This is a genomic window from Agromyces sp. NPDC055520, assembly GCF_053619715.1.
The window spans coordinates 1-57,671 of sequence record NZ_JBSHJY010000009.1 but is presented as its reverse complement, the minus strand read 5'-3'; the positions used below and the strand labels follow the sequence as shown (position 1 = coordinate 57,671).

Sequence of the window (57,671 nt, the reverse complement as noted above, 5' to 3'; positions counted from 1 at the left end):
ACGAGGTGCTCACGAGCGATTCGAGCCGGTATTGGGATGCCGCGGCGTACTCGAGCGCCGCGACGCCCGAGCTGCGCATGGCGAGCTTCGACAAGCAGATCGTGCGCGACTGGCTCGCCGCGAACTGGGATCAGGAGGTGTCGGAGGAGCCGCCGACGCTCCCCCACGAGATCGTCGAGCAGACCGCCGCGCGGTATCGGGAGCTGCTCGAGCGGCTGACCGGCGCCTGAGCGACGGTTCCGGATGCCGCGACAGCTCGCGCCGCGGCATCCGCTCGTCTACGAGCCGATCGCCTTCGCGATCTTGTCGCCGCCCTCGCTGATCGCCTTCTCGAGCGCCTCGAAGTCCTCTCGATCGATCGCCTTGTCGACCTTCTTGGAGTACTTCGTCAGCACTGCGTCGATGCGGTCGAGGTACGTGTCGTCGATGACGGCCACGATGGCCGACGACCCCTTCGGCAGGTACTCCTCGAGCTCGAGGCCCACCTTCTTCTCGTCGTGCTTCTTCGCGATGGCGCCCGAGATGGCGCCGACTCCCGCCCCGATGGCCGTCGCGGCGAGCAGCGGGGGTGCGAAGAGCCCGACGACGAGTCCGGCGGCACCGCCGATCCACGTGCCGGCCGCGACCTGGCCCGTGCCGTGCTCGTCGACGGCGACCCGGCCGTCGTCACCGCGGCGCATCACGACCGAGGAGACGACCTCGAGATCGGATGACGCCTCCGCGTCTTTGAGCGAGCGGTACTGGTCGGTGGCGGTGGCACCGTCGTCGTAGGTCGCCACGTACAGCACCAGGTTGTCCATGCCCATGTCTTCGTCCCCTCCGGAGGGCTCCCCGTCGGTCCCCGGGAGCCGGTGCTTCCATCGTAGGGATCGCGAGTCCCGAGCGGCAGGCCCAATTCCGGCGGCTGCCGGGGCGGCTGCCGGGGCGGGTGCCGGTCGAACGAGCGAGGGCCCGCACGACTCCGGAATACGCAGCGCGATCCCCGGGTTATCATTAGTTGTGATTACAACCAATGGTGCGCCGGAAGGCGCGGGACTGCTCGCCGCAGACACCGGCATGGGCGCCGTGACGCTGCGCGTCGGCGACCTCGACGCCATGATCCGCTACTACCGCGACGCGGTGACCCTCGAGCTGTTGAGCCACGACGGCCCGGTCGCCGTGCTCGGCCGCGGCACCACGCCGATCGTGATCCTGCAGCACGCCCCCGAGCTCAAGCACGCGAGCCCGCGCGACGCCGGCCTGTTCCACACCGCGATCCTCTTCGATACCCGCGAGGCACTCGCGACCGCGATCTTCTCGATCGCCACGAGGCATCCCGGCACCTTCACCGGCAGCGCCGACCACCTCGTGAGCGAGGCCTTCTACTTCACCGACCCCGAGGGCAACGGCATCGAGCTCTACTTCGACCGCGACCGCTCGAAGTGGAGCTGGGTGCACGGCACGATCGAGATGGCGACGCTCTACCTCGACCCCAACGCGTACCTGCGCGAACACCTCACCGAGGGCGGGGCGGATGCCGCGGCCTCGGGTCTCGGCCTGGGCGACGCCGTCGTCGGCCATGTGCACCTCTCGGTCGGCGACGTCGCGAGCGCCCGCGAGTTCTACGTCGACCGGCTCGGCTTCGAGACCACGGCCGAGATGGGCGACCAGGCGCTCTTCGTCTCGGCGGGCGGCTACCACCACCACATGGCGATGAACACCTGGAACAGCCGTGGCGCCGGCCGTCGCAGCCTCGCCCTCGGTCTCGGCAAGGTCGAGATCGTCGTGCCGAGCGCCGACGACCTCGGCGAGCTGGGCGAGCGCATGGGGCACTACGGCGTCGCGACGCGCGACGACGGGCGCACCCTCGCATTCGACGACCCGTGGGCGAACCTCGTCGAGGTGCACGCCGCCGGCTGATCCGCGGCGAGGACCGCGCTCAGTGCGCTGACGCCCCCGGCAGCTTCGCGTGCGTCATGTCGTGGAACTCGTCGAACGTCTGCCCCTCGCCGGGCAGCGGCGTGAGGTCGGGTCGGGCGCGCAATCCGTCGAGCATGATCGCGAGCTGGCGGCGCCAGTACGGCAGATAGGCGTCGCCGTACTGGCTGAGCGAGCCGAGCATGTCGACCATCACGCCGAGGTCGACCGCCGTGACATCCCGCCGCAGCGAGCCCTCGGACTGCGCGCGCGCGATCACCGCGTCCATCATCGGCGCGAACTGGGCGGCCGGCCGATGGCTCGGGTCGAGTTCGGCGATGCGACGCGCCACGGCGGCCAGGTGCGGCGAGGTCGCGAACCAGCCGCCGAGCAGTTCGAGCCAGAGCTCGATCGCCCGCCACCCCGTCTCGGCACCGAGCATCTGCGGCGCGAAGTCTTCGAGGTCGGCGACGGCGTCGTCGTAGAGCTCGCGCACGAGGGCGTCGCGGTTCGGAAAATGGCGGTACACGGTGCCGGCGCCGACTCCGGCACGTGCCGCGAGCTCGTCGAGCGGTGCGTCGATGCCGCGTTCGCCGAAGAGCTGCTTCGCCTCGGCGAGCAGGCGTTCGTGGTTGCGCCTCGCGTCACGTCGAGGCGAGAGAGAAGAGCTCACGGTTTCACTGTACGCGGGTCGCTTTCGCGGAACACGGCCTGATCGCGTATGATTCGGAGGGTCGCCTCCGTTTGCCCGAACAAGCGTGGCGATGAACCCTCTGGGGGGAGGGATCGCGGCGCGGCGGGCAACGAGTCGGTTCGACCGGCAAGGGGTGTGCCCGCCGTGTCGGCCCGGCTGCGCGAGCCGACCCGCCGACGGGAGACGCGACACGGCATCAACGCGCGACCGCGTTCGCGAACCATCCCGTGATCGTCGCGGGGTGCGTGATCGCGGTGCCGACGACCACGGCGAAGGCCCCGGCGTCGATGCACGCCGACGCCTGGGCGGGCGTGTGCACCCGCCCCTCGGCGATCACCGGCACCTCGAGCCGCTCGGCGAGTTCGGCCAGCACCTCGAGGTCGGGACCGTCGGTCTTCGGGCGTTCGCCCGTGTAACCGCACAACGTGGTTCCGACCAGGTCGGCGCCCGCCTCCGCCGCCGCGAGCCCGTCGTCGACCGACCCGACGTCGGCCATCACGAGCACGCCCGTCTCGGCGCGGAGTCGCTGCACCGTCTCGGCGAGGCTCAGCCCGTCGGGCCGCGCACGACGAGTGCCGTCGAGCGCGACGATCTCGGCGCCCGCCCGCGCCACCTCGAGCGCGTGCTCGAACGTCGGCGTGATGAAGACGCCGCCGTCGCCGTCCTTCCAGAGGCCGATCTGCGGCAGGGCGACGCGTTCGTGGATGAGCCGCACATCGGCGATGCCCTGCGCCCGAATGGCGACGGCGCCGCCGCGCGCGGCGGACTCGGCGATCTGCGCCATCGTCTCGGGGTGCCGCATGGGTTCGCCGGGATAGGCCTGACACGAAACGATGAGCCCGCCGCGCAGCCTGCTGAGGTCGAGGTCGGTCATGCTCGTTCCCCCGGAGTGATGGTGGTGGTGGTGGTGGTGGTGACGGCGGGTGTCGCAGCGGGGCCGGACGCAGGGCCGGACGCGGGGGCGACGAGCGCCGCGGCGCCCACGATCGCGGCATCGGCCCCGAGGGCGGCCTCGACGATCGGGGTGTCGGCGAGCAGCGGCATCCGCTCGTCGTCGACCGCGGCGCGCAAGGCGCGCCACCAACCCGGCCCCGCCGAGGCGAGCCCGCCGCCGACGATCACGACGTCGGGGTCGAGCGCGTTCACGAGGCCGCCGATCGTGCGGCCGAGCGCACGGCCGGCGAGGGCGACGGATGCCTCGGCGTGCACGTCGCCCGCTTCGGCCCGCCGCACGACCTCGCGCCCGTCGACGACCGTGGCGTCGCCGCTCAGCTCGCGGTAGACGGCGCACATCGCGGGGCCGGAGGCGACCGCTTCGAGGTGGCCGGCGCCGCCGCACGTGCACGGCCGGCCGACGGCCTCGACCGACGGCACGTGCCCGAAGTGCCCCGAGACGCCGCGGCGCCCCGTGTGCACGACGCCGTCGACGACGAGCGCGCCGCCGACCCCGGTGCCGGCCGCGATCATCAGCACGGTGGATGCGCCCGCGCCCGCGCCGTACCGCGCCTCGCCGAGCGCATGGGCGTGCACGTCGTTGACGACGACGACCGGCATGCCGAGATCGGCGGCGAGCACGTCGCGCACGCGGGTGCCGGCCCAGCCGGGCAGCGCATCGGTCGCCGAGCTCACCACGCCGCTCGCCGCATCGATGACGCCGGCCGAGCCCACGCCGCATCCTCTCACCGGGATGTCGGCACCGGTGCGGGCCGTGAGCTCGCCCACGAGACGCACGACGGTCTCGAGCACGGCGCCCGGCCCGTGGGCCGCGGGCGTCGGCGCCGAAGCGCGATCGAGCACGACCCCACCCGCGCCGACGATCCCCGCGGCGATCTTGGTGCCGCCGAGGTCGACGCCGACGACGGCGCTCATCAGGCCGAGAGCTCCGCGCGGTCGACGATCGCGGTGATGCGGGCGACGGTGTCGCCCTCGAGCGAGGGCACCGGCTGCGACATGCGGTTCGACGAGAGCACGCCGAGGTGGGCCAGTGCGGTCTTGAACGCGCCCAGGCCGGCCGCCTCGCCGCTCACGCCGCTCGCCTGGAAGACGATCTCGAAGAGCTCGGCGACCTCGTCCTGCAGCACGCGCACACGCGCCCAGTCGGCGGCGCCCGCCGCGTCGAAGAGCGCCACGTAGCGCTCGGGGTCGACGTTGCCGAGCCCGGGCACGACACCGTCGGCGCCGGCGAGCAGCGCGCCGTCGACGACGACCTCGTGGCCCGTGAAGAGCACGAGCGGGCTGCCCGCGGCGCGGTTGGCCATGACGAGACGGCGGAACGCCACGTCGTCGCCGCTCGAGTCCTTGACCCCGGCGATCACGCCCTCGCCGCCCAGCCGCACGAGCATCGCGTGGTCGAGCTTGGAGTGCACGCGCACCGGCACGTCGTAGGCGAAGACCGGCAGCTCGGTCGCGGCGGCGATGAGGCGGAAGTGCGCCTCGACCTCGGCGGCGCTCGGGCGGGCGTAGTACGGCGCGGTCGCGACGACCGCGTCGACGCCGGCCGCCTCGGCGAGCCGCACCTGGCCGATGACGCGCGCGGGCGTCATCTCGTTGACGCCCGCGAGCACCGGCACGCGGCCGGCAGCGATGCGAACGGATGCCTCGAGCACGCGAGTGCGCTCGTCATCGGAGAGGAACGCGACCTCGCCGGAGGAGCCGAGCACGAACAGGCCGTGCACGCCTGCGGCGATGAGGCGCTCGACGAGGCGCTCGAACGCCGCCTCGTCGAAGGCGCCCGATGCGTCGAACGGGGTGAGGACGGGCGGGATGACGCCGCGGAAGGCGGTGGTGGTCACGGTGGAGCTCCTGGTGGTTCGTGGTTCGTGGTTCGTGGTGGTCGGCGCCGGCCGGTCGTGGTCGGCGCCCGTCAGGGCTGGTGGTTCAGCAGGCTCGGCGCGGCGCCGAGCAGGGTTCTCGTGTACTCGTCGGAGGGATCGTCGAAGACCTGTTGCGCGGTGCCGAACTCGACCACGCGGCCCTTGTTCATGACGGCGATCTCGTCGGAGAGGTAGCGCACGGTCTGGATGTCGTGCGAGATGAACACCATGCCGAGACCCAGGTCGTTCTTCAGGTCGGTGAGCAGGTTCAGGATCTGCGCGCGCACCGACACGTCGAGTGCCGAGGTCGGCTCGTCGGCGATGATCACCTGCGGGTCGAGCACGAGCGCCCGGGCGATCGCGACACGCTGGCGCTGCCCGCCCGAGAGCTGGCCGGGCAGCGCGTCGAGCGTCGAGGCCGGCAGGCCGACCAAGCCGATCAGGTCGCGCACCTTCGCGTCGCGCTGCGCGCGGGTGCCGATGCGGTGCACCTGCATCGGGTCGAGCAGCGCGTCGCGGATGGTCATGCGGGCGTTCAGCGCCGTGGCCGGGTCTTGGAACACGACCGAGAGGATGCGCCCGAGTCGGCGGCGCACCGAGGCCGAGAACGACCGCACCTCCTCGCCCGCGAACACCACGTGCCCGGAGGTCGGGCGCTCGAGGCCGACGAGCACCTTGGCCGAGGTCGACTTGCCCGATCCGGACTCGCCGACGATGCCGAGCGTCTGCCCGCGGCGCACCGTGAGCGAGACGCCGTCGAGCGCGTCGACGTACCGACGGTTCTTGAAGGTCGAGTTGCGAGCCTTGTAGCGGACGTGCACGTCTCGCAGCTCGATGACGGGTTCGTTCATTTCGCTGCCCCGATCGGTTCGACGGGCGCGTCGTCTGGATGCCCGGCGTAGTAGTGGTCGGTGCCCGCGATGCGGCGGCGCACCGTGGCGACCCCGCGGTTGCGAACCGGGTCGGACGATCGCGGCGCGAACCGGTCGCCGACCGGGAAGTCGCGTGGCGACGGCACGACACCGGGCACCTGGTGGAGGCGATCCGAGCCGGACTCGATCGAGAGCACCGCGCCGAGCAGGCCCCTGGTGTACTCGTGCACCGGCTGCGTCAGCAGTTCGGTCGTCGTGCCCTGCTCGACCACCTGGCCGGCGTACATCACCGTGATGCGATGGGCCAGCTCGGCGACGAGCGCGAGGTCGTGCGACACGAAGAGCATCGCGAAGCCGAGCTCGTCGCGAAGGCGGTTGAGCAGGTCGATCACCTGGGCCTGCACCGTCACGTCGAGGGCCGTCGTCGGCTCGTCGGCGATCACGAGTCGCGGGTCGCGGGTCAGCGCCATGGCGATGAGCACGCGCTGACGCTGGCCGCCCGAGAGTTCGTGCGGGTACGAGGCGAGGGTGCGCTTCGGGTCGAGGCCGACGAGCTCGAGCAGCTCTTCGGCGGTGCGGGTGCCGCCGCGCGAGGTGAGCTGCTTCATCTGCGAGCGGATGAGCATGGCGGGGTTCAGCGAACTCAGCGCGTCCTGGTAGATCATCGCGATGTCGTTGCCGCGCAGCGCATTGCGTTCGGCGGGCGGCATCGTCAGCAGATCCCTGCCGTCGAACATGATGCGCCCGCTGATCTTCGCGCGCGAGTCGAGCAGGCCCATGATCGCGAGCGAGGTGATCGACTTGCCGCACCCCGACTCGCCGACGAGCGCCATGGTCTCGCCCGGGCGCACCGTGAAGTTCACGTGGTCGACGACGTCGACGACGCCGTGCCGCGGGAACGAGATGCAGAGGTCTTGCACGTCGAGCAGGGGCGGCGCGTCGGTCGAGTACACGAGGCGGTCGTGCCGCTCGAGCTCGCGCTCCCTGAGCTGGGCGAGGCGGGTGTCGAGCGAGACCGGCTTCGTCGTGACGGGCAGCGCCGGCGTCTCGTCGACCGGCCCCGCGGCCACTCCGACGGCCGCCCCGGATCCGGCGAGGGCCGGCTCGTCGACGGCCGAGGCCTCGATCGTCTCGAGCTCGTCGATGCCGGCGGCGACCTCGTCGGGGCTCGCGCCCTCGCGCAGCGGCGCCTGTTCGGCCTCGAGGTCGTGCGTCGCCTCTTCGGTCGAGGCGGCGTCGACCGTCAGCTTGCGCGCCCGCGGCGAGATCATCGCGTCGGTCATGCCCTCTGAGAGCACGTTCAGGCTGAGCACCGTCAGCAGGATCAGCAGGCCGGGGAAGAACGTGGCCCACCAGTAGCCGCTCATCACGAGGTTGCGGCCGTCGGCGATCACGTTGCCCCACGACGGCTCGGGTGCGGGCACGCCGGCCTGCAGGAACGAGAGCGACGCCTCGAGCACGATCGCGTCGGCCACGAGCACCGTGGCGAACACGAGCACCGGAGCGAGGCTGTTGCGCACGACGTGCTTGGTGATGATGCGCGGCGTGGAGGCGCCCATGACCCGTACGGCGGAGACGTAGTCCTCGCCGTACTGATCGAGCACGTTGGCGCGCACGACGCGGGTCAGCTGCGGGGTGTAGAGGAAGGCGATCGTGATCACGAGCACGGGCAGCGACTGGCCGAACACCGTGACGAAGACCGCGGCGAGCGCGATGCCGGGGAACGACATGACGACGTCCATCACGCGCATCACGATCTCGGCGAGCCACTTGGGCGCCGTTGCGGCGATCGTGCCGAAGACCGCGGCCGCCACGAGGGCCACGAGGGTGGCCCCCAGGCCGATGACGAGCGAGTAGCGGGCGCCGTACATGAGCCGGGAGAGGATGTCGCGGCCCTGTCGGTCGGTGCCGAACCAGTGGTCGAGGCTCGGCGGCTGCACGGGGGTTCCCGACGCGAGCGGATCGTACGGCGCGATGAGCGGCGCGAAGATCGCGGCCAGCGCGATGAGCACGAGGAAGCCGAGCGCGATCTTCGCGCTGAGCGACAGTCCGCCGAGGCGCAGGCCGGGCTTCGAGAGCTTCTCTGTCAGTTTGCGTCGCATGTCACACCGACCTGATTCGCGGATTGATGAGGACGTACAGGAGGTCGACGATGATGTTGATCACGACGAACGCGAGCGCCACCGTGAGCGTGACTCCCTGCACGAGGTTGGGCTCGTTGTTGGTGATGCCCTGGAGGATCAGCATGCCCATTCCGGGCAGCGCGAAGATGATCTCGATGACCACCGCGCCGCCGATGAGGTAGCCGACGCGCAGTCCGAGCACGGTGACCGGCGTGATGAGCGCGTTGCGGAACACGTTTCGGGCGATCACGACGGGCCGGGGGACGCCGGCGCCGACGGCGGTGCGCACGTAGTCGCGGTCGAGCTCCTCGACCATCGCGGTGCGCACGACGCGCGAGAGCTGGCCGATCACGGGCACGGCGAGCGAGATGGCCGGCAGGGTCATCCGCGCGAGCCAGCCCGCCGGATCTTCGCTGAACGGCGGAAGCGGGCCGGATGCCGGCAGCACGCGCAGCTGGAGGGTGAAGAGCTGGATGAGCAGCACCGCGAGCCAGAACGACGGCATCGACAGCGAGCCGACCGAGAGCACGCGGATGACCTGGTCGGGCCACTTGTCGCGGTAGAGGGCAGCGGCGACACCCAGGAGCGTCGCGCCGATGACGGCGATGAACAGGCCGAGGAAGGTCAGCTGCAGCGTCACCGGGAACGCCGACGCCACGGCGTCGCCGACGGGCAGCTGCCGCGCCGTGTAGGTGCCGAAGTCGAGTCGCACGAGGCCGGTGAGGAACGTGAGGTAACGCACCAGGAGCGGCTCGTTCAGCCCGTGGTCCTCGCGCCACCGTTCACGGTCTTCGATCGACGCACCCTCACCGAGTGCGGTGATGGCGGGGTCGACTTGGGAGAAGGACATCACGAAGAACACGAGGAACGTGATGCCCAGGATCATCAGGGGCAACTGCAGGAGTCTGCGCCCGATCAGTCGGAGCGTGTTCGACACGGTCCGTCCTTCCGGCTTGGTACGGTGCCGCTGCGGTGCGGCCGGGAGTGGGGCGGCCGGGGGCGAGACTCGCCTCGCCCCCGGCCACGGGTGCTACTTGGCGACGCCGACGTCCAGGAAGGACAGGCCGGTCGTCGGAACCGGTGCGAAGCCGACCAGCTCCTGCGAGCTCCACGCGGTGGGGAGCTTGCGGTGGAACAGCGGGTACATCGGCACCTGCTCGGAGATGAGGTCGTACGCGTCGTTCCACAGCTGCTGCTGCTCGTCGCCGCTCGCGGCGATGGCGTCGTCGAGGATTCCGCTGAGCTCGGCGAACTCGGGCGAGTCGGCCCAGTTGAAGCGCGTGTTCGACCACACGTTGTCGCCGTACCACCAGCGCATCAGGATGTCGGGGTCGTTGCCGAAGACCGACGGGTCACCGGGGGCGACCATGACCTGGTACTCGCCGGCGTCGACCTTCTTGTACTGCGCCGGCGACTGCCCGATGTCGAGCGTCGTGGCGATGCCCGCGGCATCCAGCGATTCCTTGATGAGCGGAGCGACCTCGGCCACCCAGCCGGTGTCGGTGGTCAGCAGCGTGATCGAGAGGTCTTCGACGCCGGCCTCCTCGAGCAGGCTCTTGGCCTTCTCGGGGTCGTAGGTGTAGACCGTCGACGCCTCGTTGTAGTTCGGGTGATCCTTCTGCACGAACGACGTCGCCGGTTCGGCGTTGCCGAGCATGCCGGTCTCGATGATCTTGTCCATGTCGAGCGCGTAGAAGAACGCCTGGCGCACGCGCGGGTCGTCGAACGGCTCCATCTTGGTGTTGAACATCATGAACAGCAGACCGAACGACTGCACGGTCTCGACGTCGGCCGTCGCCTTCAGCGCGTCGATGTCGATGTACGGCACGTCCTCCATGGCCTGGATCGTGCCCGACGACATCGCGGTGACGCGCGCCGCGGGGTCGCCCAGCAGGTTCCAGTTCATGCCGGCAGCCAGCGCCGGACGCGGGCCGTTGTAGTCGTCGTAGCGCTCGAACACGACCGCCTCGTTGGGGGTCGCCGAGACCAGCGAGTACGGGCCGCTGCCGACGGGCAGTGCACCGAACGCCTCGGGGTCGGCCTCGACGAGGGCCTTCGGAACGATCTTGACCACGCCGAGCCGCTCGTTGAAGAGTGCGAACGGGTAGTCGGTGGTGATGCGCACGGTGTCTTCGTCGACGGCCTCGACCGTGTCGATGAAGTCGATGAAGCCGGCGAAGAAGCCGCCGGTGTCGGGGCTCATGACGCGCTCGTAGCTGAAGACGACGTCGTCGGCGGTGACGGGCTCGCCGTTCTGGAACGTCGCCCCCTCGCGCAGGTCGATCTCGTACGTGGTGTCGTCGATCGGCTCGGGCATCTCAGCGGCGAGAGCAGCGTAGGGTTCGCGGGTGACCGGATCGAGATCGACCAGGCCCTCGAAGATGTGCCAGTTCGCCGCGAGCGTCACCGCGCCCGAGGCGAGCAGCGGGTCGAAGCTGCCGCCGAGCGAGTACGAGATGCCGGCCTCGATCGTGGCGTCGGGGTCGATCTCGGCGGTGGGCGACGGTGCGACATCGTCTTCCGCCGGCGGGGTGCACGCCGAGAGTGCGACCGTGACTGCGACCGTGCCGGCGAGCGCTGCGGCCCACCTCGCTCGGCGGCGCCGTGTGATTCGGATCATCATTGCTCCATATCCAATGGGGGTGCGGGAGGGCGTCTGCAAGAATCTCGGGGAGATATCGGACATCAGACATCCTACGTGACTAGGATGAAGCTAATACTCAATCGAGCGAAAGGTCAAGCCGGGCATGACGATACGTGATCAGACCGTGACCCCCGCCCTGTCGACGAGCCCGCGGAAGCGGGAATCGGTGACCGATCAGATCAAGAGCCTGATCCTCGCCGAGGGCCTGCGTCCCGGCGATCTGATGCCCACCGAGGCGGAGATCTGCGCCCGCCTCGAGGTGAGCCGGTCGAGCGTTCGCGAGGCCATGCGCATGCTCGCGGCCCTCGACATCGTCGAGGTGCGCCACGGGCACGGCACCTACGTCGGCCAGCTCTCGCTCGCCCCGCTCGTCGAGGGACTCGTCTTCAGGGGCATCGTCGATCAAGACGACAGCCTCGCCGCCCTGCTCGAGGTCGTCGAGGTGCGCGAGGCGCTCGACCTCGCGATGGCCTCGCAGGTCGCGACGGTGCTCGACGGCAAGCACGACCCAGAGCTCGAGCGACTGGTCCGGACCATGGCCGAGAAGGGCGCTCGCGGCCTGCCGTTCGCAGAAGAGGACCTCGCGTTCCACACGCGCCTGCTCGGCTACCTCGACAACACGCTCGTCGGCCAGCTCGTCGCCGCGTTCTGGGAGGTCAACAGCGTCGTCTACCCGCGGCTCGGGCTCGCACCGGCCGCCGACATCGCCGACACCGCGCGCGCTCACGGCGCCATGCTCGCCGCGGCGGTCGCGGGCGACGCCGACGCCTACCGACAGGCCGTGATCGAGCACTACCTGCCGTTGCGACGCGCGCTCGAGAAGGCGAGCGCGGCGGCCTCCTGACGCCGACCCGGGCTACCCCTCCGAGAGCATCTCGGCGAACGCTTCGAGCGCGAGCACGTCGTCGTCGACACCGCCGCCCTCATGGCCGTTGTACGGCCACACGGTGATCGACTTCGGGGCGGGCGAGCTGTTGTAGGCGGCGAAGACCGTCGACGGCGGGCAGATCGCGTCCATGAGGGCGACGGTCACGCGCAACGGCGCGGTGCCGCGGCGTGCGAAGTTCACGCCGTCGAAGTACGAGAGGGTGTCGAGCACCGCCTCGGTGCGGTCGCGGTAGTGCGCGAGGTACTCGGCGATCTCCTTGTACGGGCGGGCGTCGGTGATGACCGTGGCCCGCGGGAAGTCGCAGAGGAACGGCACCCGCGCGATGACGCCCGCGAGGCCCGGCACGAGGCCGCCGACCGCCAGCGCGAGCCCGCCGCCCTGACTGATGCCGGTCACCACGAGCCGCGATGCGTCGACGAGCGGCAGCTCCCCCGCGGCATCCGTCAATCTGACCGCGTCGGTGATCAGGCGACGGTAGTAGTACTGCTCGGCGCTCTCGATGCCGCGCGTCAGGAAGCCCGGCACCTGCGGGCCGGAGCCGGCCTCGTCGGCGGTGGCGCCGCGCGAGCCGCTCCACGCCTGGCCTCGCGTGTCGAGTTCGAGGTGGGCGTAGCCGGCCGACGCCCACAACAGGTTCTCGATGCCGTCGCCCCGGCCGCGGCCGTAGCCGTGCAGCTGCACGACGGTCGGCAGCGGCCCGTCGGTGCCCGCGGGAACGCGCAGCCAGGCGCGCACGAGTTGGCCCCCGAAGCCGCGGAAGCTCACGTCGTAGACATCGAGCGTGACGAGCGGCGTCGCGGCACGCGTCATGGTCGCGTCGACCGCGAAGCCGCGCGCCTCGGCGAGCGTGCGCGCCCAGAACTCGTCGAAGTCGGCCGGCTCGCGGCCACTGCCGAGGTAACTGCGGAGTTGGGACTCTGGAAGGTCGACGTACACGCTGTGCCTCTCGAACTCGGTGCTCGGTTCTCGGCGCTCAACCTAGCATGACGCGCGCACGAAATCTGACGTCAGACGTTCAGTCCTGGGCGGCCGCATCCGCCGAGCGCCCCGGGCGTGATTAGGCTGGAGCCGTGAGCACTGCGGCAAGCAACCCGATCGACGGCGTCGAAGCCAACACGCGCACGATCGAGGCATCCGTCGTCACGGACTTCAGCGATCGCATGAGCTACGGCGGCTACCTCGACCTGCCCACCCTGCTCTCGGCGCAGCGCCCGATCTCGCGGCCCGAGCACCACGACGAGCTGCTGTTCATCATCCAGCACCAGACCACCGAGCTGTGGCTGAAGCTCGTGCTGCACGAGCTCGAGACCGCACGCGACCTGCTGCGCGCCGACCTGCTCGCGCCGGCGCTCAAGTGCATCGCGCGCGTCAAGCACATCCAGAAGACGCTCACCGAGCAGTGGTCGGTGCTCGCGACGCTCACGCCCACCGAGTACGGCCAGTTCCGCGGCGTGCTCGGCAACGCGAGCGGGTTCCAGTCGTACCAGTACCGCGCGGTCGAGTTCGTGCTCGGCAACAAGAACGCGAAGATGATGCAGGTCTTCGAGTCGGATGCCGCGGCGACCGAGATCCTCCGCCATGCCCTCGAGTCGCCGAGCCTCTACGACGAGTTCCTGCGCCTCCTCGCCCGCGCCGGCTACCCGATCCCCGTGTCGGTGCTCGAGCGCGACGTCACGCAGGCGTGGACGTTCGTGCCCGAGCTCGTGCCCGTCTTCGCGTCGATCTACGCCGACACCGACGAGCACTGGTCGGCCTACGAGACCTGCGAAGAACTCGTCGACCTCGAAGACAACTTCCAGCTCTGGCGGTTCCGCCACCTCAAGACGGTCGAGCGCATCATCGGCAACAAGACCGGCACGGGCGGGTCGAGCGGCGCGAGCTTCCTGCGGCGGGCACTCGACCTCACCTTCTTCCCCGAGCTGTACGCCGTGCGCACCGAGATCCCGGGCTGACCATGCCGCCGGCCCCGCCCCCTGACCCCGCTCCGCTCGACCTCGGGCCGCACGCACGGCGCGTGCGCCGGTCGATGGGCGGCGAGCACCCCGGCGAGACCGGCACGATGCTGCCGCCGCTCATCGACCACCACGTGCACCTCATGCTCGTCGGGCCCGACGAGCTGCGCGAGTCGGCGCTCGCGGGCGTCGTCGACCTCGGCGGCCCGCTCGACGCGATCGCGGCGTACGCGCGCCGCGGCGGGGTGCCGCACATCGCGTTCGCGGGCAGCTTCCTGACCGCACCGGGCGGGTATCCCCTCGACAGGCCCTGGGCGGCCCCCGGCAGCGTCCGCGAGATCTCGGTCGCGGCGGGCGACGAGCGCGCCGCCCTGCCGAGTGCGGCCGAGACGGCGGTCGGCGAGCAGCTGGCGTTCGGGGCATCCGTCATCAAGGTCGTGCTGAACGCCGTCGCCGGCCCGGTGCTCGACGCGGCCACCCTCGCGGCGGTCGTCACGAGCGCGCACGACGCGGGCGTGCAGGTGGTCGCCCATGTCGAGGGCGATGGGATGTCGCGGCTCGCGATCGACGCCGGTGTCGACGCCCTCGCCCACACGCCGTTCACCGAGCGGCTCGACGACGAGCTCATCGCGCGGGCCGTCGCCGCCGGGCAGCGCTGGATCTCGACGCTCTTCGTCGCGGGCTACGGCCGGGCCACCCCTGAAGCGGCGATCGCGCTCGAGAACCTCGGCCGATTCCACGCCGCCGGCGGGCGGGTGCTGTACGGCACCGACCTCGGCAACGGCGAGCAGCCGCTCGGCGTGAACCCCGCCGAGCTCGCGTTGCTCATCGACGCGGGCCTCGAGGCATCCGCTCTGGTCGATGCGCTGACCGACCCGTGGCCGGCGGCCGCCGACGCGATCGCCTTCGACGGCGCCGTCGCGTCCTTCGTGCCCGGCGCGCCGCCCGCGCGCCTCGACGCCCTGCCCGCCTGGCTGGCGTCGGCCCGCATCCACCCCGCCGAAGACCTGCAGCCGTACGTCGAATTGGAGCACCGGTGACCCACGACCCGCACCTCGCCTTCGCCCGCCGCATGGACCGCGCCGACGGGCTCGCGCACTATCGCAAGCGCTTCGCGGGAGCCGAGACCGACCTCGTCTACTTCGACGGCAACTCGCTCGGCCGGCCGCCGGTGTCGGCGATCGAGCGCGTCGAGCGCTTTCTGCGCGACGACTGGGGCGGCCGCCTCATCCGTGGTTGGGATGAAGCGTGGTTGCAGCTGCCCACCGAGATCGGCGACCGCATCGGCCGAGCCGTCATCGAGGCGAAGGCCGGCCAGACGATCATCGGCGACTCGACGACCGTGCTGCTCTACAAGCTCGCCCGCGCCGCCGTCGACGCGCAGATCGCACGCGACCCCGGCCGGCGCGAGATCATCGTCGACACCGACAACTTCCCGACCGACCGCTACGTGCTCGACGGCATCGCCCGCGAGCGCGGCATGCGGCTGCGCTGGATCGAGGTCGACACCTCGGCCGGCGTCACGCCCGAACAGCTCGCCGAGGCCGCGGGGCCCGAGACTGCGCTCGTCGTCGTCTCGCACGTCGCCTACCGCTCTGCCTATCTGGCGGATGCCGCCGAGCTCACGCGCATCGCCCACGACGCGGGCGCCCTCATCCTCTGGGATCTCTGCCACTCGGCCGGCTCGGTGCCCGTCAAGGCCGATCTCTGGGGCTTCGACCTCGCGGTCGGCTGCACCTACAAGTACCTGAACGGCGGGCCCGGCTCGCCCGCGTTCGCCTACGTGCGCGAAGACCTGCAGACCGTGCTCACCCAGCCGATCCAGGGCTGGTGGGGCACGACCGACATGTTCGCGATGGGGCCGGAGTACGAACCCGTGCCCGACATCCGCCGGTTCCTCTCGGGCACCGCACCGGTCGTCGGCATGCTCGCGATGGAGGAGACGCTCGCGATGATCGAAGAGGCCGGCATGCCGGCGCTGCGTGAGAAGTCGGTCGCCCTCACCGAGTTCGCGATCACGCTCGCCGACGACTGGCTCGCGCCGCTCGGCGTGACCCTCGCCTCCCCCGCCGACCCCGAGCAGCGCGGCGGGCACGTCACCCTGCACCACCCCGCGATGCGCGAGGTCACCGCACGCCTCTGGCAGCGCGACGTGATCCCCGACTACCGCGACCCCGGCGGGCTCCGCATCGGCCTCTCGCCGCTCTCGACGAGCTTCGAAGAGGTGCACCGCGGGCTCGCCGCGACACGCGAGGTGCTGCTCGAGGTGCTCACCGAGCGGGCCGGGCTCGCGTAGTCGCTCATCACCGCCTGGTCATCGCGGCCCGTCATCGCGGCCGCTCACCGCAGCCGCTCACCGCAGCCGCACGGTCGTCGCGTTCGTGTTCAGGATGTCGCCGTCGGAGCTCTTCACGAGGATCCCGACCGAGTGGGTGCCGACCGCGAGCGCCTTCGTCGTCTTGACGTCGAACTGGAACGTGTTCGACACGGGGTTGTACGTCGCACATCCCTTCACCTGGCCGTCCATCGTCACGAAGACGAGACAACTCGGCGACAGCAGCGACGCGGCCGCCGTGTCGCTGATCGGCTGACCGCTCGCGTCGCGCAACTGGAACCGCACCGGGATGTTCGACCCGCGCTTGTACGACGACTGCGGCACCGGCTGCAGGAGTCCTGAGAACCCGTAGGCCACGACGAACTCGCAGTCGACCGTCGTGGTGTTGCCGGCCACATCGGCGCCCGTGAGGGGCTTCGCGCCGACGCCCGCGACCGCGATGTCGCCGGCGGTGACCGTCGCCGTGACCGGGGTCGCGGCCGGCCCCGAGAGTTCATCGCTCACCGTCGCCGAGAGACCACTCGTCGGGGTGCCGCCGACGACGTAGCTCGGCCTCGCGTCGCACGTGACGACCGGGGCGGTCTCGTCGACGCTCACGGTCGACTGGGCGGAGCCCCGATTGCCGGCGAGGTCGGTGCACGTCGCGGAGAGCAGGAGCGCGGCGCCTTCGCCGCTCGAGCTGGAACTCGTCATGCACGCCGACGGGTCGATGCCCGAGCCGCCCGTGTCGGTCCAGTTCCAGGCGATCGTGACGTCGCTCGTGTTCCAGCCGGCGGCGTTGGCGGTCGGTGACGCCGCAGCTGCCGCCGTCGGCGCAGCCGTGTCGGCGGGCGGGTCGAACTCGAAGGCGCCGATGTCCACACCGCCGAGCTGCGGGCGTGCGACGCCCCGCTGGTCGTCGAGTGGCGCGACGACCGCGTCGGCGGTGTCGATCGCCGGACTCGTCGGCGCGAGCGCCATGGTCGGCGTGCGACCGGGCGCGTTGAGCGCGAGCGCCCCGAGCTCGGGATCGGCCGTCTGCGTGATCGCCGGGCACGGGATGCGTGCGTCGGTCGCGTGCGGTGTCACGAGGTTGTCGGTTCCGGATGCGGCGACGCCGCCGAGCACGAAGCACTCGTCTCGACCGGAGTTGCCGGCCACGATCGTGTTGCGCAGCGCGAGCGACGTCGGGTCCCCCGTGATCGGCTTGTAGACGACGATGCCGGCGCCGTCGCCGGTCGTCTCGTTGGCGGCGATCGTGGAGTTCGTCACGGAGAGCGCGCCGCCGACGGTGAAGATCGCGCCACCGGCATCAGAGCCGTTGTCGGCTCCGGCATCTGCGAACCCCCCGGTGCCCGCAACGCCGCGGACGGCGAAGTTGCGCGTGAACGTGCTGTTGCTGACGATGACGGTCGCGCTGTACCCGAAGATCGCGCCGCCGAGGCCCGCCCCACCGCCACCGTAGAGCGCGCTGCCGTTGCCGGCGAAAGTGCCGCCCTTGCCCGGGCCGCCGGAGAAGACGCCGCCAGGTGCGCCGCCACCGCCACCGCCGAAACCGCCATCGCCGCCGCTGCCACCGCAGTAGGCGCCGCAGAGGGTGACGCCGGGTTCGGCCGTGGCGCCGCCTCCGCCACCCCCGAAGCCGCCGTGCCCGCCGTCGCCGTCGTCGTAGGCTCCACCGCCGCCTCCGCCTCCGTCGCCACCGTCGCCACCGTCACCGCTGCCGAACGTGCCGTTGCCGCCACCACCACCGCCACCACCTGCGCACTCGGCGTCATCGCCGTCCAGGTGTGCGAGGAACTCGTCGAGGACGCTCAGCAGGGCACCCTCTCCGCCGCAGCGGTACCCGCCCGCCGCCGTATCGAAGATCGTGTCGCCCCCGCCATTGGAGACCGTTCCGCCGCCACCACCGCCGTCGGCGCCGATACTAATGCCGTCGGACCCACGGCCGCGAGAGCCACCGCCACCACCGGCGTCGGAGCCGCCCCAGCCGGCGAGTCCTCCGCCGCCACCGCCACCGGCACCGCCGATGTCGGTTCGACCACCACCGTTCCCGCCGGTGGCGCCGTTCGCCTCGAAGGTGCTCCATTGCACGCGGAGCGCACCGTCGTGCACGGCGATGGCACCCCCTGCACCGAGCCCGCCGCCCCCGCCGCGGTTGCCGCCGTTGCCGCCGCGCGCGGCGAAGTCCTTCACATGCACCTCGCGCAGGTCGAGGCTGCCGGTCGGACCGACCGCGAAGGCCCGGACGTTCAGGCTGCCGCTGTGCGCGATGGTCGCGCCACGCCCCTCGATGACGAGCGACGACGTCACGAGTGGCGTGGCGGTCGGGCCCAGGTAGTTTCCGGCGTCGTCGATGATCGAACCGAACGCATACGTCGCGCCGGGCATGAGCTCGATGACGTCCGTGCCGCTGCCGGCGGCGCTGCCGGCGGTGCAGCCGGTGTCGATGTCGGCACTTCGCAGGTCGGGATTCGGCACGACGCTCGCATCGTTGTTCGCCGCGAGGATCGCCTCGGGCAGCGTGCAGCCGGTGTCACCGAGCGCTTGGGAGGTCGAATCGACGACGATCACCGAGTCGGCACGCGCCGGGCTCGGCGCGCCGGTCGCCGCGAGCAATGCGCCGGCGAGACCGGCGATGCCGACGGCCACGACCCCGGCGCGGAACGGGAGCGAGGTGAAGCGCATGATGACCTCCGGCCCGGTGGCATCGATGCGCACCGCCTCCTCGAATCCTCCTCCGCAATGCGCACGCTGAATAGGTGAGTGTTGCTCGAATCTTGACCCCAGATCGGGGCGGGGCGCGCGTGGCTCGGGCGACGAGGTCGGGGCGAGGGTCGCCCCCCGCCCCGACGTCGCTCAGTCGCTCAGTCGCTCAGGAGCACTTCGCCCAGGCATCCGCCCAGTCTCCGTGATCCTGCCCGACCGCGCCGTTCGGGTCGAGCACGAGATCGAGCCGGTCGACGCCCGAGACGTCGACCGTGGCGCTGCCGGTCGCGCTCGCGGCGGTCATCACCGCGGGCGAGCGCCAGCGCTCGCTTCCGTCGCCGCGCACGACGAACAGCACCGAGCCGCCCGTGGCCATCTCGTCGTCGATGCCGTAGTCGAACGACACCGCTTCGCAGCGCCCGCCGAGCTCGAGCGAGATCGTCGACACGGCGTGCGCACCGAATCCCTTCGCGTACCGAGTGCCGCCGAGCGACAACGCCTGGCCGTCGCCTGCGGCGTCCTCGCCGTTCGACATGTCGATCTCGACCGGGCCCCAGCCGTTGGTCGTGTCCGTCGGCGTGACGTCGGAGAGGAAGAACCCGCCCGCAACGATGCTGACGCTCTTCGACGCGAGCACGGCGTCGCCCGTGGCGAGCCCGAGCTGCAGCCGGTCGAGGCCGCTTCGGCCCTGCGGATCGAGCACGAGCTCGATGACGCGGGTCTCACCCGGCGCGACCGTGACCTCGACCGGTTCGGCGGCGAAGGTCTCGAGGCCCGTCGCCGCGAGCGTGACGGTGCGCGCCTCTGCGCCGATGTTCCTGACCGGGATGCTCGCCGTGATCGTGTCGCTCGCGCTCGCGACACTCAGTCGGTCGAGCTCGATCGCCGCAAGCGGCGCGACCGCGTCGACGATGTCGGCGCGCACAGTGACGGCCTCCAACACGCGGTCGTCGCGAGAGGTGACCACGATGTCACCGGTGAACCGCTCGCCGGCGGCGCCGGTCACCGGCATCGTCACCGTCCAGGTACGGGCAGCGCCGGGCTTGACCGGCGCGTTGCCCTTGGCGGCGTCGACGCTGAGCGCGCCGGGCACGTCGACCGTCACGTCGCGCAACCGCTCTTCGCCCGCGGTCACCGTCACGTCGAAGGCGGCCACGCCGCCGGCGGCGACAACGCCGCCGTCGATCGACGCGACGACATCGGCGCCGTCGGTGTTCGCGAGCGCGGCGATGAGCGCCGCCCGGTGGTCGAGCATCCTCGCCCACGACGACGGGTTCGAGGCGCCGGCGGCGTCGACGCCCGCGAGCGCCGCCGCGACGACCGGGTGGTCGGCGCCGAGGGCCTGCTTCGCGAGGTCCAGCAGTTCGGCGTCGTCCTGTCCGTCACGGAACAGCTCCCACCGGGTCGATGAGACCGGGCCGGCCTCACCGGGGTAGACGATGTACTCGTCGCCCTGGCCGTAGCGGAAGCTCGGGTCGGCGTAGACATCCTCCGGCCACGAGTTGTAGGTCCACCGCAGGTAGCCGTCCAGGTCGCGCTGCTCGACGATCCAGCCGAGTGAGCGCGTGTTGTACGGCGGGGTCGGCACCACGGTGTTCGGCACTGTCGGCTCGTTCCACGTGTAGAAGAGCGTGGGCTCGCCGGCCGCGCGGCGTTCGTCGATCAGCTGCTGCGGCACGTCGTCGAGGAAGCTGACGTTGAACGAGATCGCCTCGGCGATGTCGGCCTCGGCGAGCGAGTTCGCCGCGAGCGCGATCTTGTCGCGCCACTCGGGGCTCACCGCGTCGAGCACCGCGAAGGCGGCGTTCATGCGGTCGAGCGGCTGTTCGTCGAATGCCAGACGGGTGTCGTCGAACCAGCCCCGCTCTTTCAGGTGGACCGTGAATGCGGTGAGGAATGCCTTCCACGCCTCGTTGTAGCGCGCATCGCCCACCGTGACGGTCTCGTCGACGCGCTCGCCGGTGCGGGTGTCGGTGTAGGTGATGCGGTCGTGCCGCTGGAACTGCAGCATCGCGAAGGCGTGGATGTCGGTGCCCATGCCGGCGGCTCGGGCGTCGGTGACGAGGCGGTCGAACACCGCGAAGTCGAAGTCGAACGACTCGCCGTCCCACTTCCAGTCGACCGTCGATCGGTATGGGCTCCACGTCTGTGCGCGGATCTGACCCTGGTGGTTCACGAGCCACGGGTCCTCGGTGATCGCGAGGTTGACGACGTCCTGACCCGCGGCCGCGAGATCGGCCCAGTACGGCTGCAACGCGGCGAAGTGCTCTTCGCTCCAGGGCTCGAGGCCGAGCTGGTCGGCGACGGCATCGGGCTGCGACCACAGATCGAGCACGAACGGCCGGTCGGCCACGGCGCGGAGGTCGACGTTCGGCACGACGATGCGCAGCGTCCGCTCGGCGATCGCACCGGCGGCGCCAGTCACAGCGACCTGCGCCTCGTAGACACCGGGGTCGGCGTCCGCCGGAACCTCGACGGTGAACCACACGGGCTGGTTGCGCCCGGCGGGCACGTCGACCGACTCCACCTCGCGCAGCGGGTCGGCGATGAGGCCGCCCTGCACGGTGTTCTCGATGAACTCGGGGTAGCGCACGCTGACGGCACCCTCGAGCGTGGCCGGCATCTTGCGCTCGAGTTCGGTCGGCGTCGAGACGCTCACGGCGAGGTCCTCGATCTCGTCACCGGCGGTGACCGCGAGCTGGGCGCTCGCGCGCCCGTTCGCGGGCACCTGCAGGGTCAGGGGTCGCTCAGCACCGATCGCGGCACCCGCCGAACCCACCCGGGGAACGCGCGCGAACGACGAGGTCGCGAACTCGCCCGACGGCACGACGACGGCCGCAGCGCCCTCGACGGCGATGCCCTCGGCCAGGTCGACGGGGAACAGCCGTGCATTCGCCTCGACCGCGATCCCGGCGGCCTGTGCGGTCGCCCTGTAGCTCGTCGACCAGACGCCGGCGGCGAGGTCGGCTGCCGTGACCGTGTGGTTCGGCGAGGTGTTGCGGCAGACGTGACTCGCGCCGGGCGCGAGCGAGGAGTAGTTGCAGGCGGCACCGCCGGCGGGCTCGACGAGCTTGATACCCGTGAGCGTCACGTTGCCCGTGTTGACCACCTCGAGCCAGGGCTGGATGCGGTCGCCGATGAGGCCCTCGGCGCCCGCCGTGTAGATCGCGTCGAGCACGGGCCGCACTTCGAACGAGGGAGCCGGCACGAGGTTGGACGCCGTCACCTGGAACGCGGCGTCGACGAACGAGGTGCCGCTCTCGGCGCGGTACTCGAGTCGCACCGTGTGCGTTCGCGTATCGGCGTCGGCGGGCGGGGTCAGGGGCACCGACACGGTGGTCTGTTCACCGGGGGCGAGCGCCGGAACGTCGACGTCGGCGCCGCTCCACCCCGAGCCGGCCGCGAGCGCGAGTCGGGCCGCGGGCAGCGCTGCGCCGCTCTGGTTCGCGACCGTGACCTTCGCAGTGGCCGCCACGCCGGCGGTGAAGCTCGGCGCCTCATCGATCTTCAGCGAGGCGCAGACGCCGCCGACCCAGTCGAGGTCGAAGCTCGTGTACGAGATGTGGCGGTAGCCCTCGCGCTCGTAGAGCAAGCCATAGCTGCCGCCGAGTTCGCCGCCGGCGTTCGGAAGCGGAGTGAGCGTCGAATAGGCGGATGCCCCGGACTGCACGACGTGCTCGATCGGCCAGGTGTCGCCGGAGTCGCAGCTCATGCGCACCGTGAGGTTGCGCCGCACGTTCTGGTTGGCGGTGTTGGAGTGCAACAGGATCTGCGCGCGCGGGTCGTCTGCCGCGGCATCCGGAAATGCACGGATGACCGAGCCGTTGTTCGCGGGATCGGGCAGTTCCCTGTCTGCGGTGAACTTCGAGTACGTCTGGCCGCCGTCGGTCGACCTCGCGACCTGCCGGTAGGGCGCCGAACGCGACACGAGCAGCACGCTGCCGTCGGCGAGCTCGGCGACCTTGTTCTCATCGGCCCCCGGGCCGACCGGTTCGCTCGTCTTCCAGGTCGCCCCGTGATCGTCGGAGTGGGCCGAGACGGCGAAGTTGCCGCCGCCGATGCGCACCGTGTACTGCTGGATGAGTCGACCGGCGTGCTCGCCGGTGCGAAGCTGGATGCCCTCGCCGCTCGCGGCGAACATGCCGGCCCAGTTCGTGCGATCGCCCTTCAACTGGTCGGTGATGCGGTGGTGCTGCCACGTGGCGCCGCCGTCGCGCGACACCGAGTAGTCGGCGTGCAGCACGTTGGGGTCGTTCGGGTCGCTGCCCGTGCCCGAGCCGGCGAAGCCCTGGTTGATCGAGGCGGCGTAGAAGACGAAGAGGTCGCCGGTCTCGCGGTCGACCAGCACCGAGGGGTCGCCGTAGCCGTTGGGCGCGGCATCCTGGCGGATGATCTCCTGAGCGCCCCAGGTCGCACCGCCGTCGGTCGAACGGCGCATGAGCAGCGCGATGTTCGACGGGAGGTCGTTCATGGTCGGCCGCCCGTCGAAGACGGCGATGAGGTCGCCGTTCGGCATCGTGGTGAGCGCCGGGATCCGGTAGCGCAGCCAATCGCCCTCGCCGCGGCTGGCGATGTCGACGAGCGAGAGCGCCGGGTCGAGTCCATCGGCGGGAGCGGCACCCTGCGAGGCCGCAGCCGTGGCCGACGTGGTCGGAGCGACCGCATCTGCGGCGGGCGCCGCGGGGTCGGGCTCGGCCGCCGAGGCGGCGAGCGCCGAACTCCCGACGAGCGCGAGGGTGAGCAATGCCGTGATGATCGGCGAGGCACGCATGCGGATTGATCTCCTTCGATCGGCGGTGACACCCGGGGCGTTTCGAGCGGCACCCGTGCACCGGTTTCGCCGCGAACCTAGCATTAACGTCTGACGTCACACAACCGATCGTTGACTGATTGTTTTTGATTTGAAAACGGCGTGATGAATCAATATCGGGCAGCGAGCCGTCGACGGTTCCGGGATGGGTCCGAGCTCGAACACCCCTCGGTCGACCGGAAATGGAAGGTTGTGCAGGCAGGCCGCGCTGGCTCTGCGGAACGATCCGATCGGCGCCGCACGGCTGCAGCGGGAGTGCGACGGCACGTGTGCCGGTGCAACGGACGGCCCCGGGTAGAATCGAGGCATCCACACCCTCGACACCGGACGGAGAACCGCGGTGCCCACCATCGTCGTCGACGTGATGCCCAAGGCCGAACTGCTCGACCCCCAGGGGAAGGCCGTCGCCGGCGCCCTCGCCCGCACCGGACGCACCGGGTTCAGCTCGGTGCGCATCGGCAAGCGATTCGAACTGACCGTCGACGGGCCCGTCGACGACGCGCTGCGCGAGCAGGTGCAGCAGATCGCCGAAGAGATCCTCTCGAACGGCGTGATCGAAGACGTCGTCGGCATCCACTACGAGGTGACGAACGTCGAGCTGGCCGAAGAGGCCGGCCACGCGGCATCCGTCACCGCCGACGGCTTCGGCGCACCCGCCGGCGAGACGCACTGAGCGGGCCCGCCATGCGCATCGGTGTCATCACCTTCCCCGGCTCGCTCGACGACCGCGACGCGCAGCGCGCCGTGCGCATCGCGGGCGGCGAGCCCGTCGCCCTCTGGCACGGCTCGCACGACCTCGAGGGCGTCGACGCGCTCATCCTGCCCGGCGGCTTCAGCTACGGCGACTACCTGCGCTGCGGCGCGATCGCCTCACTCAGCCCGATCATGACCGAGGTCGTCGCCGCGGCGAACGCCGGCATGCCGGTGCTCGGCATCTGCAACGGCTTCCAGATGCTGACCGAGGCGGGCCTCCTCGAGGGCGGGCTGATCCGCAACGACCACGGCTCCTTCATCTGCCGCGACCAGGTGCTCACGGTCGAGAACGCGTCGACCGACTGGACCGGGGAGTTCGAGGCGGGCCAGCAGATCACGATTCCGCTGAAGAACGGCGAGGGCGGCTTCATCGCTTCCGACGAGACGCTCGACCGGCTCGAGGGCGAGGGCCGCGTGGTGTTCCGCTACGTCAACGTGAACCCCAACGGGTCGCTCCGCGACATCGCGGGCATCTCGAACGCCCGCGGCAACGTGGTCGGCCTTATGCCGCACCCCGAGCACGCGGTCGAGCCCGGCTTCGGCCCCGACACCGCCGCCGCGATGCGGTCGGGCGTCGACGGCCTCGGCTTCTTCACGAGCATCGTCAAGAAGGCGCTCGTCGAGGCGTAGCCACGGCGTTCCCCTCTGCTCGGCCCTTCTCGGCGCTGCCCGGCGCTGCCCGGCCCTGCTCGGCCCTGCTCGGCGTGCGAGTCGCCAAGAACTGTTCTCGCACCGCGGTCTTCCATCGATATTTGGCGACTCGGCGACCGGGGCGACTCGGCGACCGGGGTGACTCGGCGACCCCCCTGTGGATGATCTCCGACGCCGCGCCGCGAGGCCGGGCAGAGTGACGGGATGCCACAACGCATCCCGATCCCCGACGCGCTGCGCGACCGGGCGTTCACCACGGTCGAAGGCCTGAGCGCCGGGCTCGGCGAAGGGCGTCTGCGCGGCTCCGACCTCACCCGGCCGTTCCACGGGATCCGAATCGTCGTCGAAGCATCCGACCCCGTCGCCCGGTGCCGCAGCTACCTCCCACGGCTCCGTGACGGGCAGTTCTTCAGTCACGAGACCGCCGCTCGGCTCTGGGGCGTCCCGCTGCCGACGCCGTTCGACCCATCGGCGCCGTTGCACGTCTCGTCGTTCGCACCCGAGCGGCCGCCGCGCACCCGCGGAGTCGTGGGCCATGAGCTCCGCCCCGGCCGGGTCGACGTCGTGACGCGGTCGGGAATGCCGGTCGCCGATGCGGCGTCGACCTGGTTGCAGCTCGCCACGGCGCTGCGCCTCGACGATCTGGTTGCAGCGGGCGACCACCTCGTACTCGACCCCGCGGTGCTCGATCCCCGCGACATCCGACCGCATCTCCCACTCCACGAACTGCTCGAGGCCGCCCGAAAGTACCGAGGGCGGGGCCGACGCCTCGCGGTCGAGGCCGCGAGGCTCGTGCGCATCGGCGCCGAGTCGCGGCCCGAGAGCCTGCTGCGACTCCTGTTGCTGCGCGCAGGGCTGCCCGAGCCCGAGCTGAACTTCGTGGTCATCGGAGCCGACGGCGGATTCGTCGCGCGGGTCGATCTCGCCTACCCGCGGGTCAAGGTCGCCGTCGAGTACGACGGCGACCAGCACCGCACGAGCACCCGCCAGTACGACCACGACATCGCACGCTTCGACCGGCTGCACGACCTCGGGTGGCATGTCGTGCGCGTTCGCGCGCGCGGCCTCTTCCGGTTCCCGGACGACACCGTCGATCGGGTCACGCGGGTGCTCGCCGACCGGTCCGGCGCGCGCTGACCCCCGAGCATCCGAACCTGGCGACCGAGTCGCCCGAAACCGTGCTTCGCGGGCCACGATGTGCGCGTTTTCTGGCGATTCGGTGGAGTGAGGAGCGGCGCGGCGGGACGGGAGAGCGCGGCACGGCGGGAGAGCGCGGCACGGCGGGAGAGCGCGGCGGGGCGGGAGAGGGCGACGGGGCGGGGTCGCGGGGCCGTGGCCGTCACCCGCGCCCGAGCAGCTCCTCCTGCGTCGGCCGCTGATCGGCGGCACTGCGGCGCGGCCAGTACGACAGCGCCCGCTCGGCCATCGCGGTGATCGTGAGCGAGGGGTTCACGCCGGGGTTCGCCGGCACCGCCGCGCCGTCGACGACGTGCAGGCCCGGGTGGCCCCAAACGCGGTGGTACGGGTCGATGACGCCCGCCTCGGGCGAGCCCGACACGACCGCGCCGCCGAGGAAGTGCGCCGTGAGGGGGATGCCGAACACCTCGGGCCACGAGCCGCGCGCCGACGCCGGCACACCGCCGGCCGCCTGCATGCGCGCGGCGATCGCCTGCACCGCGAGATGCGCCCCCGGCAGGTGGCTGGGATTCGGCTCGCCCTCGCCTTGGGCGCTCGTGAGCACCGGGCGCCCGAAACGGCGGCGCAGCGAGAGCGTGAGCGAGTTGTCGGCCGTCTGCATGACGAGCGCGATGATGCCGCGCTCGCTCCAGCGACGCAGCGAGCTCACGCGCAGGGTCGTGATCGGATGCCGCAGCGCACCCCCGATCAACGCCCCGAGCCGAGCGAGAAGGGGTCGACCACCGGGTACCAGCCCCGTCGCGAGCATGCCCATGAGGTTCGACCCCGGCCCGTACCGCACGTTCTCGACGTGTGTGCGCTCGTCGACGTGGAACGAGGTGGTGATCGCCACGCCGCTCGCGAGGCCGAGCCCCTCGGGCACCGACACCGCGACCGCGCCGTCGAGGGCCTCGGAGTTCGTGCGCGTGAGTCGCCCGAGCGCGTCGGAGAGCCCCGGCAGGGCGTCCGAGTCCTTCATGCGGTGCAGCAGTTGCTGCGTGCCCCACGTGCCGGCGCCGAGCACGACCTGCTCGGCGCTCACCGTGCGGCGGTCGCGGCCGAACCATGCTCCGGTCCGCACCGAGGTCACGGTGAAGCCGCCGGCCGGTCGTTCGCGCACCTCGACGACGGTGCGGAGCGGCTCGATCGTCACCCCGAGTCGCTCGGCGAGCGCGAGGTAGTTCTTCGCGAGCGTGTTCTTCGCGCCGACTCGGCAGCCGACCATGCAGTTGCCGCAGAGCGTGCACCCGGTGCGATCGGGCCCGTCGCCGCCGAAGAACGGGTCGGCGACCGTCTCGCCGGGGCGACCGAAGTACACCCCGACGGGCGCACGCCGGAAGGTGTCGCCGACCCCGAGGTCGTTCGCGGCATCCGCCATGATCTGCTCGACGGGGCCCGAGTGCGGGTACTCGGGCACGACGCCGAGCATGCGCTTGGCCGTCGCGTAGTGAGGGGCGAGTTCGGCCTGCCAGTCGGCGAGCCCGCGCCACTGCCGGTCCTCGAAGAACGACGCGCCGGGCTCGTACAGCGTGTTCGCGTAGTTCAGCGATCCGCCGCCGACGCCGGCGCCGGCCAGCACCATGACGTGCGGCAGCTTGTGGATGCGCTGCACCCCGAAGCATCCGATCGCGGGCGCCCAGAGGTAGCGTCGCAGGTTCCACGAGGTCTTCGCGAAGTCGGCGTCTGCGAAGCGGCGGCCGGCCTCGAAGACGTGCACGCGGTAGCCCTTCGAGGCGAGTCGAAGGGCCGCGACCGACCCGCCGAAGCCCGAGCCGACGATGACGACGTCGTGGTCGAAGGCGGGGGCGGTCATGCGGATGCCTCGTGGCCGGTCGCTGCGGCGACGGCCGCGCCGCCCGTGGCAGGCACGAACACGGTGAGCGCGCCCGGCACCACCCTGATCGTCGCGCGCCCCGAACCGACGCGCTCGCCGTCGGCGTAGATCACGAGCCCCGGGGCATCCACTTCGACCGACCGCGACCGTGCGATCGTCACCTCTGCGCGCTCGACATGCGTGCCGCGCAGCAGCAGCGGGAAGAGGCGCACGAGCTTCGACCGCCCGAGCGGGGCGACGTGCGTGACGTCGAGCAGTCCGTCGGCGGGGTCGGCACCCGGGCACACCGGCATGCCGCCGCCGTAGCTGCGCGTCGAGCCCACGGCGATGAGGGTGCCGGGCATGGCCTGCATCGCGCCGCCGTCGAGGGCGACGGCGAACGGCATCGGGCGCAGGCGCGCGACCTCGATGAGGATCGCCAGGTAGTAGCGCACGCGCCCGCGAGGCCAGGTCAAGCGGTTGGTGCGCTCGCTGACGTGCGCGTCGAAGCCGAGCGCCGCGACGGTCAGGAAGCGCACGATGCCCGCGGCCGACTCGACCTCGCCGACGTCGATCGCGCGGGGCGTGCCGTGCAGGGCGAGTTCGGCGGCCGTCGAAGCGGCATCGGATGCCTCGAACGGCAGGCCGAGGGCGCGCGCGAGGTCGTTGCCGGTGCCTGCCGGCACCAGTGCGATCGGCACGCCGGAACCGACGACGGCATCGAGCACCGACGAGAGGGTGCCGTCGCCGCCGACGACCACGAGTGCGCGCGGCCGGCTCGCGACGGCCTCGCGCGCGAGCCGCCGGGTGTCGTCGACCGAGTCGCCCGTGAACACGCGCACCTCGGCGGCGAGCGCCTCGAGACGCTCGACGGCTCGTGCCGCCGCGGCGGCACCGCGGCCTCGGCCCGAGCTGGGGTTGACGAGCACGGCGATGTGCCCGGTCATGTCAGTTGCTCCCGGGTTCGAGCAGTGCGCCGGGGTTCATGACGCCGGCGGGGTCGAGTTCGGTCTTGACGGCGCGGAGGATGCGCATCCCCACCGGCCCGACCTCGCGCTCGAGCCACGGCGCGTGGTCGCGGCCGACGCCGTGGTGGTGGCTGATGGTGCCGCCGCCCGCCATGATCGCGTCGTTCACCGCGGCCTTCACAGGCTGCCACGCGGCGAGCTGGTCGCCCTTCACTCCCGCGAGGATCGTGAAGTAGAGGGCGGCGCCGGTCGGGTAGATGTGCGACACGTGGCAGAGCACGAGCGACTTGGCACGCTGCCCGGCGAAGCCGTCGGTGATCGCGGCGGTCACCTCGCGCTTCAGTCGCTCGAGGTTCGACCACGTGGTCGCGGTCTCGAGGGTCTCGCAGAAGACGCCGTGGTCGAGCAGGGCGTCACGCAGGTACGGGGCGTTGAAACGCCCGTGCACCCACTCCTCGGCAGGCGCGGGTCCGGCCGAGACGCCGCCCGCCTCGCGCAGCACCTGCGCCGTGCGCGCCTGCCGTTCGGCCGCGAGTTCGGCGTCGCCCTCGAAGATCGTGATCGCGCTCGCGCCCTTCGCGAGCGCCTTGCCGATGCGCCCGACCTGGGCGAGCGAGACGCCGGTCTCCGCCTCGTCGGAGAGACGGATGACGGTGGGGCCGGTGCCGAGCTGTGCGACCCGGCGCAGGGCGTCGGCGCCTGCGGCGAAGTCGGGGAAGGTCCAGGCCTCGGCGAGGCGCGCCTCGGGCGTGCGGTGCACGCGCACCCGCACCTCGGTGATGACGCCGAACGCCCCCTCCGACCCGAGGAAGAGCCGCAGCAGGTCGGGCCCGGCCGCCGATCCCGGCGCGCGGCCGAGATCGAGCTCGCCGGTCGGGGTGGCGACGCGCAGGCCCGTCACCATCGCGTCGAATCGGCCGTTGCCGGCCGAGTTCTGCCCCGAGGAGCGCGCCGCCGCGAAACCGCCGATCGTCGCGTAGCGGAAGCTCTGCGGGAAGTGCCCGAGCTCGAACCCGTGCGCGCCGAGCCGTCGCTCGGCCTCGGGGCCGGTGGTGCCGGCGAGCAGCACGGCCTCGCCGCCCGTCTCGTCGAGCGAGACGAGCCCGGTGAGCCGGCGCAGTTCGAGCACGATCACCGCGCGGTGGGCGCCGCGCTCGGGGTCGAGCCCGCCGACGACGCTCGTGCCGCCGCCGAACGGCACGACGGCGAAGCCGCGTTCGCTTGCAAAGCGCAGCACCTCGACGACCTGGGCGTGGTCGCCCGGGGCGACGACTGCGTCAGGGGCGGCCTGTCGACGCGCGCGACGGCGCAGCAGGTCGGGCGTCGAGCGCCCGCCGGAGTGGCGGATGCGGGCCTCGTCGTCGCTCGCGAGGTGCTCGTCGCCGACGATCGCGGCGAGCGCGGCCCGATCGGCCGCCTCGAGCGCCGACGGCGCGAGTTCGACCTCGTCGAGCGCGACAGCGGCATCGGGCTTCGGAACACGCCCGAGCATCATCGGCAGCAGGGTCCGCACCGCGAGCGGCAGCTCCTTCGCCTTCGCCGGGTCGCCCCAGCCGTTCCATCGCATCGGCATGGATGTCTCGTCGCCGGCGCGTGCGGCATGTGGGGAGGTGTCTCCGTCGACCATGCGTTACAGTGTGACACATCATGGAAGATCGTCAAGCGCTCCTGCTCGACCGGCCCGTCTGGGACGAGGCCGAGACGCGCATGCTCGACGCGGCCGTCGAGCTCATCGTCGGACGCGGAGTTGGCGGGGTCACCGTCGCCGAGGTCGCCCGCAGCGCCGGGGTCAGCCGGCCTACGGTGTACCGCCGCTGGGCGGGTGCCGACGAGATCGTGCGCGCCGCGCTGCTGCGCGCGACGGTGTCGCTCATCGAGCAGTTCCCCGAGCCCGCGCAGTCACGGGCCGACATCGTGCGCGACGTGATGCGGTTCTCCGAGCTGTTCCGCACCGACCCCGTCTACGGCCGGCTGCTCGAACGCGAGCCCGAGGTCTTCACGCGCTACACGCTGCAGCGCATCGGCCAGAGCCAGCGCGTCATCCTGCAGTGGCTGGCCGTCGCCATCGCGCATGCCCAGCGGGGCGGATCGGTGCGCGCCGGCAACCCGAGCGACCTCGCCGTCATGCTCCTGCTCATCGCCCAGTCGGCGATCCTCTCGCACAACACCGTCTCCGCCCTCATCGACGAGCCGCATTGGAGCAGCGAACTTTGGCACGCACTCGACGGACACCTCCGCCCCTGACCCGCACCGGGCCCCGCACCGGGCCCCGCACCGGCCCCGGCGCGGAGCACTCCCCCGCGCTGAACGGCAGCCGGCGGTCTCGCGAGCTCGACGCGCTCGCCGCGCGCAGCGAGCCGGTCGACCTGCTCGTCATCGGTGGCGGGGTCACGGGGGCCGGCGTCGCCCTCGACGCCGCGAGCCGCGGGCTCTCGGTCGTGCTCGCCGAGGCGCACGATCTCGCGTTCGGCACGAGCCGCTGGAGCTCGAAGCTCGTGCACGGCGGGCTGCGCTATCTCGCCACGGGCGACGTCGCGGTCGCCCGCGAGAGCGCGGTGGAACGGCACATCCTGATGACGCGCGTGGCACCGCACCTCGTGCGGAGCCTGCCCCAGCTGCTGCCGTTCGTGCCGGCCGTCACCGCGAAGCAGCGCGTGTTCGGCGGCATCGGCATGGGCCTGGGCGACGGCCTGCGCATGCTCGCCCGCACGCCCGGCGACGTGCTGGCACACCCGCGCCGCATCGGCCGCGACGAGGCTCTGCGGCTCGCCCCCGCCCTGCGCCGCGAAGGCCTGGGAGGCGGAGTGCTCTCGCACGACGGCCAGCTCGTCGACGACGCCCGGCTCGTCGTCGCACTCGCCCGCACGGCCGCCGCGTACGGCGCGACCGTGCTCACGCGGGTGCGCGTCTCGAACGCAGCCGCCGACGGCGCGACCCTCGACGACACGCTCGGCGGCGGCTCGGTACGGGTGCGCGCACGCGTCGTCGTCAACGCCGCGGGCGTCTGGGCCGGCGAGCTCGACCCCGGCATCCGCATGCGGCCGAGCCGGGGCACCCACCTCGTGCTCGACGCCGCAGCGCTCGGGCACCCCGCTGCCGCCATCACCGTGCCGCACCCCGGTTCGATCAGTCGCTTCGTCTTCGCACTGCCGCAGCAGCTCGGCCGCGTCGTCGTCGGCCTGACCGACGAGGACGCGCCCGGGCCCGTGCCCGACGTGCCGGTGCCCCAGGACTCCGAGATCGACTTCCTGCTGCGTACCGTCTCGGCAGCGCTCGAGCGCCCGCTCGACCGGGACGACGTGCTCGGCGCCTTCGCCGGGCTGCGCCCGCTCATCGACACTGGCGACGACGGCTCGACCGCCGACATCTCCCGCCGCCACCACGTCGCCGTCTCGGAGGCGGGCCTGCTCAACGTGCTCGGCGGCAAGCTCACGACCTACCGGGCCATGGCCCGCGACGCGGTCGACCTCGCGTGCCGGCACGCCGGCCTCGACGACCCTGGCTGCCGCACCGCGACGCTCGCCCTCGTGGGGGCGCCCGGCTCGGCGGTTCCCCCGGCGAGCGCACCGGGGGCAACGCCGGCACACGCCCGCCCCGACGCCCGCCCCGAGCTGCCCGACTCCCTCGTCGCACGCTTCGGCGCCGAGGCATCCACTGTGCTCGACCTCGCCCACTGTGCCGACCCGGCCGAGCGCATCGCAACCGGCCTCGACGTGACGCGCGCCGAGATCGAGTTCGCGGTGCTCGCCGAAGGGGCGCTCGACGTCGACGACGTGCTCGACCGGCGCACCCGCATCGGGCTCGTCGCCGCCGATCGCGAGCGGGCGCATGCCGAGGCCGCCGAGATCGTCGAGGAGGCGCTGGCGCGGCACTCGAGATGACGCATCCGGTCAGCCGCTCGCGAACGAGCCCGGATGCTTCGCAGCATCCGGGCCCGCAGGTGTCATGCGAGCGAGCGACTACGCCGCGGCGCCCTCTGCCTCCGCGACGGCCGTCGCCTGCGCGGCACGCAGCGCGGCACCGAGCTCGGCGTCGACGTTCGCCCAGTACTGGAAGAACCGCTCGCGGATCTCGTCGATCGTGATCGATGCCGCCTGGCCGGCGAGCGTCGCCTGCAGTCGCGCCTTCGCCTCGGCCGAGTACACCTCGCGGTAGAGCGTGCCCGGCTGGCCGAAGTCGCTGTCGTCCGAGCGCAGCGTGTAGGCGGCGCGCATGAGCTCGCCGTCGCTCTCCCAGCCGCCCTCGGCGGCGGCCTCAGCCGAGGCCACGGGCCCGCCGAAGGAGTTCGGCGCGTAGACCGGGGTGGTCGGCGCGTTGAAGGCGTGACGCTGTGCGCCGTCTTGCGAATAATTGGCGACGGATGCCGCGTGCGGCGCGTTCACCGGAATCTGGTTGTAGTTCGTGCCCACGCGGTACCGCTGCGCGTCGGGGTAGCTGAACACGCGCGCCATCAGCATCTTGTCGGGGCTGATCGCGATGCCGGGAACCGTGTTCGCGGGCGAGAACGCGGCCTGCTCGATCTCGGCGAAGAAGTTCTGCGGGTTGCGGTCGAGCGTGAGCGTGCCGACGGGAATGAGCGGGTAGTCGGCGTGCGGCCACACCTTGGTGAGGTCGAACGGGTTGAACCGGTAGGTCTTCGCGTCGTCGTAGGGCATGACCTGCACGTGCAGGTCCCACTTCGGGTGGTTGCCCTCCTCGATCGCCTCGTACAGGTCGCGACGGTAGTAGTCGGCGTCGGCGCCGGCGATCGCCTCGGCGCTCTCGGCGTCGAGGTGCAGGTCGCCCTGCTGCGAACGGAAGTGGTACTTCACCCAGAACTTCTCGCCCTCGGCGTTGATCCACTGGTAGGTGTGCGAACCGTAGCCCTGCATCTCGCGCCACGACTTCGGCAGACCGCGGTCGCCCATGAGGTAGGTGACCTGATGGGCCGACTCGGGCGAGAGCGTCCAGAAATCCCACTGCATGTCGGCGTCGCGGAGGCCCGAACCCGGCAGGCGCTTCTGCGAGTGGATGAAGTCGGGGAACTTGATGCCGTCGCGGATGAAGAACACGGGGGTGTTGTTGCCGACGATGTCGTAGTTGCCCTCGGTCGTATAGAACTTCACCGAGAAGCCGCGCACGTCGCGCCAGGTGTCGGGCGAGCCCTGCTCACCGGCGACGCTCGAGAAGCGCATGAGGGTCTCGACGGTCGAGCCGGGCTGGAACACCGCGGCACGCGTGTACGCCGAGACATCCGCCGTCACCTCGAAGCGGCCGAACGCGCCGCCGCCCTTCGCGTGCACGATGCGCTCGGGGATGCGCTCGCGGTTGAACTGGGCGAGCTTCTCGACCAGGTAGCGGTCGTGCAGCACCGTCGCGCCGTCGGCGCCGATCGTGAGGGAGTGGGCGTCGCTGGCGACCGGGGTTCCGGTCTGCGTCGTGGTGTGCGTCGTGGTGGGTTCCGACATGGCGTCCTTCTCTCTTCGTTTCTTCTCTGGCGTCGCCGGCAGGGCCGACGGGGCGCACGTGGGGATGCGCCCGAGTTTCGGGGCGCGCCGGGTCGACCCGGCGCGGGATGGGAATGTCGAGGGCGGGTGCCGCCGGCTCGGGCCGCTCGGGCCGGCCTCGGCTCAGTTCGGCGCGCTGCTCACGCTGCTCGCGCTCCTCGCGCTGCACTCGGGGCAGAGGCCCCAGAAGGTGACCTCGGCGGTGGCGATGTGGAAGCCGTGCGTCTCGCTCGGCGTGAGGCACGCGGCTTCGCCGACCACGCAGCCGACGTCGAAGACCTTGCCGCAGCCCGTGCACACGAGGTGGTGGTGGTTGTCGCCGGTGCGGGTCTCGTAGAGCGCTGGCGAGCCGGCCGGCTCGATCTTGCGCAGCAGCCCCTGCTCGGCGAGCGCGCCGAGCACCCCGTAGACCGCCTGCCGAGAGGTCGTCGGCAACGCCGCGGCGACACGTGTGTGCACCTCGTCGGCGTCGAGGTGCTCGCCCGGCCGGAACGCGCCGAAGGCCGCGAGCCGCGATTCGGTGACCTTGAGCCCGGCACCGCGGAGGCGTGCAGCGAGCTGCTCGCGTTCGTCGGTGGCGTTCGTGCTCATGTCTCGAGCGTAGCAGTTGTTTTGATTTTGTCAAAACAACTGCACAGCGGCACCGAGTGCCGCAAACGCGAAGAACGGGCGGTCCGTCGGGGCCGCCCGTTCTTCGTCGTGCGCGCTACGGCACTCGAGCTACGGCAGCTCGAACGCCTGAACTTCGGCGAGCTGCAGTCGGTAGTACCCGAGGCGGCCCTCCTCCACGGTCGGGCGACCGAGCTCGGTGACGAGCACGCGCAGGTACTGCGCCTGCACGGCGTCGAACCCGTACGTCTGCGGCCGCGGGCCGGGGTCGGCCTGCCCGGTCACCTCTCGCACCGTCGTCCAGGTGGTGCCGTCATCGCTGACCTGCACCGCGAACGACTTCGGGAAGTGCGCACCGTCGGTGCCGTCGCCGGCCGTGTCGTCGGCGGTCGCGGTTCTCGGGTAGAGCACGACCGTGTTGAGCGCCTTCGGCGCACCGAGGTCGAAGGCGAGCCACTGGTCGACCCCCGTCTGCGACCGGTCGGGACCGTTCGAGGTGTACCCCTTCGCGCCGCCCGCGAGACTCTCCCGCTTGCCGTCGACGAGGTTCGCCGTGCCCCAGCCCGGCCCGGCCTGCAGGCTGGTGCGAGCCGTCACGGCCGAACCGGCCAGCACGTTCTCGGCGGCATCAAGCCCGCCGGCGACCGGCAGAATCCACACGTCCGCGATCGAGGGGTCGTACGCACCGTCGACGTCCTGGAACCGCAGTCGCACCGTGCCGTCGGCCGTGGCGGCCGAGTCGTCGACGACGAACTGGTAGCTCATCGTGCCGGCCCCGCCCTCGGTGCGCGTGTACCGCTGCTCGAACACCGTCTGGCCGTCGGCCGAGACGTCGTAGCTCTTCTGCCGCGCCGCGTCGAAGGTCTCGACCGCGCGAACCACGAACGGCTCGCCGGCCGGCACGGTGACGTCGAACTCGAACCAGCCGCCCGGGTACGACGTGTGCGTGTATCGACGGGTGAGCCCCGCCTCCACCGAGGTACCCGAGTGCTCGGACGCGGTCAGCCCGTGCGCCTGCTCGGAGGCCGCGAGACCGAGGTCGACGTGATCGACGACGACCGCCGGCGTGCTCGAGAGCCCGACCGCGAGCGTGGCCGTGCCGCGCTCCTCGGCCGAGGAGCCGACGGCCGCGGTGAGCACCGCGGCGCCTCCGGTCACCGTGTACGGCACGGTGACGTCGACGCTCGCCCGGGCGGATCCACCGCCGGCCATCGTGAACGGCACCTCGAACTCGCCCCAGCCCTCGGGTCCCTTCACCCGCACCGAGCCCGAGCGTTCGCTCGTCGTGACGTTCGCGAGGTCGACCGCGACCGCGACGACCTCACCGGGGTGCGCGCTCGCCGGCTCGACCGTGACGGCCCCCACCGTCACGGGCGCGGCGACCATGAGCTGCGCCGCCAGGGGCAGCTTCACCTCGGTGCCGTCGAATGCGTAGCCGAGCGTGCCGGAGAGGCCGTACCCGCCGGGGGCGGCGTCGGCGGGAATCGCCACGTCGAACGCGAACGTCGCCGAGGAGCCGGGGCCGTACTTTCGCTCGCCGTCGGCCTGCACGGCCGTGACCGTCCATCCGTCTGCCGAGGTCAGTTCGGCCACGACATCGCTCAGCTTCTTCTTGCCGCTGACGTCGACGACGATCTCGGCACGTGCCACGTCGCCCGGGAAGCTCCCAGCGGCGGGCGTCGTCAGCGAGACCGACGCGCCGGCCAGTGCGGCGCATGCCGCGGCCAGCTTCTCGGCAGCCGGTGCGAGGATCGCCCGGAGCGAATCGGCGGTCTCCACCGCGAGTGCGCCGCTCGCGACCTCGCGATCGAGGGTTGCGGTGATCGCCTGCATCGCGCTCAGCGTCTTGTGCGCCGCGACCGCGGTGCGGACGTCGCGCTCGCGACCCTCCTTCGCGTCGACGAAGGCGTTCCAGGTCTTGCCGGCACGACTGTCGAACGCGTCGGCGAGCTTGCCGAGCGTCGCCGCCTGCGACGCCGTCAGGGCGCCGTCTGCGTGCAGAGCCGCCACCTGGTCTTCCGTCGCGGACGCCGCGTCGCGGGTGTCGCCGAGGTGGCCGAGCGTCACGTTCTGCGCGAACGCGTACTCCCCCGACCCGACCGCGAACACGGCGTGGCCGTCGGCGTACCGCACGAAGTCGATGCCCTTCACGGATGCCGCGGGCTCACCGCCCTCGGTGACGGCCCAGCGACTCGTGGCCGGGATGCGGATCTCGGCGGTCGTGTTCGCGGGAACGGCGACGTCGAGCTGCACGGCGCCCGAGGCATCCGTTCGCCAACTCGACGCGACCGTGCCGTAGGGGGTGTCGACCGAGGAGGCGACGTGATCGATGCCGGCGCCCGTCTCGGGGGCGATGAGCACCTTGCGGTAGCCCGGCTCGAGCGCCGAGATGCCCGCCATGGTGCGGTACATCCACTCGCCGACCGCGCCGTAGGCGTAGTGGTTGAACGAGTTCATCTCGACGGGTCCGAAGGTGCCGTCGGGCATGATCGAGTTCCAGCGCTCCCAGATCGTGGTCGCGCCCTTGCCGATCTCGTAGCCCCACGAGGGGTAGTCGGTGTTCTGCAGGAGGGTGTAGGCGATGTCGGTACGCCCGATCTCGGTGAGCGCCGGCAGCAGTCCGTCGACGCCGAGGAAGCCGGTCGACAGGTGGTTGTTCCGCCGCTCGAGCGTCTCGACGAACTGCGCCGCGACCTGCTCTTCGAGCCCGGCCGGGATCAGGTCGTTCGTGATGGTCAGGATGTAGGCGGTCTGCGAGTCGCCCCGCACCGTGCCATCTGCGCCCACGAACGCCGCACCGTATGCCGCCTTGATCGCCTCGTAGCGCTCCATGTAGAGCTGGGCGTCGTCGTCGCGACCGAGCGCCGCCGCCATCTCGGCGAACTCGCGCGTGCCCTTCGCGACGAAGGCGGTGTCGATGACGGTCGCCGGGGTGTCGTCGTCGAGGTTCAGCCAGTCGTTGTACCCGCCGACGTTGCGGATGTGGCCGGTCGACGTGGCGTCGAGGTAGTCGACGTACCGCTTCATCGAGTCGTAGCTGTCGACGAGGATCTGCGTGTCGCCGTAGGCCTGCCAGAGCGAGTACGGCACGTGCACGCCGGCGTCGGCCCATCCGGCCCGGCCGTAGCCGCCGTCGAACCGTCCGGGCACGACCGGTGCGACGCCGGGGAAGGCGCCGTCGGCGCTCTGCGTGTCGCGCAGGTCTTGCAGCCACTTGGTCAGGAACAGCTGCGAGTCCATGTTGTAGTTCGCCGTGTTGGCGAACACGTTGATGTCGCCCGTCCACCCCATGCGCTCGTCGCGAGCCGGGGTGTCGGTCGGAATCGAGAGGAAATTGCCGCGCTGGCCCCACACGATGTTGCTCTGCAGCTGGTTCACGAGCGGCGAGGAGGTCTCGAGGGTCCCGGTGGAGTCGTTGTCGGTGCCGACGACGACGCCCGTGATGGCGTCGGCGGAGGGCGCCTCGGCGACCCCCGTGATCTCGACGTAGCGGAAGCCGTGGAAGGTGAACTTCGGCTCCCACGTCTCGGCGCCGTCACCCGCGAAGGTGTAATAGTCGGTCGCCTTCGCCCCGCGGAAGTTCGCGGTGTACAGCGAGCCGTCGGCGTTCAGCACCTCGGCGACGCGGATGCGGGCGGTCTGCCCGGCCTCGCCCTTCAGGGTCACCCGTGCGTGGCCGACCATGTTCTGGCCGAGGTCGTAGACGTGCACGCCGTCGGCGGGGCTCGGCAGCTCGGTCGCCGCCAGCTCTTGCGTGACGCGCACCGGCGGGTCGATCTGCGGCTCGAGCTTCGTGGTCGCCGAGGGACGCTTCACGACCTTCGACCACTCGCCATCGTCGTAGCCGGCCTCCGACCAGTCTCCGAGCGATGCGGCACGACGGGCGTCGTACGTCTCGCCGTCGAGCAGGTCGGCCGAGGTCGTGGCACCGTTCGTCGTGCGCCAGCCGTCGTCGGTGGCGATGAGCTGCTCGGAGCCGTCGGTGTACCGGATGCGGAGCTGGGCGATGAGCGAGGTGTCGCTGCCGTAGACCGAGTCGCCGAACATCGCGACGTTGCCGGCGTACCAGCCGTTCGCCACTTCGGCGCCGAGCGCGTTGCCGCCGGCCTCGAGCTGCTCGGTGACATCGTAGCTCTGGTACTGGATGCGGGTGTTGTAGTCGGTCCATCCCGGGGCGAGCTGCTGGTCGCCGACCGGCTCGCCGTTGAGCTCGAGCTCGTACACGCCGCGAGCGGCGGCGTAGATGCGCGCGGACTCGACCTGCTTGTCGACGTCGAACTCCGTGCGGAGCAGCGGCACGTCGGCGCCGAAGGCGAACCACGGCTCGGTGTTGCCCGCGACGAGGAGCTTGCCGTCGGCCACCGTGCCCGAGGTGAAGGTGCGGTCGCCCGACGGGAACGTCGTGTCGACCAGCACCTCGCCGGATTCGGACGTGACCTTCACATCGGAGACGAGGCCGGTCTCAGCGCCGCTCGTGCGGAAGCCGACGAGCCCGGGCGCGGTGTGCGCCGTGACGGTGCGCGAGTCGAGCACCACGCCGTCGACCTTCGTCACGACGGTCGTGCCGTCGACGGTGATCGCGTATTCGTGCTCGGCGGCGAAGTCGAACCCGGCGGGGAACGGCGTCGCCGGCAGCACGGCGAAGCCGCCGTTGGTCTTCACGTGCGGGCGGAGCGAGCCCTCGCTCTGACTCAGCTGCCACATGTACGCGTTGCCGCTGTCACGGCCGCGGAAGTACACACCGAGCGCGCCCGAGATCTTCGACGCCGTGAACGTCATCGTGGAGTCGGTCCACTCGGCCGGGATCGACGTGTCGGCGCCGATCCAGTCGGCGCCGGCCCAGTCTCCGGCCCCGGCGAGCGCGGTCTCGAAGGTCGCGACGTCGCTCCACTCCGATTCCTGATCGCGACCGTCCCACACGCGCACCTGCCAGGCGTACTCGGTCGCCGCCTCGAGGTCGGTGCCGCCGAACGGCACGTCGACCGAGGCATCCGATGCGACCTTGCCGCTGTCCCAGACGTCGGGTTGAGACAGACCGCCCTCGCTCGTCGCGACTCGAACCTGGTAGGCGGACTGCATCGCACCTCGACTGCCGGAGGTGAGCTGCCAGCTCAGTCTCGGGGCGGTGAGCGGGATGCCGATCGGGTTGGCGGCCGAGTTGGCCTCGAGCGCCCCGACGGCGACTCGATCGGTCTGTTGCGTCGCCGCGACGGCCGGAGCCGGTGGTGCGGTGAGCACTGATGCGAAGACCGAACCGGCGATGAGCACACCGGCCGCGGCACTGCGGAAGTTGGGTCGCACGCGTTTCTCCTCTTTGATGAAACGATTCATTTTGTAGCGAACAGTCAGGAGCCTATCCATCCGGCAATTCCGCGGTCAACCCCTCGACGGCAAGCCGCCCGCCTCGACGGAGATCTCGTGCGCTGTTCTGGAACTCAGAACAACCACGACGCGGCCTTGACGACCTGCCGATTCGTCGCCTAGCATTCGGACGCGACATGAATCGATTCAATATCATTCAATCCGTCGCAGACAGTCGAAGGAGCCTGTTGTGACCTCACGGATCATTCGTGCGACGACCATGTTCGGCATCGTGTTCGCCATCGCGGTCGGCACGCTCGCCCCGGCACCCGGCTCGACGGCCATCGCTGCCACGTGGGACGAACCCCAGGCGCCCACCGAGTTGACCATCGGCCAGCTCCCCGCTCCACGAGACGTCGCCGACCTCGACGCACCGCTTCTCGGGTGGCAGGTGCGCGCTGCTCGGCAGTCGGCCTACCAGGTCCAGGTCGCCGACGACGTGGACGCGCTCGATTCGGCGAGCGTGTGGGACTCCGGCAGGGTCGAGTCCACGGCCAGCACGAACATCCCGTACGCAGGGCCGGCTCTCGAAGCGGCTGAAGGCTACGTGTGGCGAGTTCGCACCTGGTCGGGCGACAGCGCGTCCGAGTGGTCGGAGCCGGCCCGATTCGGAACGGCGGCCGGCACCGTCTGGGGTGACTCGACGCCGATCTGGCTCGGATCGACCGGGCCGACCTGGGCCGACTACACCGTTGAAGGAAATTTCAGGATCACGGCGCAGAACGCCACGATCGTCCTTCGCGCACGCGACGCGAGCAACTACCTGATGTGGCAGTTCCGGGGGAACGGCGTGAACACCCTCGCCCCGCACACCCGTGTCGGTTCGACATTCACACAGCTGAAGTCCGTCCCGCTCGGGAAGACCCTGGCCAACGACACCGCATACGCGTTCAAGATCGTCGCAAGCGGCACGACGATCACCACGTACCTCGACGGCGTGCAGGTCGACGTCACCACCGTCGGCTCGACGTTCTCGACCGGTGCCATCGGCTTCCGCACGGGCGGGAGCGAGAGGAACACCTGGGACGATCTCCTGGCCACCGCTGCCAACGGCACGGTGCTGTATCAGAGCACGTTCAACGCACCTTCGACCGACTTCACCTGCGGCACCGTGGTGGACGGCCGACTCGCGATCGGCACGAGCCAGAACTGCGTCTACGGTGTGCTTCCGACGGACTGGGCGCTCCTCCGCGGAGAGGTCGACCTCGAGGCGAAGGACATCGCGTGGGCGACCGTGTACGCAACGGCGGCGTCCACCGCACCGGCTCGTCAGTTCGTCTACAAACTCTGGATCAACGGGTCCTTCGTCGGGCTCGGCCCGACGCTGCCCATCGCGTCCGAGACGCGATACGACGGGTTCGACGTCACCAGCCTCGTGAGGAGCGGCGAGGCCAACACCCTCGGCGCGATCGCCTACACGACGTCGGACAAGCGGTTCCAGGCCTACCTCGTGGTCGAGTACGCGGACGGATCGAAGCAGACGTTCGGCACAGGACCGGCGTGGACCGCCTACAGCGGCGCCAACATCTACCCGGCGGTCGGGAGCATCGGAACGTCCTACTTCGTCGCGCCGAAGGAGAACATCCAGGCGGCTGGGTTCCCGACCGGTTTCGACCAGCCGGGATTCGACGACTCCGCGTGGACGCCCGCGACCGTCAAGGACGCGTTCTCCGACCTGCAGGCCACGCCGACCGCGAAGGTCGAGCATCAGCTGAAGTATCCCGAGAGCGTCGTCGAGAAGTCTCCGGGCAACTACTTCATCGACTACGGGCGAACGTGGATCGGCGGCCTGAGCCTCGACGTGGAGGGGGCTGCCGGGCAGGTGCTCGATGTTCGCTTCGGCGAGGCCCTCTCGGCCCCGCAGACCGTGCGGTTCGCGATGAACACCGGCAACACGTATCAGGACAAGTGGACCCTGAAAGCCGGACCCCAGCACCTGGAAACGTGGGGCATGCGCGTGTTCCGCTACGCGGAGGTCCTCGGCGCGCCCAGCGGGCTGACCGCCGACGACTTCCCGGCACTCGCACAGGTGTATCCGTACGACCCCGATGGGGCCCACTTCAGCTCGTCCGACAGCTCGCTCAACCAGGTGTGGGAGCTCTCGCGCCACACGGTCGATGCGACGAACCACAATCTCTACGTGGACTCCTGGACCCGTGAGCGGGATGCCTACGAGGCCGACTCGTACCTGCAGATGATGGCGAACTTCTTCGTCTCCGACGACCCGACCCTGGGCAACTACTCACTCGAGTACCTGCTCACCGGCCGCACCTGGCCGACCGAGTGGCCGATGTACACGATCCTCGCCTTCCACGACAGCTACCTGCAGACCGGGGACACCGCGGCGCTCGCCCGGAACTACGACGCCCTCAAGCAGAAGCTTCCCGACGAATGGCTGGAAGCGAGCACAGGGCTGATCCGCAAGAACACCGGATCGAACGGTTCGAGCAGTTGCACCGACTGCGACATCGTCGACTGGCCCGCGAGCGAACGCGACGGGTACGTGTTCCGCCCGTACAACACCGTGATCAACGCGATCGGCCACCAGAGCTACCGCGACATGGCCGACATTGCCCGAGCACTCGGAAAGGACGCAGACGCCGAGGCGTTCACGGCCACCGCCGACCGGCTCCGCCAGGTGTCGAACGAACGTCTCTTCGACCAGGCGACCGGCGCCTACCGCGATGGGCTGAACGCCGACGGCACGGCGGTGAACCACTATGCGATCCAGGCGAGCGTGTTCGCAACCGCATTCGGCCTCGCGGATGCGAACCAGGCATCGCAGACCGCGGAGTACATCCGCACCCGCGGCATGGCCTGCAGCGTCTACTGCGCCGCGTTCGTCATCGAGTCCCTCTACAACGGCGACCGCGCCGACGTCGCCCACGCGCTGCTCACCAGCACCGGGCTCCGGAGTTGGATGAACATGATCGCCAAGGGGGCCGGCGCGACGATGGAAGCCTGGGACCCCACCCTCAAGTCGAACCTGACCTACTCCCATCCCTGGGCCGCGTCGCCGGCATACAACGTGCCGCAGGGCATGTTCGGAATCCAGCCGACGACCCCCGGGTACGCGACGTTCGACATCCGCCCGCAGCCTGCGTCGGTGGAGTGGGCGGGCGTCAGGCTGCCGACACTCAAGGGATCCATCGGCGCGGCGCACCACACCGTCGGCGACCGAACCGACGTCGGTGTCAACGTCCCCGGCAACACCGTCGCGAGGGTGTTCGTGCCCGGCGCCGCCGAGGAGTCCGTGCCGATCGTCTACGTCGACGGCATCGAGACGCCGGCGACGTACGAACGCGGCTACCTCCGCGTCGACGATGTCCCGGCCGGATGCCACGTGCTGAGCCTTGCTCCGGGAGATGGCCCCGGCCAGGACGAGCACCTCACGAACATCTGCCCCGACGGCTACATCGCTCCCGATCTCACCGCCCCGGTCGTGTCGCTCGCGACCGATCCTGCCGCACCGTCGGGCGACAACGGGTGGTACACGGGTGCGGTCAACGTGGCGGCGACGGCCGCTGACGAGGCATCCGGTGTCGCGTCGCTGGAGTACGGCGTGGAGGAGGGGTCGTGGACGAGCTACTCCGAGCCGCTCGCCGCTCCCGAGGGTGAGACGACCTTCCTGTTCCGTGCAACGGACCGGGCCGGCAACGTCTCGGTGACCGAGGCGGTCACGATCCGCCGAGACGTCACGGCGCCCGGCCTGGCCTGGGTCGGCGACCTCGCCGACGAGTCGAGTCACGTGTTCGGTTCCGTACCGGATGCCCCCACCTGCGAGGCGACCGATGCACTCTCGGGTGAGGCGGGATGCGACGTGGCCGGATTCAGCGCTGAGGTCGGCACGCACACGCTGACCGCGACGGCGCGGGATCTCGCAGGCAATCAGACCGCCGAGACGAGAACCTACACGGTGACGCCGTGGACCTTGACGGGCTTCACGTCTCCCGTCGACATGGACGGGGTGCTCAACGTCGTCAAGGCGGGCTCGACCGTGCCGCTGAGGTTCGAGGTGTTCGCCGGTGATCGGGAGTCGACCTCGACGGATGCGATCGATGGGCTGCGCACCGTCCAGACGCCGTGCCGGTCGGGCGCCTCGACCGACGAGATCGAATCGACCGTCGCCGGCGGCACCGACGTGGTCTATGACTCCGACGCGGGCCGGTTCCAGTACAACTGGAAGTCGCCGAAGGGCGCGACCGGCTGCGTCAAGCTCATCCTGAGCACCGTGGACGGGTCGGAGCTGACCGCACTCTTCCAGTTCAAGTGACGACGGGTGCCCGAGTGGTGAGAACAGGAGCGGGCGGCCCGATCGGACCGCCCGCTCCTGTTCCACCCGACTCAGCGCGTGACCGGTTCGTGCCGTCGCGGCGTGAACGCCCGCGCCACGAGCGCGCGCAGTGCCTCGAGGTCGCCGTGCACGAAGCCCTGCGCACGTGCCTGCACGAGCACGTTGCCGATCGCGGTCGCCTCGACCGGGCCCGCGAGCACCGGGATGCCCGCGCGGTCGGCGGTGCGCTGGCAGAGCAGCTCGTTGAGCGCCCCGCCGCCCACCACGTGGATCGTCTCGACGTCGACGCCCGAGAGGATCGAGACCTCGCGCACGGCCCCGGCGAACGCCTCCGCGAGGCTCTCGACGATCGACCGCACGAACTCGGCGCGGCTCGCGGGCGCGGCCACGCCGCGTTCGGCGCACCATTCGGCGATCCTCCCGGGCACGTCGCCGGGCGCCAGGAACCGCGGATCGTCGGCATCGAAGACGGCGACGGGCGCGGTGACGGATGCCGCGGCCGCAAGCAACTCGGACAGCTCGACGGTCTCGCCGTCGCGTTCCCACCACCGCACCGACTCCGAGAGCAGCCAGAGGCCCATGACGTTGTGCAGGAACCGCACGCGCCCGTCGACGCCGCCCTCGTTCGTGAAGTTCGCCACGCGGGCGGCATCGGTCAGCACCGGCCGCTCGAGCTCGACGCCGACGAGCCCCCACGTGCCGCACGAGATGTAGGCGGCCGATTCGGCGCGCATCGGCACCGCGACGACCGCCGAGGCGGTGTCGTGCGAGCCCACCGCGACCACTTCGATGCCCGGCGGTGCGCCGAGCTCGTCGGCGACGGCGGGGCGCAGCGGGCCGAACGACTCGCCGGGGCTCACGAGGGGGGCGAAGACGGATGCCGGGAGCCCGAGCCGCTCGATGAGCTCGTCGTCCCACTCCCCCGACCCGACACCCACGAGGCCCGTCGTCGAGGCGTTCGTGCGTTCGGCGAGGCGCGCGCCCGTGAGCTGGAACCCGATCAGGTCGGGAATCAGGAGGAGCGAGTCGGCGAAGCCGAGCCAACTCGCGGAGGCCCCGTCGTCGGTCGAATCGCGCTCGGCGGCGAGCTGGTACAGGGTGTTGAACGGCAGGAACTGCAGGCCGTTGCGACGGTAGAGCTCATCGAACGGCACGGCGGCGTGCACGGCCTCGACGCCGCGTTCGTTCCGCGCGTCGCGGTAGTGGAACGGTTCGCCGAGCAAGCGGCCGCCGCGGAGCAGGCCGTAATCGACCGCCCACGAGTCGATGCCGACCGAGGCCGTCGACGGGTCGCGCCGGAACGCCTCTGCAAGGCCCGCACTCAGGTCGCGATACAGGCCCGTGACGCCCCAGTGCAGCCCCGAGGCGAGGCGCACCGGGCCGTTCGGGAACCGGGCGACGTGGTCGAGCGCGAGCGTGCCCGCGCGGCCGTCGACGTGGCCGAGGATCACGCGACCGCTCGTGGCCCCGAGGTCGACGGCCGCGACGCTGCCCGCGCCCGAACCCGGGATCATCGCAGGAAGGCGGCGGCGACGCCCGCGTCGACCGGGATGTGCAGCCCGGTGGTGTGGCTGAGCTCGGGCCCGGTCAGCACGATGACCGCGTTCGCGACGTGCTCGGGCAGCACCTCGCGCTTCAGGATCGTGCGCTGAGCGTAGAACTCGCCGAGCTTCTCTTCTTCGATGCCGTAGGTCTTCGCGCGGTTCGCGCCCCAGCCGCTCGCGAAGATGCCGGAGCCGCGCACGACGCCGTCGGGGTTGATGCCGTTGACCTTGATGCCGTACTCGCCGAGCTCGACGGCGAGCAGGCGCACCTGGTGGGCCTGATCGGCCTTCGTCGCCGAGTACGCGATGTTGTTCGGCCCGGCGAAGACCGAGTTCTTCGACGAGATGTAGACGATGTCGCCGCCGAGGCCCTGGTCGATGAGCACGCGCGCGGCGGCCTTCGAGACGAGGAACGAGCCCTTGGCCATGACGTCGTGCTGCAGGTCCCAGTCGGCCTCGGTGGTCTCGAGCAGGGGCTTCGAGAGGCTCAGCCCCGCGTTGTTCACGACGAGGTCGAGGCCGCCGAACGCGAGCACGGCGTCGTCGATCGCGGCCTGCACGGCAGCGGCATCCGTCACGTTCGCGGCGACGCCGATCGCGACGTCGCTGCTGCCCAGCTCGGCGGCTGCCGCCTGCGCCTTCTCGAGATCGAGGTCGGCGATCACGACGCACGCGCCCTCGGCCGCGAGACGGGTGGCGATGGCCTTGCCGATGCCGGATGCCGCGCCCGTCACGAGCGCGATGCGGCCTGCGTGCGGCTTCGGCTTCGGCAACCGTTCGAGCTTCGCCTCTTCGAGGGCCCAGTACTCGATCGCGAACTTCTCGGCGTCGCTGATGGGGGAATAGGTCGAGAGCGCCTCGGCGCCGCGCATGACGTTGATCGCGTTGACGTAGAACTCGCCGGCCACGCGCGCGGTCTGCTTGTTCGCGCCGTAGCTGAACATGCCGACGCCGGGCACGAGCACGATGAGCGGGTCGGCGCCGCGGATCGCGGGCGACTCGGGCGTCGCGTGCGCGTCGTAGTAGGCCTGGTAGTCGGCGCGGTACGCTTCGTGCAGCTCGGTGAGGCGGGCGGCCGATGCCTCGATCGACGCGTCGGCCGGCAGGTCGAGCAGCATGGGCTTGACCTTCGTGCGCAGGAAGTGGTCGGGGCAGCTCGTGCCGAGCGCGGCGAGCCGCGGGTGCTCGGCGCGAGCGAGGAAGTCGAGCACCTCTGGCGCGTCGGTGAAGTGGCCGACCATTGGCCGGTCGTGGCTCGCGATGCCGCGGATGGTCGCGGCGAGGGCGGCCGCCTTGGCACGGCGTTCGGATGCCTCGAGCGGCTCGTAGCCCGCAACGACCGGGCCGAACGGCTCGGCCGTGCCGTGCTCGGCGATGTACGCGGCGGCGGTGTCGATGATCCAGAGCGAGTTCGCCTCCGCCTCGTCGGAGGTGTCGCCCCACGCGGTGATGCCGTGACCGCCGAGGATGCAGCCGATCGCGTCGGGGTTCGCCGCCTTGATCGCGGCGATGTCGAGCCCGAGCTGGAAACCGGGGCGGCGCCACGGCACCCAGACGACCTTGTCGCCGAAGATCTTCGCCGTCAGCTCTTCGCCGTCGGCGGCAGTGGCGATCGCGATGCCGGAGTCGGGGTGCAGGTGGTCGACGTGCGCCGCGTCGACGAGCCCGTGCATGGCCGTGTCGATCGACGGGGCCGCGCCGCCCTTGCCGTGCAATGTGTAATCGAACGCGGCGACCATCTCGTCTTCACGCTCGACACCCGGGTAGACGCCCTCGAGCGCGCGCAGCCGGTCGAGGCGCAGCACCGCGAGGCCTGCCTCGGTGAGCGTGCCGAGGTCTCCGCCCGAGCCCTTGACCCACATGAGCTCGACGGGCTCGCCCGTGACCGGGTCGGTCTCGGTGCCCTTGGCCGAGGTGTTGCCACCGGCGTAGTTCGTGTTCTTCGGGTCGGCGCCGAGGCGGTTCGACCGCGCGATGAGGTCTGCCGCTGCCTGGTTCGTCACGATCATGCCCCCCAACCGGCCTGCACGCCGCCGATGCGGTCGGCCGCGATCTTCGCAAGGTATCCGGATGCCGCGAACGCCGCCATCGGGTCGGCGGCGAGGCCCCGCGATTCGCGCCACTCGGCGAGGGCCGGGCGCACGTCGGTGTAGAACGCGTCCATGAAGATGCGGTTGGCCTCGAGCACGTCACCGCTGCGCTGAGCGGCGGCGAGGGCGACCGTGTCGACGAGCAGCGCGCGGGCCGTCATCTCCTGCACGTTCAGCACCGAGCGGATCTGGCCGGGCACCTTGTCTTCGACGTTGTGGCACTGGTCGAGCATGAACGCGACGTCGGGGTTGTTGAGGGCGCCGCCGCGGATGACCTCGAAGAGGATGCGGAACAACTGGTAGGGGTCGGCCGCGCCCACGATGAGGTCGTCGTCGGCGTAGAAGCGCGAGTTGAAGTCGAAGGAGCCGAGCTTGCCGAGCCGCAGCAGCTGCATGACGATGAACTCGATGTTCGTGCCGGGCGCGTGGTGGCCCGTGTCGAGGCAGACCATGGCCTTGTCGCCGAGCGCGGCGACCTGGGCGTACGAGGTGCCCCAGTCCGGGACATCCGTGTGATAGAAAGCGGGCTCGAAGAACTTGTATTCGAGCACGAGGCGCTGCTCGTCGCCGAGGCGCGCGTAGATCTGCTGCAGCGACTCGTGCAGTCGGTCCTGACGGCCGCGCAGATCGGCCTGGCCCGGGTAGTTCGAGCCCTCGGCGAGCCAGATCTTGAGGTCGCGCGAACCGGTCGCGTGCATGATGTCGATGCACTCGAAGTGGTGGTCGATCGCCTTGCGGCGCACGGCGGCGTCTTCGTGGGTGAGGGCGCCGAACTTGTAGTCGTCGTCTTGGAAGGTGTTCGAGTTGACCGTTCCGAGCGCGACGCCGTGCTCCTCGGCGTGCGCGCGCAGCACCGAGTAGTCGTCGACCTTGTCCCACGGGATGTGCAGGGCGACGACCGGGGCGAGCGCGGTGTACTTGTGCACCTGCGCGGCATCCGCGATCTTCTCGAAGGGATCGCGCGGCGTGCCCGGCGTCGTGAACACCTTGAAGCGGGTGCCCGAGTTGCCGAAGGCCCACGAGGGCAGTTCGATCGACTGCTGCTCGAGCTGGCCGAGGACGTCGGTGGGGAGGATGCTCACGATGGCTCTTTCCGGTTTCTGGTGCGTGTTCAGTCGTGCGTCGCCGAGTGCTCGGATTCGAGCGCGGCGAGTTGGTCTTCGAGGTGGAACACCTCGGGAAGTCGTGGGGCGGACTGGTCGGGGCGTCCGTCGAGGGAGATGAAGAATCCGGCCATGTCGGCCTCCCACGCGGCGGTGCGCGGGTCGCGTTCGAGTGCTGCTTGCGAATCCGCGTCGTCAGCAGTTTCGTAGTAGCCGATGAGCAGGCCGTCGGCCCGCAGGAAGAGCGAATAATTGCGACGACCGGATGCCTCGATCGCACGCAGCATGTCGGGCCGCACGGCCTCGTGGCGGGCGCGGTACTCGTCGAGGCGCGCGGGGTCGACCTGCAGCTGGAAGCAGACGCGCTGCACGGTGTTCGTCTCGTCCATGACCTGCTCCTTTCGGATGCGAATCAGGTGGGTAGTGGCGGGTGGGGCTCTGCGCTGCGCGAAGCCGCGCAGAGCCCCGCGACCGACTAGAAGTCGAAGTCGCCGATGTTGTCCGCGTCGAACACGTAGGGGTCGCCGAGGAGCACGACGCCGTCGGCGCCGACCGTGTACTCGCCCAGCTTGCCCGCGTCGAAGGTGTCGCCCTCTGCGCCGGTGATGTCGCCCTCGATGAGCGCCTTCGCCGCGAAGGCGGTGAGGTAGCCGAGGTCGGCCGGGTTCCACAGGGCGAACGCCGTGACGGTGCCGTCCTCGACGTACTCGCGCATCTGGTTCGGGGTGCCGAGGCCGGTCAGCGCGACCGTGCCCTTGTACTCCGACGTCGAGAGGTAGCGAGCCGCCGCCGCGATGCCGACCGTGGTGGGCGAGATGATGCCCTTCAGGTTCGGGTGGGTCTGCAGCAGCGCGGCCGTCTTGTCGAACGAGGTCTGGTCGTCGTCGTCGCCGTAGACGGTCTCGACGAGGGTGATGTCGGGGTAGTCGCTGGCGAGGTACTCCTCCATCATCTCGATCCATGCGTTCTGGTTCGTCGCGTTCGCCGAGGCCGAGAGCACGGCGATCTCGCCGGCGCCGCCGATCTGCTCGGCGATGAGGTCGACCTGCACCTTGGCGATGCCCTCGGCGTCGGCCTGGTTGATGAACAGGTCGCGGCAGTCGGCGTTGGTGTCGGAGTCGAACGTGACGACCTTGACCCCTGCGTCGCGTGCCTCGTTCAGGGCGTCGCAGATCGCCTCGGGGTCGTTGGCGGAGACGGCGATCGCCCCGACGCCCTGCTGGGTGAGGGTGTTGATGTAGCTCACCTGTGCATCGGGGCTGGCCTCGGCCGGCCCGACCTCGGCGAAGGTGCCGTCGAACTCGGCGATGGCCTCTTCGGCCCCGGCGGACGAGGTGTCGAAGTACGGGTTGCCGAGGTTCTTCGGCAGGAACGTGATGGCGAGGTTGGCGCTGTCGCCGCCGTCGGTCGCCGTGCCGCCGGTGCCGGAGTCGACCGCGCAGCCGGTTGCCAGCAGCGCGACGCTCACGGCGAGCGCGGTCAGCGCGCCAGCGCGCCTTTTGTTCTGAAACATCGTTGTTCTTCCCTTCATCGGATGAGGTCGAAGTGTGATCGCCTCGTTGGTTCGCGCGGCCCGGTCACTCTGCTGTGGAGGCCTCGGTGCGCGGTATTCCCCCTGGTGCTCGCCGCCGCTTTCGCAGCCAAGCCAGGAAGCTGGTGGCCACCACCGACAGCACGAGCAGCACGCCGGTGATGATGTTGATGACGTCGGAGGTGACGTTCGCGAGACGGAGGGCGCTCGCGAGCACCCCGATCAGCAGTACGCCCGCGATCACCCCGTGGATCGCACCGCGGCCGCCGAAGATGGACACGCCGCCGAGGAGCACAGCGGCGATCACCTGCAGTTCGAGTCCGGTGGCGTTGTCGCCACGGGCGCTGCCGAACCGGAGGGTGTAGTAGATGCCCGCGATCGCCGAGATCGTTCCCGACAGCACGAAGAGGATGAACTTCGTGCGCTCGACCCGCACGCCCGAGAATCGGGCGGTCTCGCTCGCGAGCCCGATCGTGTAGATGCCCCGGCCGAACGGCGTGAAGTGCAGCAGCACCACGAACACGACGAGGAGCGCGAGGAAGAGGAACAGAACGAGCGGGATGTTCGTGTTCCCGACGCGGGCCTTCGCGAGATCGGTCCAGAACTCGGGGAAGTCCGTCACCGCGGTCGTGCCGAGCAGACCCACTGCGAGCCCGCGGTAGAGCGCGAGGGTGCCGATCGTGACGGCGAGCGACGGCAACCCGACGACCGTCACGAGGAATCCGTTCACCGCGCCGCCGATCGCCCCGGCGATGATCGCCAGCAGCCCGGCGACCTCGAACGGCAGGCCGGCCTGTGTGAGCACGCCGGTCAGCACGCTCGCAAGGCCCACGATGCTCGCCACCGACAGGTCGATCTCTCCCGTGATGATGATGAGCGTCATCGGCAGCGCGATGAGCAGGATCGGCATGACGTCGAGGAGCAGGAAGGTCAGGGTGATCGGCTGGCTGAATCCGCGAACGCTCAGCACGGCGACCACGGCGACGACGACGAGCAGGGCGACGATCGCCATCTCGCGGGTGAGCAGCACGCGCTGCCAGAGCGGGCGATCGTAGGCGCGGTAGCTGCGCACGGTCGGGACACCGGTGGTGGTGGCGGCGGTCATCAGTCGTCCTCCCTGGCTTCGAGGAGCCTGCGTTTCTGTCGGATCGCGAGCACGCGGTCGAGCACGATGGCACCGATGATCAGGGCGCCGACCACGGCGCGCTGCCAGAAGTCGGGGATGCCGAGGATGGGCAGGGCGCGGTTGATGGTGAGCAGCAGCACTGCGCCGATCGCGGCGCCCCAGACGGTGCCGCTGCCGCCGAAGATCGCGACGCCGCCGATGACGGCCGCCCCGACCGCGTCGAGTTCCCAGCCCGAGCCCGCCTGCGAGCTGATGGTGCCGTAGCGAGCGGCGTACAGCACGCCGCCGAGACCGGCGAGGGCGCCCGAGAGCACGAACGCCGTGAGCAAGCGTCGGGTGACGCGCAGACCGTAGAGCTCGGCGGCGGCCGGGTCGGATCCGATCGCGTAGAACTCGCGGCCGCCGCGGGTGTTCTTCATGACCCAACCGGCGACCACCAGCACCGCGAGGGCGATGATCGTGAGGATCGGGATGAAGAGGATCTGGCCCGTGCCGAGTGCGAGGAACTCCCTCGGAAGGTCGGAGGCGTTCACTCGGTCGCCGCCGGTCCAGAGCACGTTGATGCCGCGATAGGCATAAAGCGTGCCGAGTGTGATCACGAGCGAGGGCACCTTCGCGTACGCCACGAGCGCGCCGTTCACCAGACCGAGGACACCGCCGAACACGATCACGATGAGGAACACCGCGAGGATCGGGATGCCCTGCAGGTCGATGAAGAGTCGTCCGGTCAGGTAGGCGGAGAGACCGAGCACCGAGCCGACCGAGAGATCGACGTTGCGGGTGATGATGACGATGGCCTGGCCGACGGCGAGCAGCACCAGGATCGACGGCGTGAGCAGGAGGTCGCGCCATCCGTCGGCGCTGAACAGGAAGTTCGGGTTCGCGACCGTGGCCGCGACGATGACGAGCAGCAACGCGAGCAGGATGCCAAACTCGCGGGCGGCGCCGACGGCGTGAAGCCGCTTGGTGACGTCGGATCGCTCGATGGTCGGGGCGGTCATGCGTGGGCTCCGGTCGATCGGGTGGCGGCGAACATGACGTTCTCGGACGTGGCGTCGGCCCGGTCGAGCTCGGCGGTGATGCGCCCCTCGCGCATGACCAGCACTCGGTCGGCCATGCCGAGCACCTCGGGGAGTTCGGACGAGATCATGAGGATGCCCATGCCGCGGCCTGCGAGCTCCGACAGCAACCGGTGCACCTCCGCCTTCGTGCCGACGTCGATGCCGCGGGTGGGTTCGTCGATGATGAGCACCTGCGGTTCGGTGGCGAGCCACTTGCCGAGCACGACCTTCTGCTGATTGCCGCCCGAGAGCGTGCCGGCCACCGTGCTGAGTGCGCTCGTCTTGACCTCGAGGCGGCTGGCCCAGACCTGTGCCGCGCGATTCTCGACTCCCGAGGTGATGATTCCCGCCTTCGCGAGCTGGTTGCGGATGGCGAGGGTGATGTTGCGGGCGACGGATGTCTCGAGCACGAGTCCCTGCTTGCGGCGATCCTCGGGCACGAGTGCGATGCCCTGCACCATGGCGCGGGCGGGGTCGCCCTTCTTGACCGCCCGACCGTTGAGGCGCACCGAGCCGGCGTCGTACCCGTCGACACCGAAGACGGCGCGGGCGACCTCACTGCGCCCGGCGCCGACGAGCCCGGCGAGTCCGACGATCTCACCCGACCGCACGGTGAACGAGATGTCGTGGAACACGCCCGCGCTCGAGAGGCCCTCGACCTCGAGCAGCGGGCCGCCGATCTCGGTCTCCTGCTTGGGGAACAGCTCGGTGACGTCACGGCCCACCATCTGCCGTACCAACTCGTCGACGGTGGTGTCGGCGATCGGCATCGTGCTGATGTAGGCACCGTCGCGCATGACGGTGACGACGTCGCAGAGGTCGAACACCTCGTCGAAGCGGTGCGAGATGAACAGGAGCGCTCGGCCCTCGTCGCGCAGGCTTCGCGCGATCGCGAACAGGCGGTCGACCTCGACGCCCGACAGCGCCGCAGTCGGTTCGTCCATGATGAGCACTCGCGCGTCGAGCGAGACCGCCTTGGCGATCTCGATGACCTGCTGGTCGGCGATCGAGAGACCCTCGGCCGGACGATCGGGGTCGATGCCGACCCCGAGTCGCCGGAACAGGGACTCGACCTCGCGACGCATCGCCTTGCGGTCGATCCGGCCGAAGCGGCCGACGGGCTGGCGGCCCATGAAGACGTTCTCTGTGACGGACAGGTCTGGGAAGAGCGTGGGCTCCTGGTAGATGACGGCGATGCCCGCCTGCTTCGACTGCGCGGTCGAGGTGAAGTCGACGTCGGCGCCATCGAGCCGGAACTCGCCCGCGTCACGGCGGTAGAGCCCCGCGACGATCTTCACGAGGGTGGACTTGCCCGCGCCGTTCTCGCCGACGAGGGCGTGGATCGAACCGGCGTCGACCGCGATGGTGCCCGAGCGGAGGGCGACGACCGAGCCGAACGACTTCTGGATGTCGCGCAGTTCGAGCGTCGGGGCGGGTTCGGTTGCGCCTGGGGGAATCGTCATTGATCTTGACCTAAACTGCGGGATCGGGCCCCGCGTGGTTGAATCGTTTTAATTCAGGTGAACGAGAGCAATTTACGGCGGGCGCGGAGCGATGTCAAGTCACGGAATCGTGCCGGTGGTACGTTTCACTGCAGAGTTCGCCGACGAGCGTGGAGAGGCAGGGGCGATGGCGGTCAGCGTCCGCGACGTCGCGGCGGCGGCATCGGTTTCGGTGGGCACCGTCTCGAACGTGCTGAACCGCCCCGACAAGGTGGCGCCGGCCACGGTCGCCCGCGTCACGGCCGCCATCGAAGCGCTCGGCTTCATCCGCAACGACGCCGCCCGGCAGCTGCGCGCCGGCCACAGCCGCTCGATCGGCCTCGTCGTGCTCGACGTGCGCAACCCGTTCTTCACCGACGTCGCCCGCGGCGCCGAAGACCGTGCCGCCGAAGCGGGCATGACGATCCTGCTCGGCAACAGCGACGAGAACACCGAGCGCGAACGCGCCTACCTCGACCTGTTCGAGGAGCAGCGCGTCGCGGGGGTGCTCATCTCACCGCTCGCCGACGACCTGCCGCGCCTGCAGCGCCTGCGCGATCGCGGCACGACGGTCGTGCTCGTCGACCGCGAGGTGCCCGATCAGAGCTTCTCCTCCGTCGCCGTCGACGACGTGGTCGGCGGCTACCTCGCCGTGCACCACCTCATCGAGACCGGCCGCAGGCGCATCGCCTTCGTCGGCGGGCCCACGGGAATCCGCCAGGTCGCCGATCGTCTCGCAGGCGCGCGCCGCGCCGTCGCGGAATCGCCGGGCGCGGCCCTCGAGATCGTCGCGACCGAGTCGCTCACCGTGCTCGCGGGCAGGGCCGCGGCCGAGGGCATCCGCGAGCGCGCGGCATCCGATCGCCCGGATGCGATCTTCGCCGCCAACGACCTGCTCGCCATGGGCGCGCTGCAGGCGCTCATGATGCAGGGCGGCATCGACGTGCCCGGCGAGATCGCGCTCATCGGCTACGACGACATCGACTTCGCCTCGGCAGCGGTCGTGCCGCTCTCGTCGATCCGGCAGCCGGCGGCCCTCATCGGCTACACCGCGGTCGATCTCATGCTGAAGGAGTCCGGCGGCGAGTCCGCGGCGGAGCGCGTCGTGTTCCAGCCCGAACTCGTCGTGCGCGAATCGACCGGCCCGGCCGACTGAGTTCGGGATCACTCCGGACCGACGGCTCGCCCCGTCGAGCGGGCACGCCCCCTTCCCCCAGCCGCGCGAATGCCGCATGATGGCTTGCACCCGCAGATCGAAGGAGATCTCAGCATGGCCAGGAGCCCGTACCCCGACCTCACCGTTCCCGACGCGTCGATCTACGAGTTCCTCTTCGGGGATCTCAGCGACGCCGAACTCGACCGCGTCGCCCTCATCGACGGCATGTCGGGCGCCGAGACGAGCTACCGGCAGCTCGTCGGCCAGATCGGACTGCTCGCCGGTGCACTCGCCGCGCGCGGCGTGGGCGTCGGCGACGTGGTCGCCCTGCTCTGCCCCAATGTGCCGGCGTTCGCGACGGTCTTCCACGGCATCCTGCGCGCGGGCGCCACGGCCACCACGGTCAACTCGCTGTACACGCCCGGCGAGATCGCCGATCAGTTGACGGATGCCGGTGCGTCCTGGTTCTTCACGGTGTCTCCACTCCTCCCGGGGGCGAAGGCGGCGGCGGAACGCCTCGGCATCGCCGACGACCATCTCGTGGTGCTCGACGGCGCCGAGGGCCACCCGTCGCTTCGCGACCTTCTCGGCGAGGGGCATCCGGCGCCCGAGGTCTCGTTCGACCCGGCGACGCACCTCGCCGCGCTGCCGTACTCCTCGGGCACCACCGGTCGCCCGAAGGGCGTCATGCTCACGCACGCGAACCTGATCGCGAACGTCGAGCAGTCGCGTGCCGTCATCGGTCTCGAGGCCGACGACCGCGTGCTCGCAGTGCTGCCGTTCTTCCACATCTACGGCCTGACGGTGCTCTTGAACTACGCGCTCAAGTGCCGGGCCTCGCTCGTGACGATGCCGAGATTCGACCTCGTCGAGTTCCTGCGCATCATCGCCGAGCACCGCACGACGTGGTTGTTCATCGCCCCGCCGATCGCGGTGGCGCTTGCGAAGCATCCGCTCGTCGACCAGTACGACCTCTCGAGCGTCAAGGTCGTCTTCTCGGGTGCGGCGCCGCTCGACGGCGCGCTCGCCGAGCTCGTCGCGACCCGGCTCCGGTGCACCGTCTGCCAGGGCTACGGCATGACCGAGACGAGCCCGGTCACGCATGTGATCCCCGTCGACCGCACCGACATCGATCGCTCGTCGATCGGGTTCCTGCTGCCGAACACCGAGGCCCGCATCATCGACGTCGAGACGGGCGTCGACGTCGAGGTGCCGACCGACGGCACGGCGAGCGAGCCCGGCGAGCTGCTGATCCGCGGCCCGCAGGTGATGCACGGCTACCTCGGCAACGCCGAGGCGACCGCCGCGATGCTCGACGACGACGGCTGGCTGCACACCGGCGACATCGCCACCGTGACCGCCGACGGCGTCTACCGCATCGTCGACCGGTTGAAGGAGCTGATCAAGTACAAGGGCTACCAGGTGGCGCCGGCCGTGCTCGAGGCCGTGCTGCTCGGCCACCCGTCGGTCGCCGACGCCGCCGTCATCGGCGTGCTCGACGCCGATGGCCAAGAGGTGCCGAAGGCCTTCGTCGTCGTGGTGCAGGGCGCCGAGCTCGACGCCGACGTCGTCATGGCCCACGTCACCGCACACGTCGCGCCGCACGAGAAGGTGCGCGTCGTCGAGTTCATCGAGGCGATCCCGAAGTCGAGCGCCGGCAAGATCCTGCGCAAAGACCTGCGGGCGCGCGAGCAGTCGCCGAGCGCCTGATTCACGGGCGAGCGGATGCCTCGTGCTGCGGTGAGCACGAGG

Annotated in this window: 39 protein-coding genes and 1 pseudogene (1 of these 40 running past the window's edge); 14 read left to right on the top strand and 26 right to left on the bottom strand. The window is 70.7% G+C overall.

Features of this window, described 5'->3' with window-relative positions; translation table 11 throughout:
* Positions 1-230, top strand: partial view of a phosphoribosylaminoimidazolesuccinocarboxamide synthase gene (locus ACWGST_RS06400; RefSeq protein WP_452045822.1) — the end only. 718 nt of this gene lie to the left of the window's left edge; the window shows 230 of its 948 coding nt (coding positions 719-948); its start codon lies beyond the left edge, outside the window; the stop codon is at positions 228-230.
* A gap of 48 nt (positions 231-278) precedes the next feature.
* Here ACWGST_RS06400 and ACWGST_RS06395 read toward each other — a convergent pair whose 3' ends face one another.
* The gene (locus ACWGST_RS06395) at positions 279-800 is read right to left on the bottom strand and encodes a DUF1269 domain-containing protein (RefSeq protein WP_452045821.1); all 522 of its coding nucleotides are present in this window, start codon (positions 798-800) and stop codon (positions 279-281) included.
* A 256-nt stretch (positions 801-1,056) separates the two neighbouring features.
* On the opposite strand from ACWGST_RS06395, the gene ACWGST_RS06390 reads away from it, so the two are divergent.
* Entirely contained in the window at positions 1,057-1,899 is an 843-nt protein-coding gene (locus tag ACWGST_RS06390; protein ID WP_452045856.1) for a VOC family protein, read from the top strand.
* Positions 1,900-1,918: 19 nt separating this feature from the next.
* Here ACWGST_RS06390 and ACWGST_RS06385 read toward each other — a convergent pair whose 3' ends face one another.
* From ACWGST_RS06385 to ACWGST_RS06350, 8 genes are all read right to left on the bottom strand, one after another.
* On the bottom strand, positions 1,919-2,569 hold the full coding sequence (locus ACWGST_RS06385) for a TetR/AcrR family transcriptional regulator (RefSeq protein WP_452045820.1): 651 nt from the start codon (positions 2,567-2,569) through the stop codon (positions 1,919-1,921).
* A 217-nt stretch (positions 2,570-2,786) separates the two neighbouring features.
* The gene (locus ACWGST_RS06380) at positions 2,787-3,464 is read right to left on the bottom strand and encodes an N-acetylmannosamine-6-phosphate 2-epimerase (protein WP_452045819.1); all 678 of its coding nucleotides are present in this window, start codon (positions 3,462-3,464) and stop codon (positions 2,787-2,789) included.
* Positions 3,461-4,459 (bottom strand): ROK family protein, encoded by a 999-nt coding sequence (locus tag ACWGST_RS06375; protein ID WP_452045818.1) that lies wholly within the window; start codon positions 4,457-4,459, stop codon positions 3,461-3,463. Before ACWGST_RS06375 ends, ACWGST_RS06380 begins: the two co-directional genes overlap by 4 nt.
* Entirely contained in the window at positions 4,459-5,382 is a 924-nt protein-coding gene (locus ACWGST_RS06370; protein WP_452045817.1) for a dihydrodipicolinate synthase family protein, read from the bottom strand. Before ACWGST_RS06370 ends, ACWGST_RS06375 begins: the two co-directional genes overlap by 1 nt.
* A gap of 71 nt (positions 5,383-5,453) precedes the next feature.
* A complete protein-coding gene (locus ACWGST_RS06365; protein ID WP_452045816.1) occupies positions 5,454-6,254 on the bottom strand; it encodes an ABC transporter ATP-binding protein in 801 nt (266 codons plus the stop codon).
* A complete protein-coding gene (locus tag ACWGST_RS06360) occupies positions 6,251-8,377 on the bottom strand; it encodes a dipeptide/oligopeptide/nickel ABC transporter permease/ATP-binding protein (RefSeq protein WP_452045815.1) in 2,127 nt (708 codons plus the stop codon). Before ACWGST_RS06360 ends, ACWGST_RS06365 begins: the two co-directional genes overlap by 4 nt.
* A 1-nt stretch (position 8,378) precedes the next feature.
* A complete protein-coding gene (locus ACWGST_RS06355) occupies positions 8,379-9,335 on the bottom strand; it encodes an ABC transporter permease (RefSeq protein ID WP_452045814.1) in 957 nt (318 codons plus the stop codon).
* A gap of 93 nt (positions 9,336-9,428) precedes the next feature.
* Positions 9,429-11,018, bottom strand: coding sequence for an ABC transporter substrate-binding protein (locus ACWGST_RS06350; protein WP_452045813.1), 1,590 nt, complete (start codon positions 11,016-11,018; stop codon positions 9,429-9,431).
* A 190-nt stretch (positions 11,019-11,208) separates the two neighbouring features.
* Between ACWGST_RS06350 and ACWGST_RS06345 the strand changes: the two genes are divergently transcribed.
* A complete protein-coding gene (locus ACWGST_RS06345; protein ID WP_452045812.1) occupies positions 11,209-11,886 on the top strand; it encodes a FadR/GntR family transcriptional regulator in 678 nt (225 codons plus the stop codon).
* A 12-nt stretch (positions 11,887-11,898) separates the two neighbouring features.
* Here the strand turns inward: ACWGST_RS06345 and ACWGST_RS06340 are convergent, their stop codons facing one another.
* Positions 11,899-12,867 (bottom strand): acetylxylan esterase, encoded by a 969-nt coding sequence (locus ACWGST_RS06340; RefSeq protein ID WP_452045811.1) that lies wholly within the window; start codon positions 12,865-12,867, stop codon positions 11,899-11,901.
* Between the two features lie 134 nt (positions 12,868-13,001).
* Between ACWGST_RS06340 and kynA the strand changes: the two genes are divergently transcribed.
* The 3 genes from kynA (at position 13,002) to ACWGST_RS06325 (ending at position 16,179) form a co-directional block, all read left to right on the top strand.
* Positions 13,002-13,883 (top strand): tryptophan 2,3-dioxygenase, encoded by an 882-nt coding sequence (gene kynA, locus ACWGST_RS06335; RefSeq protein WP_452045810.1) that lies wholly within the window; start codon positions 13,002-13,004, stop codon positions 13,881-13,883.
* 62 nt (positions 13,884-13,945) lie between these two features.
* On the top strand, positions 13,946-14,923 hold the full coding sequence (locus ACWGST_RS06330; protein WP_452045809.1) for an amidohydrolase family protein: 978 nt from the start codon (positions 13,946-13,948) through the stop codon (positions 14,921-14,923).
* A gap of 32 nt (positions 14,924-14,955) precedes the next feature.
* Entirely contained in the window at positions 14,956-16,179 is a 1,224-nt protein-coding gene (locus tag ACWGST_RS06325; RefSeq protein WP_452045855.1) for a kynureninase, read from the top strand.
* Between the two features lie 57 nt (positions 16,180-16,236).
* Here ACWGST_RS06325 and ACWGST_RS06320 read toward each other — a convergent pair whose 3' ends face one another.
* Together ACWGST_RS06320 and ACWGST_RS06315 are read right to left on the bottom strand one after the other, a co-directional pair.
* Positions 16,237-18,918, bottom strand: coding sequence for a choice-of-anchor Q domain-containing protein (locus tag ACWGST_RS06320; protein ID WP_452045808.1), 2,682 nt, complete (start codon positions 18,916-18,918; stop codon positions 16,237-16,239).
* Between the two features lie 154 nt (positions 18,919-19,072).
* A complete protein-coding gene (locus tag ACWGST_RS06315; protein ID WP_452045807.1) occupies positions 19,073-23,677 on the bottom strand; it encodes a glycoside hydrolase domain-containing protein in 4,605 nt (1,534 codons plus the stop codon).
* Positions 23,678-24,056: 379 nt separating this feature from the next.
* On the opposite strand from ACWGST_RS06315, the pseudogene purS reads away from it, so the two are divergent.
* The 3 genes and pseudogenes from purS to ACWGST_RS06300 form a co-directional block, all read left to right on the top strand.
* A pseudogene (gene purS / locus ACWGST_RS06310) lies at positions 24,057-24,290 on the top strand (phosphoribosylformylglycinamidine synthase subunit PurS); the annotation flags it as partial.
* 110 nt (positions 24,291-24,400) lie between these two features.
* Complete coding sequence (gene purQ, locus ACWGST_RS06305) at positions 24,401-25,099, top strand: phosphoribosylformylglycinamidine synthase subunit PurQ (RefSeq protein WP_452045806.1); 699 nt, start codon at positions 24,401-24,403, stop codon at positions 25,097-25,099.
* A gap of 225 nt (positions 25,100-25,324) precedes the next feature.
* Positions 25,325-26,257: an endonuclease domain-containing protein gene (locus tag ACWGST_RS06300; RefSeq protein WP_452045805.1), complete on the top strand. Its 933-nt coding sequence runs from the start codon at positions 25,325-25,327 to the stop codon at positions 26,255-26,257.
* A 202-nt stretch (positions 26,258-26,459) separates the two neighbouring features.
* On the opposite strand, the gene ACWGST_RS06295 is transcribed toward ACWGST_RS06300, so the two are convergent.
* Genes ACWGST_RS06295 through ACWGST_RS06285 form a run of 3 tightly spaced genes read right to left on the bottom strand, consistent with a single transcriptional unit; the run spans position 26,460 to position 30,704 of the window.
* Positions 26,460-28,109, bottom strand: coding sequence for a GMC oxidoreductase (locus ACWGST_RS06295; protein WP_452045804.1), 1,650 nt, complete (start codon positions 28,107-28,109; stop codon positions 26,460-26,462).
* Complete coding sequence (locus ACWGST_RS06290) at positions 28,106-29,056, bottom strand: diacylglycerol kinase (RefSeq protein WP_452045803.1); 951 nt, start codon at positions 29,054-29,056, stop codon at positions 28,106-28,108. The genes ACWGST_RS06295 and ACWGST_RS06290 overlap by 4 nt, the downstream gene beginning before the upstream one ends.
* Before the next feature lies 1 nt (position 29,057).
* Complete coding sequence (locus ACWGST_RS06285) at positions 29,058-30,704, bottom strand: FAD-binding oxidoreductase (RefSeq protein WP_452045802.1); 1,647 nt, start codon at positions 30,702-30,704, stop codon at positions 29,058-29,060.
* A 20-nt stretch (positions 30,705-30,724) separates the two neighbouring features.
* Between ACWGST_RS06285 and ACWGST_RS06280 the strand changes: the two genes are divergently transcribed.
* Together ACWGST_RS06280 and ACWGST_RS06275 are read left to right on the top strand one after the other, a co-directional pair.
* Positions 30,725-31,321 (top strand): TetR/AcrR family transcriptional regulator, encoded by a 597-nt coding sequence (locus ACWGST_RS06280; RefSeq protein WP_452045801.1) that lies wholly within the window; start codon positions 30,725-30,727, stop codon positions 31,319-31,321.
* Positions 31,288-32,958, top strand: a complete 1,671-nt coding sequence (locus ACWGST_RS06275; protein WP_452045800.1) for a glycerol-3-phosphate dehydrogenase/oxidase — start codon at positions 31,288-31,290, stop codon at positions 32,956-32,958. The genes ACWGST_RS06280 and ACWGST_RS06275 overlap by 34 nt, the downstream gene beginning before the upstream one ends.
* Before the next feature lie 78 nt (positions 32,959-33,036).
* Here ACWGST_RS06275 and ACWGST_RS06270 read toward each other — a convergent pair whose 3' ends face one another.
* The 3 genes from ACWGST_RS06270 to ACWGST_RS06260 all read right to left on the bottom strand — a co-directional run bounded on the left by ACWGST_RS06270 (position 33,037) and on the right by ACWGST_RS06260 (position 40,473).
* Positions 33,037-34,524, bottom strand: coding sequence for a catalase (locus ACWGST_RS06270; protein ID WP_452045799.1), 1,488 nt, complete (start codon positions 34,522-34,524; stop codon positions 33,037-33,039).
* Positions 34,525-34,686: 162 nt separating this feature from the next.
* A complete protein-coding gene (locus ACWGST_RS06265; RefSeq protein WP_452045798.1) occupies positions 34,687-35,154 on the bottom strand; it encodes a Fur family transcriptional regulator in 468 nt (155 codons plus the stop codon).
* A gap of 129 nt (positions 35,155-35,283) precedes the next feature.
* A complete protein-coding gene (locus ACWGST_RS06260; RefSeq protein WP_452045797.1) occupies positions 35,284-40,473 on the bottom strand; it encodes a family 78 glycoside hydrolase catalytic domain in 5,190 nt (1,729 codons plus the stop codon).
* 250 nt (positions 40,474-40,723) lie between these two features.
* Between ACWGST_RS06260 and ACWGST_RS06255 the strand changes: the two genes are divergently transcribed.
* Positions 40,724-44,806, top strand: a complete 4,083-nt coding sequence (locus ACWGST_RS06255; protein WP_452045796.1) for a family 78 glycoside hydrolase catalytic domain — start codon at positions 40,724-40,726, stop codon at positions 44,804-44,806.
* A 71-nt stretch (positions 44,807-44,877) separates the two neighbouring features.
* Here ACWGST_RS06255 and ACWGST_RS06250 read toward each other — a convergent pair whose 3' ends face one another.
* From ACWGST_RS06250 to ACWGST_RS06215, 8 genes are all read right to left on the bottom strand, one after another.
* Positions 44,878-46,341 carry a rhamnulokinase gene (locus ACWGST_RS06250; protein ID WP_452045795.1) on the bottom strand — a complete coding sequence of 488 codons (1,464 nt, stop codon included), beginning with the start codon at positions 46,339-46,341 and terminating at the stop codon, positions 44,878-44,880.
* Entirely contained in the window at positions 46,338-48,380 is a 2,043-nt protein-coding gene (locus ACWGST_RS06245; RefSeq protein ID WP_452045794.1) for a bifunctional aldolase/short-chain dehydrogenase, read from the bottom strand. The genes ACWGST_RS06250 and ACWGST_RS06245 overlap by 4 nt, the downstream gene beginning before the upstream one ends.
* Complete coding sequence (gene rhaI, locus ACWGST_RS06240; RefSeq protein WP_452045793.1) at positions 48,377-49,543, bottom strand: L-rhamnose isomerase; 1,167 nt, start codon at positions 49,541-49,543, stop codon at positions 48,377-48,379. Before rhaI ends, ACWGST_RS06245 begins: the two co-directional genes overlap by 4 nt.
* Positions 49,544-49,572: 29 nt before the next feature.
* Complete coding sequence (locus tag ACWGST_RS06235; protein ID WP_452045792.1) at positions 49,573-49,953, bottom strand: L-rhamnose mutarotase; 381 nt, start codon at positions 49,951-49,953, stop codon at positions 49,573-49,575.
* Between the two features lie 86 nt (positions 49,954-50,039).
* A complete protein-coding gene (gene rhaS, locus ACWGST_RS06230) occupies positions 50,040-51,077 on the bottom strand; it encodes a rhamnose ABC transporter substrate-binding protein (RefSeq protein ID WP_452045791.1) in 1,038 nt (345 codons plus the stop codon).
* A gap of 64 nt (positions 51,078-51,141) precedes the next feature.
* On the bottom strand, positions 51,142-52,200 hold the full coding sequence (locus ACWGST_RS06225) for an ABC transporter permease (RefSeq protein WP_452045790.1): 1,059 nt from the start codon (positions 52,198-52,200) through the stop codon (positions 51,142-51,144).
* A complete protein-coding gene (locus ACWGST_RS06220) occupies positions 52,200-53,222 on the bottom strand; it encodes an ABC transporter permease (protein WP_452045789.1) in 1,023 nt (340 codons plus the stop codon). The genes ACWGST_RS06225 and ACWGST_RS06220 overlap by 1 nt, the downstream gene beginning before the upstream one ends.
* Positions 53,219-54,745: a sugar ABC transporter ATP-binding protein gene (locus tag ACWGST_RS06215; RefSeq protein ID WP_452045788.1), complete on the bottom strand. Its 1,527-nt coding sequence runs from the start codon at positions 54,743-54,745 to the stop codon at positions 53,219-53,221. Before ACWGST_RS06215 ends, ACWGST_RS06220 begins: the two co-directional genes overlap by 4 nt.
* A 166-nt stretch (positions 54,746-54,911) precedes the next feature.
* Here ACWGST_RS06215 and ACWGST_RS06210 point away from each other — a divergent pair, with 166 nt between their 5' ends.
* On the top strand, positions 54,912-55,919 hold the full coding sequence (locus ACWGST_RS06210) for a LacI family DNA-binding transcriptional regulator (protein WP_452045787.1): 1,008 nt from the start codon (positions 54,912-54,914) through the stop codon (positions 55,917-55,919).
* Between the two features lie 114 nt (positions 55,920-56,033).
* On the top strand, positions 56,034-57,629 hold the full coding sequence (locus ACWGST_RS06205) for an AMP-binding protein (protein ID WP_452045786.1): 1,596 nt from the start codon (positions 56,034-56,036) through the stop codon (positions 57,627-57,629).
* Positions 57,630-57,671 lie beyond the last annotated feature (42 nt).

Bases quoted from the DNA above. Each gene is read 5' to 3' on its own strand.
- ACWGST_RS06395 (WP_452045821.1), bottom strand. From the start codon at position 800: ATGGACAACCTGGTGCTGTACGTGGCGACCTACGACGACGGTGCCACC.
- ACWGST_RS06390 (WP_452045856.1), top strand. From the start codon at position 1,057: ATGGGCGCCGTGACGCTGCGCGTCGGCGACCTCGACGCCATGATCCGC.
- ACWGST_RS06380 (WP_452045819.1), bottom strand. From the start codon at position 3,464: ATGACCGACCTCGACCTCAGCAGGCTGCGCGGCGGGCTCATCGTTTCG.
- ACWGST_RS06375 (WP_452045818.1), bottom strand. From the start codon at position 4,459: ATGAGCGCCGTCGTCGGCGTCGACCTCGGCGGCACCAAGATCGCCGCG.
- ACWGST_RS06365 (WP_452045816.1), bottom strand. From the start codon at position 6,254: ATGAACGAACCCGTCATCGAGCTGCGAGACGTGCACGTCCGCTACAAG.
- ACWGST_RS06360 (WP_452045815.1), bottom strand. From the start codon at position 8,377: ATGCGACGCAAACTGACAGAGAAGCTCTCGAAGCCCGGCCTGCGCCTC.
- ACWGST_RS06350 (WP_452045813.1), bottom strand. From the start codon at position 11,018: ATGATCCGAATCACACGGCGCCGCCGAGCGAGGTGGGCCGCAGCGCTC.
- ACWGST_RS06325 (WP_452045855.1), top strand. From the start codon at position 14,956: ATGGACCGCGCCGACGGGCTCGCGCACTATCGCAAGCGCTTCGCGGGA.
- ACWGST_RS06315 (WP_452045807.1), bottom strand. From the start codon at position 23,677: ATGCGTGCCTCGCCGATCATCACGGCATTGCTCACCCTCGCGCTCGTC.
- purQ (WP_452045806.1), top strand. From the start codon at position 24,401: ATGCGCATCGGTGTCATCACCTTCCCCGGCTCGCTCGACGACCGCGAC.
- ACWGST_RS06300 (WP_452045805.1), top strand. From the start codon at position 25,325: ATGCCACAACGCATCCCGATCCCCGACGCGCTGCGCGACCGGGCGTTC.
- ACWGST_RS06295 (WP_452045804.1), bottom strand. From the start codon at position 28,109: ATGACCGCCCCCGCCTTCGACCACGACGTCGTCATCGTCGGCTCGGGC.
- ACWGST_RS06290 (WP_452045803.1), bottom strand. From the start codon at position 29,056: ATGACCGGGCACATCGCCGTGCTCGTCAACCCCAGCTCGGGCCGAGGC.
- ACWGST_RS06285 (WP_452045802.1), bottom strand. From the start codon at position 30,704: ATGGTCGACGGAGACACCTCCCCACATGCCGCACGCGCCGGCGACGAG.
- ACWGST_RS06280 (WP_452045801.1), top strand. From the start codon at position 30,725: ATGGAAGATCGTCAAGCGCTCCTGCTCGACCGGCCCGTCTGGGACGAG.
- ACWGST_RS06270 (WP_452045799.1), bottom strand. From the start codon at position 34,524: ATGTCGGAACCCACCACGACGCACACCACGACGCAGACCGGAACCCCG.
- ACWGST_RS06265 (WP_452045798.1), bottom strand. From the start codon at position 35,154: ATGAGCACGAACGCCACCGACGAACGCGAGCAGCTCGCTGCACGCCTC.
- ACWGST_RS06250 (WP_452045795.1), bottom strand. From the start codon at position 46,341: ATGATCCCGGGTTCGGGCGCGGGCAGCGTCGCGGCCGTCGACCTCGGG.
- ACWGST_RS06245 (WP_452045794.1), bottom strand. From the start codon at position 48,380: ATGATCGTGACGAACCAGGCAGCGGCAGACCTCATCGCGCGGTCGAAC.
- ACWGST_RS06235 (WP_452045792.1), bottom strand. From the start codon at position 49,953: ATGGACGAGACGAACACCGTGCAGCGCGTCTGCTTCCAGCTGCAGGTC.
- rhaS (WP_452045791.1), bottom strand. From the start codon at position 51,077: ATGTTTCAGAACAAAAGGCGCGCTGGCGCGCTGACCGCGCTCGCCGTG.
- ACWGST_RS06225 (WP_452045790.1), bottom strand. From the start codon at position 52,200: ATGACCGCCGCCACCACCACCGGTGTCCCGACCGTGCGCAGCTACCGC.
- ACWGST_RS06220 (WP_452045789.1), bottom strand. From the start codon at position 53,222: ATGACCGCCCCGACCATCGAGCGATCCGACGTCACCAAGCGGCTTCAC.
- ACWGST_RS06215 (WP_452045788.1), bottom strand. From the start codon at position 54,745: ATGACGATTCCCCCAGGCGCAACCGAACCCGCCCCGACGCTCGAACTG.
- ACWGST_RS06210 (WP_452045787.1), top strand. From the start codon at position 54,912: ATGGCGGTCAGCGTCCGCGACGTCGCGGCGGCGGCATCGGTTTCGGTG.
- ACWGST_RS06205 (WP_452045786.1), top strand. From the start codon at position 56,034: ATGGCCAGGAGCCCGTACCCCGACCTCACCGTTCCCGACGCGTCGATC.